The organism is Halomonas sp. LMYGS-3, from assembly GCF_059509875.1.
In genome coordinates this window covers 111733-168340 of record NZ_JCAKFQ010000005.1, presented here as the reverse complement: position 1 = coordinate 168340, position 56608 = coordinate 111733, and the positions used below count along the sequence as shown (strand labels likewise).

Genomic DNA, 56608 nt, shown 5'->3' with positions numbered 1-56608 from the left:
TGGCGACATTGTCGAGGGCCGCATCCAGTCCCTGGCGGAGCAGTGCCAGTGTCATGTCGCGGGACTTCGCTACGGCGGCCGTCATGGGATGATCACCGTTTCGAGGCTGGGCGGCGTGGTGGCCAGGTTGATCACCGGGCTGTCGATGCCATCGACGCGCAGGCGTACCGGCACCTCGGCGCCGCTGGTAAGGCCCGCGAAGGTCGCGGCGACGACGGAGGTCGCCGTGACGGGGCTGGTCACCATCGCCATCTGCTGGCCGGCGAGGATGGCGAGGGTCTGGCCCGGTCGAATCGGCGGACTACAGGTCATGGTGATCTCGACGTCCGGCGGCGCGGCGATGGCACTCGGGGTGCTGGCAGGCGCCAGGGCCAGCGGCAGGGCGTTCGACACGAATTCGCGTCCGTCGGCGTGGCGGACCAGGACGTCGATGACGTAGGGGCCGACGCGCCAACTGGCCGGATCGTTCACAGTGCCCTCCGAGGGGCTGCCCGGGGTGACGGCGGTGGTGGCCGGGAGCTGGACCGCCAGCCGGGTCGGGGCGGCGGGGGACAGTGGTGCCATCGTCAGCACCACACCGGTGCCGGGTTCGGCGAAGCGCACCGTCACCTCGGTGCCGGGCGCACCTCCGTCGAGGGAGAAGCCCGCGATCTCAACGGTGCCTCCGAGGCGCATTACCGGGTGGCCGTCTGTGGGCAGGGCAGCGGTGATGGTGGGCACGCTGGTGGAGAGGTTCGGGCGTACGCGCACCCCCGGGTCGCGGCCGGTGGCCGGGTCGGTCAGGCCACCGCGGGACAGGACCGGCAGTGGTGTGCGGGTGGGCAGTTCGCGTTCGATCAGAACCAGCGAGACGTTGTACGCCACCGTGGTACGGTAGCTGGCCTGGAACGCGGTCCAGAGCTTGGACATGTCGTCCATGGACAGGGTCTGGGGGGTGATCTTCAGCAGTTCGATCTGGTCGGCGAGCTGCGAGACGCGGATGGGGTCGAATTCTTCGGGCAGGATATCGTCGATCGCGGCCAGCTCAAGGGCCGCGCGGATGGTCTCGCGGCCCAGGATCGCCTGTTCGTGGAAGAGCTGCATGGCGTAGCCGAGCAGGATTTCGGCGTGTAGTTCCTCTCCCGAGACCGCCGTCAGGATGTAATGCAGGTCGAGAGCCATCCGGGGACGCTGCGTAAGCCGGCCCTCCCGGTTGCGCGTCGGCAGATCCTCGTTGCGCAACGCCGCATTGGGCGATACGCGGTACAGGAAGAGATTGAGCTGGGTCGACTGATCCGCGCCATTATCGGCGACCACGCGATCCGGTGGCAGTGCGGTCACCGTGAAATCGGCGCCCAGCGCCTGCGATACGTTGCCGTTGATCAAGGTGTCGTTGATCAGATCTTTCAGGAGTTGGGTGACGGCGGCGATGGCAAGCACGTTACTCATGACCGTCTCCCCCTGAGGTAATCCGAGAGCGACGGCAGGTCGCGGGTGGGCGTTGTCGACCGTTTCTGTGGGGCGGGTTTCGGCGCCTCGCTGCGGATGTCGAGCCGGCCGATATGAATACTGATGTCTGGGGGCGGCGCCTCGTCCGGCGCAATGGGCCCGTTGAGCGCATCGAGCGGCGCTACCGTGTCGGCGACTGCCAGGTTCCCGGTGAGGCTAGTGGCCGGCGTGGTCGGCAGGAGCGGTTCCGGGGCGGGGGGCGGTGGATCGCGGTGCTCCGGCTGAGGGTGCCCGAGATCGACTCCGTGGCCGGGGACTCGGGACCTGTGTCCCGAGGGCTCTCGCCGGGGCGCCAGCGGTGGCCATTCCGACGGGGCTTCCGGCAGGAGTGGCGTGGGAGCCGGCGGGGCCGTCGATATCCCGGGTGCTGCATCGCCGGTGGCGGGGCGCTCGCGGGTGATGGGTTGAGGGCCATCGAGGCGCGCGTCGGACACCGATGTTGGCAACGGCGCAGGCGCCGGTGGGGGGGCGCGCCGGGTGTGCACGAGAGAGGCCGTCTCGGATTCAGTAGATGATGGCGAGGTAGGGCGTGGGGCTTCCGCTTCGGGGCCAGTCGAAGGCGCGGGGGCAGGTCGCCAGCTTCTCTCTGCGGATTCAGTCGAAGGCGCAGGGGTACGGTGTGCGCTTTGCTCGGCGTGACGTTCCTGAAAGCCGGTCTCACGGATGCCGGATTCGAAGCGGGAGGGGAGACGCGGGCGGAGGCCCGCGGACGAATCCCCCGTCGCGAGGCCGACTAGCCTTTGCAGTACCTCGCTCATACCCGCCTCGCATGGGTCAGATAGACCATGCGGCGGGCCGGGCTCAGCGACAGGATGTCACGCTGGGACCAGCCGAAGGCGGCGGCTAGTTCGGACACTTCACTCAGTAGTCCGAGTGCCGCCGTCTCTATCTCGGCCCAAACATGGGTTGCAACATCGAGAGTTTCCGACCAGTGGGCGCCGCATTCGGAACAGGTGATCCGGGTGGTAAGTTCCGCAGCGCTGGCTTCCTCCTCGATTCGCCGGTCGAGCGCCTCCGCCTCTGCTCCTACCACCTTGCGTACCAGCAGCCGGGCACGGAGCGCCGACGCCAATTGATCGGGCGAGACACTGCAGACGGCGGCCAAATCGCGGCTGGTCAGCGGCCGCAGCGTCCCATCTCCTTCCCCTTCGTTGGCCGAGGGGAGGGTCTCGCGCAGACGGTTTACGTCGAGTTCCATCTCCAACTCGGTTCCGCAGTCGGGACAGGCAGTGCGTGCCGGGAGTGTCGGGCCAAAGGAGTTGGCGCGAATCGAGAGCAGCAGTCGGTCCCGTTCGGCAATCGGCAGATCCGCAGGATCACCCTCTTCCGGAGCGCCCGCGGCCCACAGGATTGCCATGGCCCGGTCGAGCGGGCGTCGCATGGCACCGGTCTCCCATGCCGCGAGAATGCCCGACGCAGCCAGTCTGTGTCCCATCTGTCCCCCTCCTTTCAGGACGCACCCCTCCAGAATCCAGAGGGCGCGCAAGCCCCACCGTCGATCAGTCGATGGTCGGCTCTGCGGGTTCCTGCACCTCGACGTCGCGGGCCCAGCCCTCGTTCTCGAGCTTGATGGACTGGATGGCAACGGCATTGGCGTTGCTGTCGAGCTCCGGCAGGGCCTGGAATTCGGAGACCCAGCAGCGAAATACCTGGTAGGCGATCGCGAGCTGGCCGGCCTCGTTGTACATCTCGATGATGATGTCCTTGCGGAAGTCGGCAAGCGAACTCTCTGCACCAAGACCGGCGCCAAAGTTCCACACTTTATTCGCCCAGTTCTCAAATTCCGGATCGTGGGTGACGCCGCGTTCCAGCATGATCGGTTCGAACTTGGAGCGGCCGGGAGATTTCCGGCCCGTCGAGGGATCGCCGCCCACTCTATGTTCGACCACTTCGGTCGTGCGTTTCAGGGCGCCGACCTTGGAAATGCCCGCGACGAAGCGACCGTCCCAGCGGATACGGAATTTGAAGTTTTTATAGGGATCGAAACGCCGTGGATTCACACTGAATTCAGCCATGGGAGTCTCTCCTTATCCCTCGACCTGACCGGCCATTTGCTGGAGTTTGATGACCACGAATTCGGCCGGCTTGAGCGGCGCGAAGCCTACGTGGATATTGACGATTCCCAAGTCGATGTCTGCCTGGGGGGTCGTGGTGGAATCGCACTTCACGAAATAGGCCTCGCGCGGAGAGGTGCCCTGGAAGGCTCCCTGCCGGAAGAGGCCGTTCATAAAGGAGCCCACCGCCAGCCGGATCTCCGCCCATAGCGGCTCGTCGTTGGGCTCGAACACCGCGAACTGGGTGCCCCGGTACAGGCTCTCCTCGATGTAAAGCGCGGTGCGGCGGACGGGGATGTATTTCCATTCACTCGTGCGAGCGTCCGCGCCGACCAGGGTGCGTGCGCCCCAACTCACCGTGCCGTAGACGGGGAAGGTCCGCAGACAGTTGAGGCCGAGCGGGTTGAGCACGCCGTTCTCCGGGTCGGAGAGTCGATAATCGAGCGCCTGAACGCCCCGCAGCCCGGCCTCGATGCCGGCGGGCGCCTTCCAGATGCCGCGATTGTTGTCCGTGCGCGCCCAGAGGCCGGCCAGCAGTCCGGAATTGGGGAAAGCGCGGAGCCGCCCGTTTTGCAGCGGATCGGCCAGGTGAATACGCGGGAAGTAGGCGGCGGCGTTGTTGCTTTTCAGCGAGGTATTGGCGCCATCGTTGATCCAGTCCCGCGCCTCCTCGAGGGTGTCCACGTTCGGATCCATGTCGATGATCACCATGGACCGGCGCTCCTCCGCATAGGTGATCGCCTCACCGAGTGCGGCGACATCGTGGACGCCGGGAATACAGAGGATGTTGAAGATATCGGCATCCTCCAGTGCGTAAATCCCCGACTTGTCCCCCCGATTGCCAGTGATTTGGGCAGTGCCCACGGGTGGGGTACCGTCTGTGCCGAGGGTGCCGGATTGCTGTGCGGACTTGCTCTCGCCGACACCCGGCTGGTAGGCGGCGATATTGACGAAGGCATCCGTGCCGGAGAGCAGCAGGGCATCCGCGCCGTTGCCCTCGAAGGTGAAACCGAGCCCCGGGACCGAGGCGCCGGGAACAATGACCAAGGCATTGTCCACGACTTCCACGCGCGCGCCGGAAAAGGCAGGGATGGCGCTCGCCGTGAGCCCGGCCTGTAATTGAGTGCGCGCTGCACTGAGCGTGGAGGGAACGGGGGTCAGGTTGATGGTGCGTGTTTCGATCACCCCGCCGACGACGGCACCAGCTGAATCTAGATTGACGAGGTTGACCGTTACGGGGTCGTTATCGGCCAGCCCCGCTGAGCTGAAGTCCTCGATGCGTCCTCCTGTGGTACCCGAGGCGGCGGGACGGGTTGCGGCGGCGCCGGCTACCTCGCGCCCGCCGTTGACTACCCCGAGGCCGAGCACCGCCGCCGCGTTCTGAGAGGCGGCGTTGCGGAAGATGATGGATGAATGTCGGTTGCTGGTGCCTGACTGGCATTCCAGCACACCCGCGTTGTTGGTACAGGTGAAGCCGGTGACACCATCGATGGCGTTCACCCGCAGGGCGATCCGCTCTGCCAGCGCGTCGACGCTGGCCAGGTCATTGGCGCCGTCGAAGAGCCGGATTTCGGTCATCATGCCGCCGTCGACCGAGACGTTGAGTCGGCGGGTGTCCTCGGTCAGCGCAGTCACATCGCCATCTGTCAGTGTGACGCCGCTGACGGAGGTACCCGCAGTAGTGCCCGGCAGGTCTGCGTCGATAAGTTCCACCAGGTTCGAGGCGGCATTGACAGTATCGGGGGCATAGGTCGCAGAGCGGTCATTCATGGACAGGTTGCGGTGGGTCTCGGTCCGCATCGGCACCAGGCGGCCGTTGCGCTCGCCCATCTCGGTAATGGTGAGGTTGAACGTGTTGACCGGGTCCGCCGTGGCATAATCCACCACGAGCATCAGGCTGTTGCCCCAACCCCCTTCACTCGACGCCGTGACGGTCAGGGTGAGAGTGCCGCCGGTAGTTTCCAGGCCGACGCTCGCGACCTCAGCATTCTCGGCGATACGCACGATCCAGCAGGTTCCGCCGCCGTTGAGGAAGAAATGGTTGACCGCGTAGGAGAGATCGCTGTCGACGTTCAGTCCACCGAAACTGCGTTCGAAATCTGCAAAGCTGAATATTTGCTGGGCCTTGTCCACCGGCCCCCGGCCCGTGTAGCCGACAAATGCCGCGATGGAGGTGGGGATGCCGGCGATGGCACGCGACCCGCTGGGAACTTCTTCGATATAGACGCCGGGATAGGTCAAGGAAGCAGGCATGACGCGGTTCCTCTGTCGGGAAAGTCACGGCGCTTGTTTATGGCAACAGTTCACCGCGCCGTAGTTCAAGAACACGGTGTTGCGCTTGCAGATGTGATGCATGATTCAAGCTAGTAAGGGGAGGAGGAGAATTCCAGTAATTATTTCTCTATGAAAGATGATTGTTATGGTGTGTCGGGGTTGAGTGACATGTCGTAAAGTTTCATCGAGATGAAACTTTTATGGGAGAAAATAAGGTGATTTATCAAGAAAAGGTAGGAGAGAAATAAGAGAAAAGTATGAGGTACCTGGGAAAGAGGCAGGAAACCCGGACCCATGTTCGCTTGCCTGCCCACCGATCCTGGCTCGACGGCCGGGGCTCCCTCGCTGTCGGCAGGGTGTCACGCCCCTGGAGTCCCCCCTGGTGACCGCTCCCGGTCGTCGAGGAGCGCGGCCGCGCCGACTCCGGCGCCAGGCCTAGTAGTGTGGTGGTATCTCGTCCCCCGGCCGCGGTGACGCCATGTCGGCGTCCTGCAGCGCCCGCTGCTGGTCGCGCAGTTTCTGCTGCACCAGTGCGCTGAGTCGCTCCAGTTGCGACAGGCGCCGCTCCTGGGCGCCCACCGCCTCGTCGAGGGTGTCGAGCCAGTGTTCCTGGTAGGCGATGCGGTTCTCCAGGGCCTCCAGGCGCCTCGCCAGTGCAGCGGACGCCGCTTCGTCGCTCATGCTAGAATCTGTTCGCTGTGTGTCGCCGTTCATCGTGGCACCTTCATGATGGTTCATTCCTTCCTTTCACCACTACCAGAGAGTCTGTCAGTTCCATGAATCGAAAGGTCGTGCTTCGTTGTAGTCTCATCAGTCTTCTGCTGGCCGCGCCGGCCCCCCTGCTGATCGCCCTGTTCGTGCACCTCACCGGTGGCGTGCTGTCGCAGGAGCTGTTCGCCAGTCTCGCGGTGGGCGGTGTGGCCGTGGTCTATCTTGCCGCCGCCGCCGCGGTCTTCCTGCTGCTGCTGGTGGCCACCCTGGCGGTCAACGCCCTCACGCCGCAACTCGTCAACCTGGCCGAGGTCGAGGACGACGACCGCGAGATCGGCGAGGTCAAGTGGTTCAACGTCAACAAGGGTTACGGCTTCATCACCCGCGACGGCGGCGAGGATGTCTTCGTGCACTTCCGCGCCATCCGTGGCCGCGGTCACCGTACCCTGGCCGAGGGGCAGAAGGTGCGTTATCACGTGATCGAGAACGAGCGGGGGCTGCAGGCCGACGATGTGACAGTTATCACCTGATCCGTTCCTCCCGCCGAGTACGCAGCGCCCCGCCCAGAGCGGGGCGCTGTTCATTAGTGCCCCGAGTCGGGCCAGTCGATCTCTCGCTCGGTGCCGTCGGGCAGCACCTGCAGGAAGCGGTCCGGGTCGTCACCGGGCTGCCAGCCGCCCAGCGAGCAGCGCACCTCGCAGCCGAGCCGGGTCGCCGCGGCGCGGGCGCAGGCCTGGTCGCTCTCCCAGGGGGTGTCGGGGCTGTCGAGCCACAGGCTGGCGAAGCCGTCGGCGGCCTTCTCCACCAGCAGTACCGGGATCTCCCGACCGTCGAGCCGGCCCCGGGTACGCCACTTGTGCTTGCCGGCGGGGGCGAGGGAGGCGGCATCCAGCGCCTCGCCCAGCCAGGCGTTCAGGGCATCCAGCGGGGCCGTCGACAGGTAGATCTCGATATCCGGATAGCGTTGCATGGGCGGCCTCAGGGCTGGGCGGTACCGTTGACGAAGAGTCTGGCGAGGATGGCCTCGTAGACCCGGCTGAGATCATCGAGATCCGCGGCGCGAACGCGCTCGTTGACCTTGTGGATGGTGGCATTGAGCGGGCCCAGTTCCACCACCTGGCTGCCCAGGGTGGCGATGAAGCGGCCGTCCGAGGTGCCACCACTGGTCGAGAGCTCGGGCCGATGGCCCAGCACGTCCTCGACGCCCCGGATCGCGGCGTCGACCAGCTCGCCCTCGGCGGTGAGGAAGGGCTCGCCGTTGAGCGTCCAGTCGAGCTGGTACTCCAGGCCGTGGGCATCGAGCAGCGCTTCGGTGCGGGCCCGCAGCTGCTCGTGGGTCACCTCGGTGGAGAAGCGGAAGTTGAATATCACCTCCACGTCGCCGGGGATCACGTTGGTGGCCCCCGTGCCGGCACGGATGTTGGAGATCTGGAAGCTGGTGGCGGGGAAGAAGTCGTTGCCGCCATCCCAGTGTTCCCGGCTCAGGGCGTCCAGTGCCGGCAGCGCCTGGTGGATGGGATTGCGCGCCAGGTGCGGGTAGGCCACATGGCCCTGCACGCCCTTGATGTGCAGCACGCCGCCAAGCGAGCCGCGTCGGCCGTTCTTGATCACGTCGGCGAGCCGTGCGGTCGAGGAGGGCTCGCCGACGATGCAGTAGTCGAGCCGTTCGTGGGCCTCGCGCAGGTGCTCGACCACCGCCCGGGTGCCGTCCACGGCCGGGCCCTCCTCGTCGGAGGTGATCAGGAAGCCGATCTTGCCGTGGTGGTCCGGGTGGGCGGCGACGAAGCGCTCTACCGCGGTGAGCATGGCGGCCAGGCTGCCCTTCATGTCGGCGGCGCCGCGGCCACAGAGCATGCCCGCATCGTCGATGCAGGGCTCGAAGGGCGGGTGGTCCCAGTGCAGATGGGGACCGCTGGGCACCACGTCGGTATGCCCGGCGAAGGCCAGCATCGGGCCGTGATGGCCGCGGGTGGCCCAGAAGTTCTCCACGTCACCGAAGGGCAGGCGCTCGACATGGAAGCCGAGCCGCTCGAGCCGATCGATCATCAGCGCCTGGCAGCCCAGGTCATCGGGGGTCACCGAGGGGCGCCGGATCAGTTCGAAGGCGAGCTCGAGCGTCGGGGAAAGGGCCTCAGTCGTTGGCATGCAGTGCCTCGTTGAGGGCGATGGCGCTCTTGTTGGTCAGGCACTCGATGCGGCCGTTCTGGGAGTTGCGGCGCAGCAGCAGGTCGTCCTGGCCGGCGAGCTCGCGGGCGGCCACGATCTTGACCTCCTGGCCCTGGTCATCGAGCAGGGTGACCTTGGCGCCGGCGGTGATGTAGAGCCCGGCCTCCACGGTGCAGCGGTCGCCGAGCGGGATGCCGATGCCGGCGTTGGCGCCGATCAGGCAGCCTTCGCCGACCTTGATGACGATGTTGCCGCCGCCGGAGAGGGTGCCCATGGTGGAGCAGCCGCCGCCGAGGTCGGAGCCCTTGCCCACCATCACCCCGGCGGAGATGCGGCCCTCGATCATGCCCGGCCCCTCGGTGCCGGCGTTGAAGTTGACGAAGCCCTCGTGCATCACGGTGGTGCCCTCACCGAGGTGGGCGCCCAGGCGCACACGGGCGGTGTCGGCGATGCGCACGCCGCTCGGTACCACGTAGTCGGTCATCTTGGGGAACTTGTCGACGCAGTCCACCGAGATCGAGCGGCCCTCCAGGCGGGCCCGCAGGCGCCGTGCCGGCAGCTCCTCGATGTCGATGGGGCCCTCGCTGGACCAGGCGACGTTGCGCAGCAGGCCGAACATGCCGGTGAGGTCGACGCCATGGGGCTTGACCAGGCGATGGGAGAGCAGGTGCAGCTTGAGGTAGACCTCCGGCGCACTCTGGGGCGGAGTGTCCTCGGCCAGGAACATGGCCACCAGCGGGCGCTGGCTCGCCGCCAGGGCCTCGGCGAGCTCGGCCTGCTCCGGCTGGCCGGCGGTCCTGAGCGCCGCGGCCAGGTCGCCGCACTGCTCGGGCAGGAAGCTCACGGCGGCATTGCCGGCGGGGGCATCCAGGGCCTTGCCGGCGGCTTCGACCAGGGCGGGGGCGGGGTTGAGCAGGGGCGCCGGATAGTAGATATCGAGCCAGTCACCCTGGGTGTTCTGGGTGCCGATTCCGAGTGCAAAGCTCAGCATGGGGGGATCCTCGTCTCAGTGGAAATGCCCGTCAAATGGGGGAAAGGTCGTCGTAGTCGCCGTCACGGTAGCCGACGCGGATCTCGTCGCCGGTGTCGAGCAGCGGACGCTTGAGCAGTGTCGGGTGTGCCATCATCAGGCGACGCGCCTTGTTGGCGTCGATGCCGGCCCTGTCGGCCTCATCCAGGTTGCGCCAGGTCGTGCTGCGTCGGTTGAGCAGCGTCATCACCGGCACCTTCCCCAGAATGTGCTCGAGCAGGGCCGCGGAGAGGCCGTCCTCGCGCAGGTCATGGACCTGGTAGGGAATGCCCTTGCCGTCCAGTGCCTTGCGTGCCCGGCGGCAGGTGTCGCAGCTCTTGATCACGTACAGCGTCAGCATCATGCGCTCCTCTCGATGAAACGACGGAGGCGCCGGGCCGCCTCGACGGTGGCGTCTCGATCGGCCACCAGCGCCAGGCGCAGCCGGCCGTGGCCGGGGTTGATGCCATCGGCGCCGTCGCGACCCATGTACGAACCGGGCAGCACGCTGACATGCTCCTCGGCATAGAGCGCCCGGGTGAAGGCCTCGTCATCGCCGTCCGGCACCGCCGGCCACAGGTAGAAGCCTGCCTCGGGGGCGGGGAAGTCTATCACCGGGGCGAGGATCTCGGTCACGGCGGCGAACTTCTCGCGGTAGGCATCCCGGTTGGTCCGCACATGGGCCTCGTCGTTCCAGGCGGCGATCGAGGCGTGCTGCAGCGGCAGCGACATGGCGCAGCCGTGGTAGGTGCGATAGCGCTTGAAGGGGGCGATCAGTGCCGCATCGCCGGCCACGAAGCCGGAGCGCAACCCGGGCAGGTTGGAGCGCTTGGAGAGCGAGTGGAACACCAGGCAGCGCCGGTAGTCGTGGCGGCCCAGCGCCGTGCAGGCCTCCAGCAGCCCGGGCGGCGGGGTCGCCTCGTCCAGGTAGAGCTCGGAGTAGCACTCGTCGGAGGCGATGAGGAAGTCGTGTTCGTCGGCCAGTTCGATCAGCGTGCGGAACTCGGCCAGCGGCGTCACCGCCCCGGTGGGGTTGCCCGGCGAGCAGAGGAACACGACCTGCACCTCGCGCCAGGTCTCGGCGGGCACGGCGTCGAAGTCGGGGCGAAAGCCGTTTCCGGCGGTGCAGTCCAGATAGAGCGGCTCGCCGCCGGCCAGCAGCGTGGCCCCCTCGTAGATCTGGTAGAAGGGGTTGGGCACCGCCACCCGGGCCGGGCGGCTGCGGTCGAGTGCGGCCTGGACGAAGGCGAAGATCGCCTCGCGGGTGCCGTTCACCGGCAGCACCTGGCGCTCGGGGTCGAGGCCCGCGAGCCCGAAGCGCCGGGTCGCCCAGCCGGCGATGGCGGCGCGCAGCTCGGGAAGCCCGGCGGTGGCCGGATAGCGGGCGAAGTCGGCCTGGTGCTCGACGAGGGTCGCCAGCGCGGCCGGGTAGGGGGCGTGCTGGGGCTCGCCGATGGTCAGCGGGATATGGGTCAGCCCCTCGGGTGGGGTCACGCCGGCCTTGAGGGCGGCGAGCTTCTCGAAGGGGTAGGGCTTGAGGGCGTCGAGATCGGGGTTCATGGGCGTCCAGGCGCGCCTCGCCGGCCGTGGCCTCGGGCGTCGTTGTCGTGGTCGAAAGGGGCTTGATTATAGGGAAGGCGCCGGATGGCCTCAAACGGCTCAACCGGAAACATCCAGCACTTCCACCAGTCGCTCGCGCAGGCGGGCCTGGCGCTCGGGGTCGGTGAGCGGGTCGCCGGCCTTGTCGGTGATGAAGAAGACGTCCTCGACCCGCTCGCCCAGGGTGGCGATCTTGGCCGCCGAGAGCGCGATGTCCTGCTCCATGAAGATGCGCCCGACCCGGGCCAGCAAGCCGGGGCGGTCGGGGGCGGTGAGTTCGAGCATGGTGCGCTCGTTGGCCGGGTCCTGCTCGATGATCACCTCGGTGGGGACCCGGAAGTGCTTGAGCTGGCGCGGGGTGTGGCGGGTGACGATCTGCGGGTAGTCCTCGGGGTCGTCGAGTTCCTCGACCAAGTGGGCGCGAATCGCCTCGATGCGGGCGGGGTCGCGGATCGCCAGGCCATGGTCGTCGAGCACGATGAAGGTGTTGAGCGTCCAGTCGTTGCTCGAGGTGGCGATGCGGGCGTCGTGGATGGAGAGGCCCAGCTGGTCCAGGGCGGCGGCGGTGGCGGCGAAGAGATCGTTCACCGAACGCGTATGGATGAACAGCTTGGTACCGCCCTCGGCCATGTCCTCGGTGGGGGCGTTGATCAGGATCAGCGGCAGGTCCGAGCCACCGTGGGCCAGAATCCCCTGCGTCTGCCAGACGATCTCGCTGGGCGCGTACTGCAGGAAGTAGTCCTCGCCCAGCGACTCCCACAGCCGGTCGACCCGGTCCATGTCGGCACCCACCACGGCGAGCAGCGAGCGTGCCTCGCTGCGCGTCTCCTGCACCCAGTCGTCGCGCTCCAGGGGGTTCTCCAGGCCGCGACGCAGGGCGCGCTTGGTCTCGGCATGCAGCTGGCGCAGCAGGGTGGCGCGCCAGCCGTTCCACAGGGTGGGGTTGGTGGCGTTGATATCGGCCACGGTGAGCACGTAGAGATAGTCGAGCCGGGTCTCGTCGCCGACGATGCGGGCGAAGTCGGCGATCACGTCCGGGTCGGTGATGTCGCGCTTCTGGGCGACCATCGACATGGTCAGGTGGTGCTCCACCAACCAGCTGACCAGGCGGGTGTCACGCGGCGAGAGGCCGTGGCGCTCGGCGAAGGCCTCGACGTCCCGGGCGCCGATCTGCGAATGGTCGCCGCCGCGGCCCTTGCCGATATCGTGGTAGAGCCCGGCGATCCACAGCAGCTCCAGCTTGGGCAGCTGGTGGATCAACGCCGCCGCCACCGGGAACTCGTCGCGGGCCTCGGGCTTGCGGAAGCCGTGGATGAACTTGAGCAGGCGCAGGGTGTGGGCGTCGACGGTATAGACATGGAAGAGGTCGTGCTGCATCAGCCCCACGGCACGACCGAACTCCGGCAGATACTTGCCGAGCACGCCGTAGCGATTCATGCGCCGCAGCTGGCGGGCGACGTTGCCGCCGGAGCGCAGCAGTGTCATGAACAGGCTCTGGTGGCGCACGTCGTCGCGGTAGAGATCGTCGATCAGGTGGCGATGGTCGCGGATCAGCCGGATGGTATCCGCCCGCACCCCCTCGATCTCCGGATGCTCGGCCATCAGCAGGAAGAGCTCGAGCAGCGCCGACGGGCGATGGCGGAAGACGCTGCGCGTGCGCGCCTGGATGTAGCCGCCCTTGATCTCGAAGCGGTCGTTGAGCGGCACCGTGGCGAGCTCCTCGCCGGCGCGCAGGATCGCCTCGTCGAAGTGCTGCAGCAGCATGTCGTTGAGCCCCGCGAGCGCCGTGACGTGACGGTAATAGCGCTTCATGAACTGCTCGACGGCGAGGCGCTCCGGGGTGTCGCGGAAGCCGAACAGCTCGGCGATGGTGCGCTGGTGGTCGAACAGCAGGCGGTCCTCGGCACGCCCGGTGAGCATGTGCAGGGCGTAGCGGACCTGCCACAGGAAGGCCTGGCCCTGGCTGAGGATGCGCAGTTCGGCATCGTTCATGAAGCCGTTGGCGACGAGGTCCTCGTAGCGCTCGCTGCCGAAGTGGCGCTTGGCCACCCAGCCGATCATCTGGATGTCGCGCAGTCCGCCGGGCGAGCTCTTGATGTTGGGCTCGAGGTGATACTCGGAGTTGTTGTAGCGGTAGTGACGGGTGATCTGCTCCTGCCACTTGGCCTCGAAGAAGCGGTCGGCGGGCCACAGCCGGTCGGTGGTCAGGCGTGCCTGCATCGCCTCGCGCAGCCGCTCGGGGCCGGCCAGGGTGCGCGACTCCAGCAAGTTGGTGATCACCGTGACGTCGGCTTCGGCCTCGCGCTCGCAGTCGGCCAGCGAGCGCACGCTGTGGCCGATCTCCAGGCCGATGTCCCACAGGAAGGTGATGAAGGCCGTCAATGGCTCGCGGTATGGCCTGTCATCGTCCCCCTCGAGCAGCAGCAGCAGGTCGACGTCGGAACAGGGGTGCAGCTCGCCGCGGCCATAGCCGCCCACGGCGAGCAGCGCGATGCCCTCGTCGGGCCACTCATGCTGCTCCCAGGCCACCGCCAGCAGCCGGTCGAGGCACCAGGCCCGGCCGTGGATCAGGTCGCGGATGTCGGCGCCGGCGCGGAAGCGTCCATCGAGCCGCGCCTGGATCTCGCGCAGCGCCGCCTTGAAGGGGGCGATGGGCGAGCGGCTCCCGGCGAGCTCCTCGCGGAAGCGGGTGACGTCGAACAGCGTCTCGTCGGGTTCGAAGCGGTAGTGGTGCAGCAGCATGTCGCTCAGCGCTCGAGGAAGGCGAAGTCTTCCTCGCCACGGGCGGTGAGCACCTCGACCCCGGTCTCGGTGACCAGCAGGGTATGTTCCCACTGGGCGGAGAGGCTCTTGTCGCGGGTCACCGCGGTCCAGCCGTCGCGCAGCACCTTGGTCTTGTAGGAACCGACGTTGATCATCGGCTCGATGGTGAAGCACATGCCGGCGGCGAGCTCGATATCGGCCTCGGGGGCATAGCCGTCGTAGTGCAGCACCTGGGGTTCCTCGTGGAAGGTGGCGCCGATGCCGTGGCCGCAGAAGTCGCGCACCACCGAGTAACCGTTGGCCTCGGCGTGGTGCTGGATGGCCCTTGCGAGTTCGGAGAGGCGCACCCCGGGGCGCACCAGGGCGATGCTGTGGTAGAGGCACTCCTGGGTGACGCGGCACAGTCGCTCGCCCTGGATGCTCTCGCCGATGATGAACATCTTGCTGCAGTCGCCATGATAGCCGTCGGCCGTCTTCACGGTGATGTCGATGTTCATGATGTCGCCCTTCCTGAGCTTCTTGGCGTCATCGGGGATGCCGTGGCAGACCACGTGGTTGATGGAGGTGCAGATCGACTTGGGGAAGCCGTGATAGTCGAGCGGGGCCGGGGTGGAGCCGAGCTCGTGGACGATGTAGTCGTGGCAGAGGCGGTCGAGCTCGCCGGTACTGACGCCGGCCGTCACATGGGGGCCGATCATCTCCAGCACACTGGCGGCCTGGCGACCGGCCTCGCGCATCTTCTCGATCTCGTCGGGCGTCTTGATGGGAACGTTCATGGATTCTCGGGTCAGGGTGGGGCGCCCGGCGTCGGCGGGCACGAACGGCGTCGGGCGACTTCATCTCGGAGTCGATCCATGGTATAAAGCTGCGCGCTTTCCTGCAATCGCTGTGCCCTGCCGTGCCATCTTCTGTCCAGTCCGCTGGCCAGGCGTGCCGGGGGGGCAGCGGCAGCGACGGCGCAATGCAAAGCAACGCCTTGAAAACACACATGCACCGGCACATGGTCCCGGGTGCTGCCGTGGCCATCACAGTGGCCCGGCGGTCGGATCCATGGGGTGCGTGGAGGCCTAACCCGATTTTCCAGGAGTCATCCATGGCACACGTCAACATGCGTGACCTGCTGAAGGCAGGCGCTCATTTCGGTCACCAGACCAAGTACTGGAACCCGAAGATGAGCAAGTTCATCTTCGGCGCCCGCAACAAGATCCACATCATCAACCTCGAGCACACCCTGCCGGCCCTCAACGAGGCGATCGACGTGGTCGAGAAGATGGCCGCGGCCAACAACAAGATCATGTTCGTCGGCACCAAGCGCAGCGCGAGCAAGATCATCAAGGAAGAGGCCAACCGCGTCGGCCAGCCGTTCGTCAACCACCGCTGGCTCGGCGGCATGTTGACCAACTACAAGACCATCCGTCAGTCGATCAAGCGCCTGCGTGACCTCGAGGCGATGCGCGAGGACGGTACCTTCGAGAAGCTGACCAAGAAGGAAGTCCTGATGGCGACCCGCGAGCAGGACAAGCTCGAGCGTTCCATCGGCGGCATCAAGGAGATGGGTGGCCTTCCCGACGCCCTGTTCGTGATCGACGTCGACCACGAGCGCATCTCCATCAACGAGGCGAACAAGCTGGGCATTCCGGTCATCGGGGTGGTGGATACCAACTCGGATCCGGACGGTGTCGACTACGTGATCCCCGGCAACGATGACTCCATCCGCGCCATCCAGATCTACGTCAAGGCCATCGCCGACGCTTGCGGTCGTGCGAAGGAAGGTCGCCCCGACGAGTTCGTCGAGGTGACCGACGAGGTGGCCCAGGAAAGCGACAGCGCCGCCGAGTGATCGCGGCCCGTCCGGCCGGCGTCGCGGTGCCCGCTGCCCCGGCTGCGCCGGAATCGCCGGTTGGACGAAAGGGGGCCCTGGCCCCCTTTTTTTCCCCAGGGCAGACTTTTGCCGGACTCTCGACGACAGACGGGTCCGGCCAGGCAACAACACTCAGAGGTGAAACCCATGGCAGCTATCAGCGCCTCCCAGGTCAAGGAACTGCGCGAGCGTACCGGGCTCGGCATGATGGAATGCAAGAAGGCCCTCACCGAGGCCGACGGTGACATCGAGGTCGCCATCGAGAACCTGCGCAAGAGCTCCGGTCTCAAGGCCGCCAAGAAGGCCGGCCGTACCGCCGCCGAAGGCACCGTCGTGACCCGCGTGGCTGGCGACGGCAGCTACGGCGTGATGGTCGAGATCAACTCCGAGACCGACTTCGTCGCCCGCGACGACAACTTCAAGGCCTTCGCCGACCGGATCGCCGATGCCTTCTTCGCCGCCAAGAGCGAGGACGTGGCCGCGGTCATGGCCGGTGAGCTCGAGACCGCCCGCGAGCAGCTGGTGCAGAAGATCGGCGAGAACATCGGCGTGCGTCGCTGCGTCGTGGTCGAAGCCGGTGACGGTGGCCTGGTGGGCGAGTACGTCCACGGCGGTCGCATCGGCGTGCTGACCGTGCTCAAGGGCGGCAACGCCGAGGTGGCCAAGGACGTCGCCATGCACGTCGCCGCCATCAACCCGGCCGTGGCGCGTCCCGAGGACATGCCCCAGGAGCAGCTCGATCAGGAGAAGGCGATCATCCTCGCCCAGCCCGACATGGCCGGCAAGCCCGAGCAGATCGCCGAGAAGATGGTCCAGGGCCGCCTGAAGAAGTACCTGGCCGAGAACAGCCTGACCGAGCAGCCCTTCGTCAAGGACCCGAACCAGAGCGTCGCCGAGTTCGTCAAGGCGGCCGGTGGCGAGGTGATCGGCTTCACCCGCTTCGAGGTGGGCGAGGGCATCGAGAAGGAAGAGGTCGACTTCGCCAAGGAAGTGATGGAACAGGCCAAGCGCAGCTGAGGTCACAGGTTCCAGTTCGTCGATGGCGTGCGCGCAAGCGCACGCCATCGCGTATCCGGCCGGTGGATCCGGCCATCGTTGAAGCCCATTGCTGACGACCCAGGGAGAGACGCCATGCCCACATCCGATCATGCCGACATATCGGTCGATCGCCCGCCCAAGGCCGAGTCCTCGCGTGCGGACAAGTCCCGCTCGGAGAAGTCGAAGTACAAGCGCATCCTGCTCAAGCTTTCCGGAGAGGCGCTGATGGGCGAACACGACTTCGGCATCGATCCCAAGGTGCTCGACCGCATGGCGCTGGAGATCGGACAGTTGGTCGGCATCGGGGTCCAGGTCGGTATCGTGATCGGCGGCGGCAACCTGTTCCGCGGCGCCGCCCTCAACGAGGCCGGCATGGACCGGGTCACCGGCGACCACATGGGCATGCTGGCCACGGTGATGAACGCCCTGGCCATGCGCGACGCCCTGGAACGCTCCAACATTCGCTCACGGGTGATGTCGGCGATTCCCATGAGTGGCGTGGTGGAGCACTATGACCGGCGTACCGCCATCCGCTATCTCACCTCGGGGGACGTGGTATTGTTCTCCGCCGGCACCGGCAATCCCTTCTTCACCACCGACTCGGCGGCCTGCCTGCGCGGCATCGAGATCGATGCCGACGTGGTGGTCAAGGCCACCAAGGTCGACGGGGTCTACGACAAGGACCCGGTCAAGTTCGCCGACGCGGTGAAGTATGACCAGTTGAGCTATGACGACGCCCTCGATCAGAAGCTCGGAGTGATGGATTTGACCGCCATCTGCCTGGTGCGGGACCATGATATGCCGGTTCGGGTCTTCAACATGAACAAGCCGGGCGCCCTGCTCAATCTGGTGGTGGGCGGCGAGGAAGGCACGCTGATAGACAGAGGCTGACAACGTGATCAATGACATCAAGAAGGATGCGGAATCCCGCATGAAGAAGAGCCTCGAGGCCCTTCATGGCAACCTGAACAAGATCCGCACCGGGCGTGCGCACTCCAGCATCCTGGACTCGGTGACCGTGGAGTACTACGGCACCCAGGTGCCGCTCAACCAGGTGGCGAACATCAACACCGAGGATGCGCGCACCCTCTCGGTGGTGCCCTGGGAGCAGAACATGGTGCCCAAGATCGAGAAGGCGATCATGACCTCCGATCTCGGCCTGAACCCCTCGACTGCCGGCAACAACATCCGCGTGCCGATGCCGATGCTGACCGAGGAGACCCGCAAGGGCTACATCAAGCAGGCCCGCCAGGAGGCCGAGCACGCCCGGGTGGCGGTGCGCAACGTGCGCCGCGATGCCAACGGTGACATCAAGGCGCTGCTCAAGGAGAAGGAGATCACCGAGGACGAGCAGCATCAGGCCGAGGAGGCGATCCAGAAGCTGACCGACAAGTACATCGCCGAGATCGACAAGACGCTGGAATCCAAGGAACAGGACCTGATGCAGGTCTGAGGGTGGTCGGGCGGCCCTCTCCTCACGGCCCTGGTGCGCCGAGAAGAAGAGGGCACGCCCGGCCCGGCACATCCCTACGCGAGACATCATGACGTCACCGCAGCCTCCCAAGCCCCGCCCCGGGGACAGCGACCGTGCAGCCCCCGAGGGTGGGGTGCCACGTCATGTGGCCATCATCATGGACGGCAACAACCGCTGGGCGAAGGCCCGGGGGCTCTCCGGTGTGCGCGGCCATCGCGCCGGCGTCGAGGCGGTACGCGCGGTGATCCGCCGTGCCGTCGAGCGCGACATCGAGACCCTGACCCTGTTCGCCTTCTCCAGCGAGAACTGGAAGCGCCCCAAGGCCGAGGTGAGCGCCCTGATGGAGCTATTCCTGATGGCGCTCAAGCGCGAGGTCAGGAAGCTTCACGACAACGGCATCCGCCTCTCGGTGATCGGCGACCGCACGGCCTTCTCCGACTCGATCCAGAAGTACATCGCGAAGGCCGAGGACAAGACCCGCGACAACACCCGCATGCACCTGGTGATCGCCGCCAACTATGGCGGGCGCTGGGACATCGCCGGTGCGGCACGGCGCCTCGCCGAGCGGGTCGCCGCCGGCGAGCTCGAGCCGTCGGCGATCGACGAGCATGCCCTCGATCGCGAGGTCTGCCTGGCCGGCGACGCCCCGGTGGATCTCTGCATCCGCACCAGCGGCGAACAGCGCATCTCCAACTTTCTGCTGTGGCAGATGGCCTATGCCGAACTTCACTTCACGCCGCTGCTGTGGCCCGACTTCGATGCCGCAGCCTTCGACCTGGCGCTGGCCGACTTCCAGCGTCGTCAGCGCCGCTTCGGGATGACCGACGAGCAGATCGAGGCGCAGGGTGCTTAGACAACGGATCATCACCGCCGCCTGGCTGGCGCCGCTGATGCTGGCCGGTCTGTTCGGCCTGCAGGGAGGTGCCTTCGCCCTCTTCACCGCCATCATCGTGCTGCTCGCCGGCTGGGAGTGGACCAACCTGGCCGGGGTCGCGGCGCGTGAGCGGCGTCTCGCCCTGGTCGCCGGCCTGGCGGTGCTGATGGCGCTGCTGTGGCTGATGGGTGCCGCCCTGGCCGCCTGGCCGCTATGGCTGGGCGCGGTGGGCTGGTTGGTCAATCTCTACTGGATCACCCGCTACCCCGAGGGGCTCGAGCAGTGGGGGGGCACGATGCGGCGGCTGGCGATGGGGCTCTGGGTGTTGCTGCCGGCGTGGGTCGGCCTCAACGTGCTCCGCGACTCCGGTGCCGTCTGGCTGCTGTTCGTGCTGCTGCTGGTATGGTGTGCCGATATCGGCGCCTACTTCGCCGGCCGTGCCTTCGGCCGACGCAAGCTGGCGCCGAGGGTCAGCCCCGGCAAGAGCTGGGAAGGGGTGGGCGGTGGCCTCGCCGCCGCCGCGGCCCTGGCGATGATCTTCGCCCTCTGGCAGGGGCTGGGAGCCGACCGAGGCCTGCTGTTGGTGGTGGTGACCCTGGTGGTGGCCCTGGCCTCGGTGCTGGGCGACCTGCTCGAGAGCATGCTGAAGCGCCACCGTGGCATCAAGGATTCCAGTCACCTGCTGCCCGGCCACGGCGGCGTGCTCGATCGTATCGACAGCCTGACCGCCGCCTTGCCGCTGTTCGCGCTGTTCTACCTGGGAGCCCTGTAGATGGTCACCAGCGCCAGCACGCCCCGGACGGTGACCGTGCTGGGGGCCACCGGTTCCATCGGAGCGAGCACCCTGGACGTGATCGCCCGTCATCCCGAACGCTACCGGGTCCATGCCCTGACGGCCCACCGCTCCCGCGAGGCGCTGCTGGTCGCGTGTCGTCGACATCGCCCCGCGCAGGCCGTGCTGGCGTCCGAGGTGGATGCTGTCTGGCTGCGCGAGCGGCTCCGGGAGTCGGGGCTGACCACCGAGGTCCGCGCCGGCAGCGAGGCCCTGGTCGAGGTGGCCGAGGCCGGTGAGGTGGACGTGGTGATGTCGGCCATCGTCGGTGCCGCCGGCCTGCTGCCGACCCTGGCCGCGGTACGCGCCGGCAAGCGCGTGCTTCTGGCCAACAAGGAGGCGCTGGTGATGTCCGGGGCGCTGTTCATGGACGCCGTGGCCGGCTCCGGGGCGGCCCTGTTGCCCATCGATTCCGAACATAATGCCATCTATCAGTGTCTACCAGCCGAGCATCGCGGTGGTCTGGGGCGCCACGGGGTCACCCGGCTGCTGTTGACCGCCTCGGGCGGCCCCTTTCGTGGCTGGTCCCGCGCCGAGCTGGCGACGGTGACCCCCGAACAGGCGTGCGCCCACCCCAACTGGTCGATGGGGCGCAAGATCTCGGTGGACAGCGCCACCCTGATGAACAAGGGCCTGGAGTTGATCGAGGCGTGCTGGCTGTTCGATGCTCGCCCCGAGCAGGTGCAGGTGGTGGTGCATCCGCAGAGCGTGGTTCACTCCATGGCCGCCTACGCCGACGGCTCGGTGCTGGCCCAGCTGGGCAACCCGGACATGCGCACGCCGATCGCCTTCGGGCTGGCCTGGCCGGAGCGCATCGACGCCGGCGTCGGGGCGCTGGACCTGTTCGCGGTGGCGCGGCTCGACTTCGAGGCGCCGGACGAGGCGGCCTTTCCCTGCCTGCGGCTGGCGCGCGAGGCGATGGCCGCCGGCGGCACGGCCCCGGCGGTGCTCAACGCCGCCAACGAGGTGGCCGTGGAGGCCTTCCTCGAGGGCCGGCTCGGCTTCACCGGGATCGGCGAGCTGGTGGCCCGGGTGCGGGATGCCCGGCCGGTGGAAGCGGCCGCCGACCTGGCGACGGTTCTCGAGGCCGACGCGCGCGCTCGCCAGGCGGCGCATCACTGGCTGGACCGTCGCTGATGCGACTCTAACATGGCAACCTGACAGGAGACCGCCTTGGGTCTGATCCAGAACGTGCTGGCCGTCATCGTGGTGCTGGGCCTGCTGATCACCTTCCATGAGTACGGCCACTTCTGGGTGGCGCGGCGCTGTGGCGTCAAGGTGTTGCGCTTCTCGGTGGGCTTCGGCAAGCCGATCTGGTCCCGCGTCGACCGCCACGGGACCGAGTTCGCCGTGGCCGCGATCCCGCTCGGCGGCTACGTCAAGATGCTCGACGAGCGCGAGGCCCCGGTGCCCGCCGATCAGCTCGACCGGGCCTTCAACCGCAAGACGGTGTGGCAGCGCATCGCCATCGTCGCCGCCGGTCCGCTAGCCAACTTCCTGCTCGCCATCGTCGCCTACTGGGCGCTGTTCGTGGCCGGTACCACCACGGTGGCCCCCGTGATCGGGGCGGTCACGCCCGACTCCCCCGCGGATCGCGGCGGCCTGCGCCCCGGCCAGGAGATCACCGCGGTACAGGGGCAGGCGGTGCGCTCCTGGGACGAGATCAACCTCAAGCTGATCGCGGCCATCGGTGCCAGCGGCGAGCTCAGCGTCGATGCCCGCGACGACGCCACCCGCGAGGCCCGCGAGCACCGCCTGCCGGTGGAAAACTGGCTGGTGCGCCAGGACCCGCCCCAGCCCCTGCCGAGCCTGGGCGTGACGCCCTGGCGCCCGTCCTTCCCGGCGGTGCTCGGCCAGGTCGTCGACGGCGAGGCTGCCGCCGCGGCCGGGCTCGAGCCGGGCGACGAGGTCGTCGCGGTGGACGGTACCCCGGTGGACGACTGGATGCACTTCGTCGACATCGTCCGGGCCAGTCCCGGCGCGACCCTGTCGCTGGAGGTGCTGCGCGACGGGGAGCGGCTCGAGCTGTCCATTACCCCGGGGCGCAACGAGCTGGATGGGGGGGCCTCCATCGGCTACATCGGGGCCGGTGTCGAGCCGGTGGAGTGGCCCGAGGAGTACCGCCGCGAGATCCGCTACGGGCCGGTGGCGGCGGTCGGCCAGGCCGTGTCGCGCACCGGCGAGATGACGGTGCTGACCCTGGGGGCGATCCGCAAGATGCTGGTCGGGTTGATCTCGCCGACCAATCTCTCGGGGCCGATCACCATCGCCCGGGTGGCCGGCGACACGGCGCGCACCGGACTCGAGAGCTTCGTCAGCTTCCTGGCCTACCTGTCGATCAGCCTGGCGGTGCTCAACCTGCTGCCCATCCCGGTACTGGATGGTGGCCATCTGCTCTACTATTTCGTCGAAGTCGTGCGCGGCCGGCCGGTGTCGGAGAAGACTCAGGCCATCGGGTTGCGCATCGGCCTGGCGCTGGTCGGCACCCTCATGCTGATGGCGGTCTACTTCGACCTGATGCGACTCTGGTAGCGTGCGAACGCGTGGGCGGCACAAGGAGGTGGGGCCCGGTCTCCAACCTTGTCAGTTACCCGCACAAATGTATAAGGTGCCTGTCTGGACAGGATTGGCAGATCAACGCGAGCGAATCGACTGCATGAAAATCAAGACCATCGGATTGGCGGTATTACTGCTCGCCGGGGCTTCCCTGGCCCAGGCAGAACCTTTCGAAGTTTCCGATATTCGGGTGGAAGGACTGCAGCGGGTTTCCGCGGCCTCCGTGTTCAATGCCTTTCCTGTCAGCGCCCGCGATCGCGTGGATGACCGTGAGCTGGCGGAGGCGACGCGCAGTCTCTTCGCCACCGGTCTATTCGATGATATCCAGCTCGCCCGTGACGGCAATGTCCTGATCATCCAGGTGGTCGAGCGCCCCACCATCACTCGCCTCAACATCACCGGCAACCGTCAGATCGGCGACGACGAACTGCGCCGTGGCCTCGAGGAGGCCGGCCTGGCCGAAGGCCAGGTCCTGCAGCTCTCCACCCTGGAGGAGATCCAGCGTGAGCTCGAGGGCGTCTACCAGGGGCAGGGCCGCTACAGCGCGCGCATCGATGCCAGCGTCGAGGAGATCGACGAGGGCCGGGTGCGGGTCGACATCGACATCAACGAGGGCGCGGTGGCCCGGATCCGCCAGATCAACATCGTCGGCAACCGGGACTTCGACGACGACACCCTGCGTGATGTCTTCGAGCTCAACGACCGCCCGGGACGCATCTTCGGCTGGTTCTCCCGGGACGAGTACTCCCGCGAAGCGCTGGCGGGTGACCTGGAGCGACTGCGTTCCTTCTACCTGGACCGGGGCTACGTCAACTTCGCCATCACCTCCACCCAGGTCTCGATCAGTCCCGACAAGTCGCGGATATTCATCACCGTCAACGTCGACGAGGGTCGCCAGTACCGCCTGGGTGACATCCGCTTCGTCGGTGACCTGCAGATCGCCGAACGTGAGGCCCGCGAGCTGCTCCAGGTGGAGCGCGGCGAGATCTTCTCGCGCAGCGACGTCACCGCCTCCGCCGAGGCGCTGCGCTCGCGCCTGGGGGCCGAGGGCTTCGCCTTCGCCAACGTCGACGGCGTGCCGGAGATCGCCGCCGACGGCGACACCGTGAATCTCACCTTCCGGGTGGATGCCGGCCAGCGTGCCTATGTGCGCCGCATCAACTTCATCGGCAACACCACCACCCAGGACGAGGTGCTGCGCCGCGAGATGATCCAACTGGAGGGGGCGCCGGCCTCCACCCAGTCGATCAGCCAGTCGCGCCAGCGCCTCGAGCGCCTCGGCTTCTTCCGCCAGGTCGATGTCGAGACCCAGCCGGTGGCCGGCGAGCCGGACAAGCTCGACGTGACCTATACCGTCGAGGAGCAGCCCTCGGGGTCGATCTCGGCGAGCATCGGTTTCTCCCAGAGTGCCGGCGTGATCTACGGTGCGTCACTGGCCCAGAACAACTTCCTCGGGACCGGCAACCGGGTGAACATCGGCGCCCAGCGCAGCGACACCTTCACCAGCCTCAACTTCGGCTTCACCGATCCCTACTGGACCCTGGACGGCATCTCGCGCGGCTACAACCTCTTCTACCGCGAGACCGACTACGAGGACTCCGACATCTCCACCTTCTCCACCGACGCCTACGGCGGTGGCATCAACTTCGGCTACCCGATCAACGAGCTGACGCGGCTCAACTTCGGCGCCGCGGTGGAGGACCTGACGGTCAAGACCTTCAACGACACCGCCCAGGAGATCCAGCGGTACGTCGAGGACCAGGGCGCCGATGCCCAGAGCCTCAAGCTGACCGCCAGCTGGACCCGCAACAACCTCAACCGCGGCATCATGCCCACCGCCGGCAACTACCAGCGCCTGTCGCTGGAGACCGCGGTGCCGGGCAGCGACGCCGAGTACTACAAGCTGCGCGCCCAGGCCCGCCACCTCTTCCCGCTCACCGAGACCCATGACTGGGCACTGAAGTTCAGCGGCGAGGTGGGCTATGCCGACAGCGTCGGCAGCGATCCCTACCCCTTCTACGAGAACTTCTTCGCCGGCGGCCTCGGCTCGGTGCGCGGCTTCACCGCCAATACCCTGGGGCCGCGCACCACCCCGCCCGCCGAAGGGGGGCGCGACCGTACCCTGGGCGGCAACGTGATGCTGCTGGGCAGCGCCGAGCTGCTCTTCCCGCTGCCCTTCATCGAGGACCGCCGCTCGATCCAGACCTCGTTGTTCCTGGACGGCGGCAATACCTTCCTCACGGATTGCTACGCCACCACAAGCGGCGACTCCAACTGCAGCTCCGGCGTCGACCTGGGCGAGTTGCGTTACAGCGTGGGCATCGGGCTCTCCTGGCTGACCCCGGTGGGGCCGTTGACCTTCAGCATCGCCGAGCCGCTCAACGACGAGAGCGGCGACGATACCCAGTTCTTCCAGTTCTCGCTCGGCCAGACCTTCTGATCGAGCCCTGCAAGGAGCAAGACCATGCGCCACTTGACCGCCGCCCTCAGCCTGTTACTGCTCGCTGCTCTCGCCTTGCCGGCCCAGGCCGCCGAGGTGGCCATGCTGGACTGGCGCCGTGCGCTGATGGAGACCGAGGCGGCCCAGCGCTCGATGAGCGACCTGGAGAGCCGCATCGGCGGCCAGCAGCAGCAGGCCCAGTCGCTGGGGCAGGAGCTGCAGCAGATGCAGCAACGCCTGCAGCAGGAAGGCGAGCTGATGTCCGAGGCCGACCGTCAGTCGACTGTCCAGGAGTTCCAGGAGAAGGGGGCCGAGTTCGACCAGTTGCGCCAGCAGATCATGCAGGCCCAGCAGCAGGCCGAGCAGCAGTTCCTGCAGGAGGCCGAGCCCAAGCTCGAGCAGGCCGTGGATCAGGTCATCGAGCGTCATGGTGTCGAGGTGCTGGTGGACCCCCAGGGGGTGCTGCATGCCGACCGTGACCTGCCGGATCTGACCGGCGAGGTGACCCAGATCCTCAACTCGCTCTTCTGAGCGGGCGGCCCAACCGGATCAGGTCCCCCATGACGCATCCAGACGCCCCGACGTTCACCCTTGGCGAACTCGCCGAGCGACTCGACGCCCGACTGGTCGGCGATGCCGACCGGCGGGTAAACGGCCTGGCCACCCTCAGGGACGCCGGTCCCGACCAGGTCGCCTTCCTGGCCAATCGTGCCTATCTCAAGGACCTGTCGGACACCCGTGCCGCGGCGGTGCTGCTCGCGCCGGAGCTGGGCGAGGAGTGTCCGGTGCCCCGGCTCGAACTGGCCAACCCCTATCTGGGCTATGCGGCCCTGTCGCGCCTCTTCGACCCCTTGGCCAGCCGCACGCCGGGCGGGGTGCATCCGTCGGCGGTGGTGGAGCCGAGCGCCACCCTCGGGGAGCGCGTCGAGATCGGCGCCAATGCCGTCATCGAGGCCGGGGCGATACTCGGTGACGACGTGGTGGTCGGCCCGGGGTGCGTAATCGGCGCCGACTCGTGCATCGGCGCGGGGTCGCGGTTGCACGCCAACGTCACCGTCTGCCACGGCGTGGTGATCGGGGCACGGGCCATCCTGCACAGTGGCTGCGTGATCGGCGGCGACGGCTTCGGCTTCGCCCACGACGGGGCGCGCTGGCACAAGATCGCCCAGCTCGGCGGAGTGGTGCTGGGCGACGACGTCGAGGTGGGCAGCTGCTCGAGCATCGACCGCGGGGCGCTGGGCGACACCGTCATCGGCAGCGATGTCAAGATCGACAGCCAGGTGCAGATCGCCCACAACGTGCAGATCGGTGATCATAGCGCCCTGGCCGGCTGCGTGGGGATCGCCGGTTCCACCCGGGTGGGGAAGCACTGCATGCTCGGCGGTGGCGTGGGGCTCTCGGGCCATCTCACCATCGTCGACGGGGTGCAGGTCACCGGCATGAGCCTGGTGACCAACTCGATCCTCGAACCCGGCGTCTATTCGTCGGGCACGGGGGCGATGAAGAATGCCCAGTGGCGCAAGAATGCGGTGCGCTTCAAGCAGCTCGACGACCTCGCCAAGCGCCTGGCCAGGCTGGAGAAGTCCCGTCGCGGCGAGTGAGGCCGCTGCGATCGAGGGCCCGGTGGTTGAGAGCACGCAGTTGTGAGCATTGCAGGGGGCGTTATAATCCACCGCCTGCCCGACGGCCGAGGCCGCCGGCTCGTGCCCGCATCCGACGCGGGCATTTCGTCATTTCAGAGGTCGTAACGATGGTAATGGACATCAACGAGATTCGGGAGTATCTGCCCCACCGCTATCCTTTCCTGCTGGTGGACCGGGTGACGGAGCTTGCCCTTGGCGAATCCATCGTCGCCTACAAGAATGTGAGCATCAACGAGCCGTTCTTCAATGGTCACTTCCCCCACCACCCGATCATGCCCGGGGTGCTGGTGATCGAGGCCCTGGCCCAGGCCTGCGGCATCCTCGGCTTCAAGACCGTCAACAAGCTGCCCGCCGACGGTTACGTCTACTACCTGGTCGGCAGCGACAACGTGCGCTTCAAGCGCCCGGTGATGCCCGGCGACCAGCTGGTGCTGCGGGCCGACGTGATTCGCGAGAAGCGCGGCATCTGGAAGTTTGCCTGCCGGGCCACCGTGGCCGGCGAGCTGGCCTGCGAGGCCGAAATCATCTGTGCCGAGAGGAAGGTCGCTTGATTCATCCCACTGCCATCATCGATCCCGCGGCGCGACTGGCCGACGACGTCGAGGTGGGGCCCTTCACGGTGATCGGGCCCGACGTCGAGGTCGGGTCCGGCAGCCGGATCGGCCCGCACGTGGTGATCAAGGGGCCGACCGTGCTCGGTGCGCGCACCCGCATCTTCCAGTTCGCCTCGGTCGGCGAGGATTGCCAGGACAAGAAGTATGCCGGCGAGCCGACCCGGCTGGTGATCGGCGACGACAACGTCATTCGCGAGGGGGTGACCCTGCATCGCGGCACCGCCCAGGACCGTGGCGAGACCACCATCGGTTCACGCAACCTGTTCATGGCCTATGTGCACGTGGGGCACGATTGCGTGATCGGCAACGACTGCATCCTGGCCAACCAGGTGACCCTGGCCGGTCACGTGACCCTGGGGGATCATGCCATCCTCGGCGGGCTCTCCGCCATCCACCAGTTCTGCTACTTCGGTACCCATGCGATGGCCGGCGGAGGCTCCATCATCACCAAGGACACCCCGGCCTACGTGATGATCAACGGCAACCCGGCCGAGGTCCATGGCCTGAACCTGGTGGGGCTCAAGCGTCGCGGCTTCTCGCAGGAGGCGATCAAGGCGCTGGGCGAGGCCTACAAGCTGGTCTACCGCCAGGGGCTGACCGTGCAGCAGGCGCTGGAGAGGATTCGTGCACGCTTTTCCCTGCCCGAGACCGAGACCTTCGTCACCTCTATCGAGGTCTCGACCCGCGGCATCGTGCGCTGACCATGGGGAGGGCGAGATGACGGTCCGGCGTGTCTACCTCGTCGCGGGCGAGCTCTCCGGCGATCTCCTCGGCGCTGGCCTGATGCGTGCCCTCAAGGTGCGCCATCCCGGCGTCGAGTTCCGCGGCATCGGTGGCCCGCGGATGATCGCCGAGGGCATCGACAGCCGCTTTCCCCTGGAGACGCTCTCGGTGATGGGCCTGGTGGAGGTGGTGAAGCACCTCCCGGATCTGATCCGGGTCAGGCGCACCCTCCGGCGGGATGCGCTCGACTGGCGGCCGGATATCATGGTCGGCATCGATGCCCCCGACTTCAACCTGGGTCTCGAGCGTCAGCTGCGCCAGGCCGGCATCACCACCGCCCACTACGTCAGCCCGACCGTCTGGGCCTGGCGCCAGGGGCGGATCAAGGGCATCGCGAAATCCGTGGATGCGATGCTCACCTTCCTGCCCTTCGAGGCGGCCTTCTATGCGCGACATCGGGTGCCGGTGGCTTTCGTCGGCCACCCGCTGGCCGACGAGCTGCCGCTGACCAGCGACCGCGTTGCCACGCGACGTGAGCTGGGCCTGGCGCCCGAGGCGCCGGTGCTCGCCGTGCTGCCGGGGTCGCGGGCCAACGAGATCCGCTTTCTCGGGGCGACCTTCCTCGACGCTGTCGAGCGGCTGCGCCGGGACCGCCCCACGCTCACGGTGGTGATTCCCGCGGCGACGCCGCAGCGTCGCGAGGAGCTGGACGTGCTGCTGGCGCAGCGCCCCGCCCTGGCGGACGGCGTGATCCTGCTCGATGGCCAGGCCCGGGAGGCCATGGTGGCCTCCGATGCCGTCCTGCTCACCTCGGGGACGGCAGCGCTGGAAGCGATGCTCTGCCATCGTGCCATGCTGGTGGCCTACCGGATGGCCCCGACGACGCACTGGCTGGCCAGGCGACTGGTCAAGACCCCGTGGATCTCGCTGCCCAACCTGATCGCCCGCGAGGCGCTGGTGCCGGAACTGATCCAGGACGCCGTGACCCCGGTGGCGATCGCCGGGCGACTCGGCGCCATGCTCGACGACCCCGAGGGGCGCGCCACGCTGGAGACACGCTTTGCGGCGATGCATGCGGGGCTGCAGCGCGACGCCAGCCGCCGCGCGGCGGAGGCCATCGAGGCGCTGGTGGAGCGCCGTCGGCTGCCCGAGAGCGTGTCGCCCGCGACGGCTCTCGAGGCCGTCGAGGCGACGCCGGAGAGGACGGGACGATGAGCCCGCGCGGCCTGCCGCCGCTGGTGATCGACTATCGCGGTGTCCGCCTGGCCGGGGTCGACGAGGTGGGGCGCGGTCCGCTGGTGGGTAGTGTGGTGGCGGCGGCGGTGATCCTCGACCCGGCACGCCCCGTCGTCGGGCTCGACGACTCCAAGAAGCTCACGGCTGGGCGGCGCGAGGCGCTGGACGCCGAGATTCGGGACAAGGCCCTGGCCTTCGCCGTGGCCGAGGCCAGCGCCGCCGAGATCGATGAGCTCAATATCTATCATGCCACCCACCTGGCGATGCGCCGGGCCATCGACGCCCTGGTGCCGGCCGCGGAGTATCTGCTGGTGGACGGCAATCGCCTGCCCGGGCATCATGTCCCCGGCCAGGCGGTGGTCAAGGGCGATGCCCGCCATGCGGCCATCGCCGCCGCCTCGATACTCGCCAAGGTGGCCCGGGATGCCGACATGGCGGCACTGGATGCCCGGCATCCCGACTATGGCTTCGCCCGCCACAAGGGCTACCCGACCCGCGAGCACCTGGCGGCCCTGGAGCGGCTGGGGCCCTTGCCGGAGCATCGTCGCTCCTTCGGCCCGGTCAGGCGCCAGCTGGCGCTGTTCGGGCCAATTGTGGCGGGACGCGACGAGGGGCGTCGGGGACAGGCCGAAGAGGAGGTCTTTTGCCATGGAAGGCAAAAGTAGCGCCCACGGAAGGGTTCACAGCGCCTCCTCGTAGGCCTGTCGACGGATCAGCCCCGAGTCAATATCTTGACCGGATTGCCTTGTTTCCGTGCTGCCCATTCACTGCCAAGCACCGAGTCCACCATGCCCATGCCCTTCGTACATCTCCGCGTCCATACCGAATACTCCCTGGTCGATGGCCTGGTACGCCTCAAGCCGCTGATCAAGGCGGCGGTGGAGCAGGGCTCGCCGGCGCTGGCGGTCACCGACGAGGCCAACCTCTTCGGCCTGGTCAAGTTCTACAAGGGCGCCGAGGGCGCCGGGCTCAAGCCGATCATCGGTGCCGACCTGTGGCTGGCCAACCCCCACGACGAGGAGCACCCCTACCGGCTGACCCTGCTGGCCATGAACGGCGAGGGCTATCGCAACCTCACCGAGCTGATCTCGCGCGGCTGGCTGGAGGGCCAGCATCAGGGGCGGGCGCTGCTCGACCGTGCCTGGGTGCTCGAGGCCAGCGAGGGGCTGATCGCGCTCTCCGGCGGCCGCGAGGGGGAGGTCGGCCGTCACCTGCTCACCGAGCACCACGACGAGGCCCGGGCTCTGCTCGAGGAGTGGAATGCCGCCTTCCCCGGGCGCTTCTACCTGGAGCTGACCCGTACCGGCCGACCGCTGGAGGAGGAGTGCGTGCACCTCTCGGTGGACCTGGCGGTGGCGACCGGTACCCCGGTGGTGGCCACCAACGACGTGCGTTTCCTCGAGCGCGAGGACTTCTGGGCCCACGAGACCCGGGTCGCCATCGGTGAGGGCAAGGCGCTGGACGACAAGCGGCGCGAGCGGCGCTATACCGAGGAGCAGTACCTCAAGAGTCCCGAGGAGATGGCCGAGCTGTTCGCCGACATCCCCGAAGCGCTCGAGAACAGCATGATGATCGCCGCGCGCTGCAGCGTCGACGTGCGCCTGGGGGAGATCTTCCTGCCGGAGTTCGAGATCCCCGAGGGCATGACCCAGGACGAATTCTTCCGCAAGATCTCCCACGACGGCCTGACCGAGCGTCTCGACTTTCTCTACCCGGTCGAGCGCTATCCTCGTGACGGCGCCGAGTACGCCGAGATCGACGCCCGCTACCGGCAGCGGCTCGACTTCGAGCTCGACATCATCATCCAGATGGGCTTCCCCGGTTACTTCCTGATCGTGATGGACTTCATCCAGTGGGCCAAGGACAACGACGTCCCGGTGGGCCCGGGGCGCGGCTCCGGGGCCGGCTCGCTGGTGGCCTACGCGCAGAAGATCACCGACCTCGACCCGCTGGAATATGACCTGCTCTTCGAACGCTTCCTCAACCCCGAGCGGGTCTCGATGCCCGACTTCGACGTCGACTTCTGCATGGAGAAGCGCGACCGGGTGATCGACTACGTGGCCGAGCGTTATGGCCGCAACGCGGTGTCGCAGATCGTCACCTTCGGCACCATGGCGGCCAAGGCGGTGGTGCGCGACGTGGCCCGCGCCCAGGGCAAGCCCTACTCGCTCGGCGACAAGCTCTCCAAGCTGATCCCCTTCGAGGTCGGCATGACGCTGGCCAAGGCGATCGAACAGGAGCCGGCGCTCAAGGAGTATCTCGAGGCCGATGAGGAAGCCGCCGAGATCTGGGAGATGGCGGAGAAGCTCGAAGGCATCACCCGCGGCACCGGCAAGCACGCCGGTGGCGTGGTGATCGCGCCGACCAAGCTCACCGACTTCTCGCCGCTGCTATGCGACGAGGAGGGCAACGGCCTGGTGGTGCAGTTCGACAAGAACGACATCGAGGAAGCGGGCCTGGTCAAGTTCGACTTCCTCGGCCTGCGTACCCTGACCATCATCGACTGGGCGCTGGAGATGGTCGACAAGGTCCGCGAGGCCGCCGGTCAGGGGGCGCTCGACATCGACAGCATTCCGCTCGATGACGGCCCGACCTTCGAGATGCTCAAGCGTGCCGAGACCACGGCGGTGTTCCAGCTCGAATCCCGCGGCATGAAGGAGCTGATCAAGCGCCTGCTGCCGGACTCGCTGGAGGACATGATCGCCCTGGTCGCCCTGTTCCGCCCGGGGCCGCTGCAGTCGGGCATGGTCGACGACTTCATCAACCGCAAGCACGGCCGCGCCGAGATCTCGTACCCGCACCCGGACTACCAGCACGAATGGCTCAAGCCGGTGCTCGAGCCCACCTACGGCATCATCCTCTACCAGGAGCAGGTGATGCAGATCGCCCAGGTGCTGGCGGGCTACAGCCTGGGGCAGGCCGACATGCTGCGTCGCGCCATGGGCAAGAAGAAGCCCGAGGAGATGGCCAAGCAGCGCGCCGGCTTCATGGAGGGCTGCGCGGCCAACGGCATCGACAAGGAGCTCGCCGGCAACATCTTCGACCTGGTGGAGAAATTCGCCGGCTACGGCTTCAACAAGTCGCATTCGGCGGCCTACGGCCTGGTCTCCTACCAGACCGCCTGGCTCAAGACCCACTACCCCGGCCCCTTCATGGCCGCGGTGATGTCCACCGAGATGGACAACCTCGACAAGGTGGTGCCGCTGATCGAGGAGTGTCGCCACCTCAAACTCACGGTGACGCCCCCGGACGTCAACGTGGGGGCCTACAAGTTCACCGTCGATACCGAGGGGCGCGTGGTCTACGGCCTGGGGGCCATTCGTGGCGTGGGCGAGGGCCCCATCGGTGCCATCGTCGAGGCCCGCGGGGCCGACGGGCCCTTCACCGACCTGTTCGACTTCTGCCGCCGCCTCGACCCCAGGCGCATGAACAAGCGCACCCTGGAGGCACTGATCCGCTCCGGGGCGCTCGATACCCTGGGGCCGAGTCGGGCAGTGCTCGCCGCCGCCCTGGACGACGCCCTGAAGGCCGCCGCCCAGACCCAGACCAACCAGAACCTGGGCATGATCGACATGTTCGGCGAGGCGTTCGTCGACGACGAAGCCGAGAGCGATCCCTACGACGGCTACCGTGGCGCCCGCGACTGGACCGACAAGGAGCGTCTGGCCGGCGAGAAGGAGACCCTGGGGCTCTACCTCACCGGCCACCCCATCGACGAGTACGAGAAGGAGCTCGAACGCTTCGTCTCGACCCGGATCAGCGACCTCAGGCCCTCGCGCGAGCCGCAGCGGGTCGCCGGGCTGGTGATCGGCGTGCGCACCATGAAGTCCAAGCGCGGCGACACCATGGCTTTCGTCACCCTCGACGACCGCACCGGGCGCATCGAGGCGTCGCTGTTCGGCGAGCTCTACGACGCCCTGCGTGGCCAGATCGAGGCCGACCAGGTGCTGATCGTCGAGGGCGAGGTGTCGAGCGACGACTACTCCGGTGGCCTGCGGCTGCGTGGCAAGGAGGTCACGCCGATGGTGGCGGCGCGTGCCCGCTACGGCCAGGCGGTGGAGCTGTCGCTGGACGCTGCCCGGGCCAACGGCCGGCTGGTCGACAGCCTGCGCGACAGCCTCGCTCCCTGGCGTGACGATGCCGGCCTGCCGGTGCGGTTGCGCTATCGCAATGGCGAGGCCGTCGGCTGGCTGGAGCTGGCCGAGGAGTGGAAGGTCGCCCCCAGCGACGAGCTGCTGCTCGCCCTGCGCGAGGTGCAGGGGCAGGATGGGGTGCGGCTGAAATACCGCTGAGCTTGTGAATCTCATGGCCCGGCTTCCCTGACATCGAGGCATCGGGGCTGATCCGGCGACAGCCCTTCGGGGAGGCGCTGTGAACCCGTCCCTGGGCGCTACATTTGCCATCCATGGCAAATGACCTCCCCTTCGAGCTGTCCCCGGCGCCCCGCGGCATGCGATGCAAGCCCGTGAAGGAGTCGCCTTGCGCCGTGCGTTGAGGGTGCGATAATGCCTGCCACTTCCATTCTTCGCGCCGGCCGCGCTCACGCGTGCGGGCGGTGAAACACGACAAGGCATCTGGCCAATGAATCCTAATTATCTCGATTTCGAACAGCCCATCGCCGAACTCCAGGCCAAGATCGAGGAGCTGCGCCTGGTCGGCAACGACAGTCAGGTCAACCTCAACGACGAGATCGGCCGGCTCGAGGAGAAGAGCCGCAAGCTCACCGAGTCGATCTTCAAGGACCTGACCCCCTGGCAGGTCTCCCAGCTGTCGCGTCACCCCCAGCGCCCCTACACCCTCGACTACCTCGAGCATGTCTTCACCGACTTCGACGAACTCCACGGCGACCGCCACTTCGCCGACGATGCGGCCATCGTCGGCGGCGTCGCCCGCCTCGACGACCGCCCGGTGATGGTGATCGGCCACCAGAAGGGGCGCGACGTCCACGAGAAGGTGCGTCGCAACTTCGGCATGCCGCGCCCGGAGGGCTACCGCAAGGCGTGCCGCCTGATGGAGATGGCCGAGCGTTTCAGGATGCCGGTGTTGACCTTCATCGACACGCCGGGGGCGTATCCGGGCATCGATGCCGAAGAGCGCGGCCAGAGCGAGGCCATCGCCTACAACCTGGCGGTGATGTCGCGGCTCAAGACGCCGATCATCGCCACCGTGGTGGGCGAGGGCGGTTCCGGCGGGGCGCTCGCCATCGGCGTCTGCGACGAGCTCGCCATGCTGCAGTACTCCACCTACTCGGTGATCTCGCCCGAGGGCTGTGCCTCGATCCTGTGGAAGAGTGCCGAGAAGGCCTCCGACGCCGCCCAGGCCATGGGCATCACCGCCGAGCGGCTCAAGGAGCTGGGCTTCGTCGATACCCTGATTCCCGAGCCGCTGGGTGGCGCCCACCGCCACCCGGCGACGACCGCCGAGCGCATCAAGGAGGCCCTGCTGGGAAGCCTCGACCGCCTCGGGGCGATGGATACCGAGGCCCTGCTGGAGCGCCGCTATGAGCGGCTGATGAGTTACGGTAGTCCGGCCTGAGTCGGGGTGATCCTTCGGGATTCTCGGTGGGTTGGCCGGTGATTGTCGGCAGGTCTCCAGCGCTGGCGCTCCAATGGGGTCAGACCCCGGCGGGTGCCGGTTCGGCAGGCATGGAGTACTACGACAGGCAAGGCAACTTGGCCGGGGTCTGACCCCATTGGGGCCTCCTCGGTGCTTCGTTCAAGAGCTCGCCATGTCCCTTCAGCTTCTTATCGATGACGCCCTGGCCCAGACCCCGCCGGGGCGTGGCGTCTGGGTGGCCCTATCCGGTGGGCTCGACTCCTCGCTGCTGTTGACGCTCGCCGCCGCGGCCTGCCGTCGCCACCCCCGTCCACTCCATGCGTTGCATGTGCACCACGGCCTGCAGGTGGCCGCCGACGACTTCGAGGTCCACAGCCGCCGGCTCGCCTCGCGGCTCGGCGTGCCGCTGTTCGTCGAGCGGCTCGTCGTCGACCCGGCGGAGGGGCCGGGGCTCGAGGGGGCGGCCCGGGAGGCCCGCTATGCCGCCTTCGAGCGGCGCGTCCCGCCCGGCGAGACGCTGTGGCTGGCCCAGCACCGCGACGACCAGGCCGAGACCTTCCTGCTCGCCGCCTTGCGCGGCAGCGGGGTTCGCGGGCTCGCCGCGATGCCGTACCGACGCGACCTGCAGGGGCGGCGGCTCGAACGCCCGCTGCTGGACCGACCGCGGGCCGAGCTCGCGGCCGAGGCGGCTCGGCTCGACCTCGCCTGGGTCGACGACCCCTCCAACAGCGACGAGTCCCTCGACCGCAACTTCCTGCGCCGGGCCGTGATACCGCTGCTCGAGCGCCGCTGGCCCCACGCCGGCAAGGCCCTGGCGCGCAGCGCGGCGCGGGCCGGGGAAGCCGATGCGCTGCTGGAAGCGCTGGCCGCGCTCGACCTCGAGCGCCTGGGCGGCGAGGCCGGACGGTTGCCCGTGGGGGGGCTGAACGACCTGTCGGCGCCGCGCCGGCGGCTGCTGATCCGCTACGCCTGCGGACGGCTGGGGTTACCCACGCCGCCGGCGAGACGCCTGGAAACCCTGCTGGTACAGCTGGGCGCACGATCCGATGCCGAAGTGCGGGTGGCGTGGCCGGGCGGCGAGGCACGCTGCTGGCGCGGGCATCTCCATCTGCTGGCGCCCGTGGCGGCGCTGCCGCTCGACTGGCAGGCCGAATGGAGCGGCGCGGCGCCGCTCGGCACGCCCCTGGGCGAGGCGCGGGTGGCCCTATCGCGCGGCGACGGTGAGCCGGCCGGGCTGCGGGTGGCGATGCGCCGCGGTGGCGAGCGGCTGCGCCTGCCCGGCCGCGGCACCCGTGATCTCAAGCGGCTGCTGCAGGAGCTCGGTGTGCCGCCCTGGGCCCGCGAGCGACTGTTGGTGGTCCATCACGGCAGCGAGCCCGTGGCGGTACTGGATGCCGGGGCGGGGCACTGGGTCGCGGTCGCCGAGGGGTGGCTCAGCGAAGGTCCCGGGTCAGCGTGAAGCCGGCCGCCTGCTGGTAGGCGGCCTCCTGTTCGAGGTCGGTGAGCAGTAGCCCCGGGTCGTCGCTCCCGTCGAGCCCCAGCCGCAACGCGTCGCCGCGGGCCTCGAGGCGCGGCGTGGCGGGAGGCCGTTCGGGGCGGGAGTGGTTGAGCAGCACCGCCAGGCGCAGCAGCCGGGCCAGCCGGGCATGGGAGCGCCGTTCCGAGGCGGGTAGGGCCTGCCACTCCTTCAGCGGGAACTTGCGTCGATGGGCGCGGACGAGAAAGGCCAGCAGCCGCTGTTCGGGGCGCGAGAAGCCGGCGAGGTCGGCGTGCTCCAGCAGGTAGGCGCCGTGGCGGTGGAACTGGCTGTGGGAGATCGCCAGGCCGATCTCGTGGAGCCGGCTGGCCCAGTCGAGGAAGCGGGCCTGGTCGTCATCGAGCCCCCAGGCTCCGCGCACCTGCTCGAAGAGGGCGGCGGCGGTGGCGGCCACGTTGGCGGCCTGGCGCTCGTCGACTCCGTAGCAGCGCTCGAGGCTCGCCAGGGTCTTGAGGCGAGAGTCCTCGGGGCCGTTGCGCCCGACCATGTCGTAGAGCACCCCTTCGCGCAGGGCGCCATCGGCGTAGCGCATCGTGGTGAGCTCGAAGGCCTCGAAGATCGCGACCAGTATCGCGACTCCGGCGGGGAAGACCTTCGCCCGGTCGGCCTTGAGGCCCTCCATGGCGACCCGGTCGAGGCGCCTGCACTCGATCAGTCGCGCGCGCAGTTCGCGCAGTCCCTGTCGGGTGATCATCCCCTCGGGGGCGGTGCCCGCGGCGGCCAGCACCGCGGCGGCGGCCTTGATGGTGCCGCTGGAGCCGACCGGGTCGGCCCAGCCCAGCTCCCGGTAGGGGCGGCGAATGTTGGCCAGCTCGGAGAGGGCGGCGAGTTCGGCCCGGCGCATGCGCTGCTCGCTGATCTCGCCGTCACCGAAGAAGTGTCGGGTGAAGCTCACGCAGCCCAGGCGCAGGCTCTCCAGGGCCCGGGGCTCGAAGCGCTCGCCGATGATGAACTCGGTGGAGCCGCCACCGATGTCGACGATCAGCCGGCGGCCGTCCTCGGCCAGGGCATGGGCGGCGCCCAGATAGATCAGGCGTGCCTCCTCGCGGCCGGCCACGATCTCGATACGGCTGCCCAGCAGCGCCTCGGCCCGTTCGATGAAGACCTGGCTGTTGGTGGCGTCGCGCAGGGCGTTGGTGCCCACCACCCGCAGGTGGCCCGGGGCGATATCGGCGAGGAAGGGGGCGAAGCGGGCCAGGCACTCCAGGGCGCGCTGCATGGCCGACTCGCTCAGCCGGCCCTCGTCGTCCAGGCCGGCGGCCAACTGCACCTTCTCGCCGAGCCGGGCGACCACCTGCAGCCGGTCGTCCTGATAGTTGGCCACCAGCAGGTGGAAGCTGTTGGAGCCGAGATCGATGGCGGCGAGGCGCTGCGGGGCCGTCGCCGGCCGGCTCGCGAGCGCCCGGGAGCGGCGAGAGTGCCTGTCCGTGGGCTGGTTCATGCGGGTGTCCTTCGGTCGAGATGCCAAGGGTGCGGGCACCCCGGGGGCTTGTCAATTATGCCGGCTCGTCCGGCAGGGGTTGCGTTTGTCCGCGCCCTTGACTAGTATCGAGGCGTTCGCCTGTTCCGAATGCTTCCCGACCGCTACACGGCGTCCCCGTACCGGTCAGTTTCCAAGTCGTCAGAAAGCCCACTGCGTCAGCGTGCAATCATGGTCATATTGCCGTGAGCCGTTGATCAGGCGAAAATGATGCTGCTCCCTCGAATCTGTCATCGCCGCGGTGACCCCTTTTCCGGTCGCCCGTCCCCGGTCCGTACTTCCTGACGAGCCCCGCGATACGACGAGTGGATGCCTGCGAGGGCTCTGAACGCACTCACGCGGCGTAATCGTCTCGCCCCCTGTCTTTCCGCACGGCGCACTGCCGCCCGGCTTCCACGAGCAACTTCTGAACACACCGATGAATCTTACCGAACTCAAGCAAAAGCCAGTGCCGGAGCTGTTGGAGATCGCCCGCGAGATGGGCATCGACAACCTGGCGCGGTCCCGCAAGCAGGACATCATCTTCGCCATCCTCAAGAAGCATGCCAAGAGCGGCGAGGCCATCTACGGCGACGGGGTGCTGGAGATCCTCCAGGACGGCTTCGGTTTCCTGCGCAGCGCCGACAGCTCCTATCTCGCGGGGCCCGACGACATCTATGTGTCGCCCTCGCAGATCCGGCGCTTCAACCTGCGCAAGGGCGACTCCATTTCCGGCAAGATTCGTCCGCCGAAGGAAGGGGAGCGTTACTTCGCGCTGCTCAAGGTCAGCGAGATCAACTTCGACAAGCCGGAGAACGCCAAGCACAAGATCCTGTTCGAGAACCTTACGCCGCTGTTCCCCCAGGAGCGGCTGCGCATGGAGATCGGCAATGGCTCCACCGAGGATCTCACCGCGCGGATCATCGACCTGACCGCGCCCATCGGCAAGGGCCAGCGCGGCCTGATCGTCTCGCCGCCCAAGGCGGGCAAGACGCTGATGCTGCAGAACATCGCCACCTCGATCACCCGCAACAACCCCGAGTGCCACCTGATCGTGCTGTTGATCGACGAGCGTCCGGAAGAGGTGACCGAGATGTCGCGCACGGTGCGCGGCGAGGTGGTCGCCTCGACCTTCGACGAGCCGCCGGCGCGCCATGTCCAGGTCGCCGAGATGGTGATCGAGAAGGCCAAGCGCCTGGTCGAGCACAAGAAGGACGTGGTGATCCTGCTCGACTCCATCACCCGCCTGGCGCGGGCCTACAACACCGTGGTGCCGAGCTCGGGCAAGGTGCTTACCGGCGGCGTCGATGCCCACGCCCTGGAGAAGCCCAAGCGCTTCTTCGGCGCGGCGCGTAACATCGAGGAGGGCGGCAGCCTGACCATCATCGCCACCGCCCTGGTCGATACCGGCTCCAAGATGGACGAGGTGATCTTCGAGGAGTTCAAGGGCACCGGCAACATGGAGGCCCACCTGGACCGCAAGCTGGCCGAGAGGCGGGTCTACCCGGCGCTCAACATCCGCCGCAGCGGCACCCGCCGCGAGGACCTGATCGCCTCCGAGGACGAGATGCAGCGCATGTGGATCCTGCGCAAGCTGCTCAACCCCATGGACGACACCGCGGCCACCGAATTCCTGATCGACCGCCTCAAGGATACCAAGACCAATATCGAGTTCTTCGAGGCCATGAAGCGCCGGTAGATCCGACGCCGCAGCACCGCAAAGGGGCAGATGTTATTCTGCCCCTTTCGTCGTTCGGGAAACGGGAACTTCATCCATGAAGTACAAGGATCTGCGCGACTTCATCGCGGCCCTGGAGGCCCGGGGGGAGCTGACGCGCGTCACCGCCGAGGTCGATCCCTACCTGGAGATCACCGAGATCTGCGACCGCACCCTGCGTGCCGGCGGGCCGGCGTTGCTGTTCGAGAACGTCAAGGGACACGCCATGCCGCTGCTCGGCAACCTGTTCGGCACGCCGCAGCGGGTGGCCATGGGCATGGGCCAGGAGTCGGTGGCGGCGCTGCGCGAGGTGGGCGAGTTGCTCGCCTTCCTCAAGGAGCCCGAGCCCCCCAAGGGCTTCCGCGACGCCTGGGAGAAGCTGCCGATCTTCCGGCAGGTGATGAGCATGGGGCCGAAGACGGTGCGCTCGGCCCCGGTGCAGGCGCTGGCCTACGAGGGCGACGAGGTCGACCTCGACCGCCTGCCGATCCAGCACTGCTGGCCGGGCGACGTGGCGCCCCTGGTCACCTGGGCCCTGGTGGTGACCCGCGGTCCGCACAAGAAGCGCCAGAACCTCGGCATCTACCGCCAGCAGAAGCTCTCACGCAACCGCTTGATCATGCGCTGGCTGTCGCACCGCGGCGGGGCGCTCGACTTCCAGGAGTTTCAGCGCGCCCATCCCGGCGAGCCCTTCCCGGTGGCGGTGGCGCTGGGGGCCGACCCGGCCACCATCCTCGGCGCGGTGACCCCGGTGCCCGACAGCCTCTCCGAGTACGCCTTTGCCGGGCTGTTGCGCGGTGCGCGCACCGAGCTGGTCCAGTGCGGCCATGCCGACCTGGACGTTCCGGCGTCCGCCGAGATCATCCTGGAAGGCTTCATCTACCCCGATGACATGGCGCCGGAAGGCCCCTACGGCGACCATACCGGCTACTATAACGAAGTCGAGCAGTTCCCGGTGTTCACCGTGACCCGCATGACCATGCGCGAGCATGCCATCTACCATTCCACCTACACCGGCCGGCCACCCGATGAACCGGCGATCCTGGGGCTGGCGCTCAACGAGGTCTTCGTGCCCATCCTGAGGCGGCAGTTTCCCGAGATCGTCGACTTCTACCTGCCGCCGGAGGGCTGTTCCTACCGCATGGCGGTGGTGACCATGAAGAAGCAGTACCCGGGCCACGCCAAGCGGGTGATGATGGGGGTATGGAGCTTCCTGCGTCAGTTCATGTACACCAAGTTCGTGGTGGTGCTCGACGCCGACGTCGACGCCCGCGACTGGAAGGACGTGATCTGGGCGATCACCACGCGCATGGACCCGGCGCGGGACACCGTGCTGGTCGAGAACACGCCCATCGATTATCTCGACTTCGCCTCGCCGGTGGCCGGCCTGGGTTCCAAGATGGGCCTGGACGCCACCGGCAAGTGGCCCGGCGAGACCGACCGCGAGTGGGGCACGCCCATCGTCATGGACGAGGGCGTCAAGGCCCGCGTCAGCGAACGCTGGCACGAACTGGGCATCGCGCTCCCCCCTGACAACGACACGAGGCATTCATGACGGCAAGGACCCTGACCTGCCAGGTGACCGAGGTAGAGGATCTCACCCCCGACGTCTTCCGCGTCACTCTGGAAGGCCGTGCCGAGGCCGTGGCCCACGCGCCCGGCCAGTATCTGGAACTGAAACTCGACGACGCGACCTGGGTGCCGTTCTCGATCGCCAACGCCCATGGCGGCGATGGCGTGATCGAGCTGCATATCCAGCACTGGCCGGAGCGTGAGAACTCGGCCCGGCTGCGCGAGATGGTCGCGGTGGCGGAACGGCTCACCCTGCGCCTGCCCGGCGGCGACTGCGTGCTCGACCCGTACAGCGCCCGGCCCCTGCTGCTGGTCGCCGCCGGCACCGGCTTCGCCCAGATGAAGGCGATCGTCGAGGCGGCACTGGCCGCCGACCCCGCGCGATGCATCGATCTCTGGTGGGCGGCCCGAGAGCATCGCGACCTTTATCTGGAGCGGCTGCCGCGGGAGTGGGCCGAGACCCACACCGACTTCCGCTTCCACGTGGTCACCGAAGTTGTGCCCGAGGAGCCGGTGGCGGGCGAGCGGATCCTCGCCCATCGCGGTCGCATCGACCAGGCCCTGGCCGAGGGGCTCGACGACGTCGCCGGCCATGACGTCTACCTCTCGGGATCGCCGGGCATGGTCTACGCCTGCGTCGACGTGCTGGCCTCCCTGGGGCTCGAGCGCTCGCGGGTCTTCTCGGACGTCTTCGCCTATGCACCGCGCGAGCCGCTGGTGCCCACGGTGGGCAGCCTGGTGCGGGAGAGGCTCGGATGAGCGCCGCCCCGATCCTGATCACCGGCGGTGCCCAGCGCCTGGGGCGTCACTGTGCCGAACGCCTGCGCGACGACGGCCATCCGGTGATCGTCAGCTACCGCCGCGAACGTCCCGAATTGGAGGAACTGCGCGTGCGGGGCATCGTGACGCTCGGGGCCGACTTCTCGACCGAGGCGGGGATACTCGACTTTATCGCGCGGCTCAAGGAGCACACCGATGCGTTGCGGGCGATCGTCCACAACGCCAGCGACTGGGCGCCGGATGCCGACGGCGAGGCGGCCGGGGCCGAGTTCGAGCGGCTGTTCCGCATCCACATGCTGGCGCCCTATCTGATCAACCTGCACTGTCGTGAGTTGCTCGAGGCGTGCAGCGAGCCCCAGCGCGACATCGTGCACCTGACCGACTACGTGGTGCAGAAGGGCTCGAAGAAGCACGCCGCCTATGCCGCCACCAAGGCGGGGCTGGCCAACCTGACGCTCTCCTTCGCGGCCCAGTACGCCCCGTCGATCCAGGTCAACGCCATCGCCCCGGCACTGATCATGCTGGGCGAGGGCGACAGCGAGCGCTATGTCGAGAAGGCGAAGGCCAAGTCGGCGATGGAGATGATCCCGGGGCCCGGGGTGATCTACCAGAGCCTGCGCTACCTGCTCGACAATCGTTACGTCACTGGGATCACCCTGCCGGTCGATGGCGGGCGGCATCTCCGCTAGAATCCCCACCACCCTGACAATGCAACCCTCGAAGAAGGAGTACCGGATGGCCGAACACGACGATGACTTCAAGGACGAGAGCGGCCTGCTGGCCGTGGTACTGGGCCTGGTGGTGCTGGTGAGCATGAGCGCTCTGCCGGCCACCATCGGCTGGGTGCAGGTCGCCGGCAGCTGATCGCCGCCGGCCGGGCTTGCCAAGCCCGGTTCGTTGCGGCACGATGGCGAGTATCGCTCAGGAGATGACCATGACACCGACCCGCCCCTCAGCCACTCGTTGCCCGAACGCCGCCCGCGGCGTGATGGCCGCCGGCGTTGGCGAGGCGCTCGTTGCGGGGCGTCGCTATTGGTCTGGATATTGGTTTAGCACCGGCGTGCCGGTGGCCATGTCCTGACGACCGACTGAGCAGAGACAGCGCCGCGAGGCACGCCCCCCAAGGGTTGCCTCCGCCACAGAACCCCCGGACGGCAATCCCGCCCGGGGGTTCTGCTTTTCGGGACGACACGAGACCTTCATCGAGGAGACGCATCATGACCGCAGCCATCGCTTTCCCGCTCCGTTACCCGACCCTCGGTCGCGGCTATTACGGCGCCTGGCGATTTAGCGACGCGCGGTCGGGCCAGTGCGCCACCTCCGACCGTGATGCCATCGGTGGCACGACCTCGACACGATGTTTGCCCGCTTCACGGAGTTGATGCCATGACCGCTTCTCTCGCCACCGCGACCCTGAACGACACCGCCCGTCCCACCACCCCTCCCGTCCGTGCCCTGCCTACCGCCGGTGAGCTGCGCCGCGTGCTGCCGCTCGGCCCCGGCCTCGCCGAGCGGGTCGACGCCCACCGCCGGGCCATCCGCGACATCCTTGACGGCCGCGACGACCGCCTGCTGGTGGTGGTCGGCCCCTGTTCCATCCATGACCCCGACGCCGCCCTGGCCTACGCCCGTCGCCTGGCCGAGCTGGCGCCGCGGGTCGACGACCGCCTGCTGATCGTGATGCGGGTCTATGTCGAGAAGCCGCGCACCACCGTGGGCTGGAAGGGGCTCGCCTACGACCCGGCCCTGGACGGCAGCGGCGACATGGCGACCGGGCTGGAACTCTCGCGCCGGCTGATGCGCGACATCGCCGCGCTCGGCCTGCCGGTGGCCACCGAGCTGCTGCAGCCGATGCTGGCCCCCTACCTCGACGACCTGCTGGCCTGGGTCGCGATCGGCGCCCGCACCACCGAGTCCCAGCTGCACCGGGAGCTGGCCAGCGGCCTGCCGGCCGTGGTGGGCTTCAAGAACGCCACCAGCGGCGATATCGGCGTGGCGCTCGACGCCATGCGCGCCGCGGCCCATCCCCACCGCCACTTCGGCCTCGATGGGGAAGGGCGGCCGGTGGTGCAGGAAACCGCCGGCAACGCCCATACCCATCTGGTGCTGCGCGGCGGCCATGGCGAGCCCAACTACCAGGCACGGCACGTGCAGGCGGCACGCCGCGCCCTGGAGCAGGCCGGCCTGGTACCGCGGCTGATGGTCGACTGCAGCCACGCCAACGCGCGCAAGGACCATCGCCGCCAGAGCGAAGTGCTGCTCGACGTGCTCGACCAACGTCAGGCCGGCGAGTCTGCCCTGTGTGGCCTGATGATCGAGAGCCATCTCCATGAGGGCAAGCAGCCGCTGGCCCCGGGCCGACTGCGCTACGGGGTCTCGGTCACCGACGCCTGCCTCGGCTGGGAGACCACCGAGCAGCTGCTGCTCAGCGCCGCGGAGCGCCTGCGCTGAGGTGGTCCGTAGCGAGGGGCGCCGGGGGTAGGCCGAAGAGGAGGTCATTCTTCAGGGGTGAGGCGAAAGCCGAACGGGCACGCCATGGATGGCGTGCACCGGCCTTGCAAGCGGAGCAGGACGCGAGAGCGCAGCAAGAAGAATGTAGCGCCCAGGGAAGGGTTCACAGCGCCTCCTCGAAGGCCTGCCGCCGGATCAGCCCCGAGTGGTGCAGCCTATCTGCAATGCGCTGGGGACGATGGAGAAGGCCTGTACCCCGGGTGGCGATGTCGGGATAATGCCGTCGATTCACGACTCGTCGCCCGGAGGCCCCATGCCGTTCCAGTTCGAAGACCACGACCCCGAAACCTATCGCCGCAAGGCGCGGATGATCAGCCTGGCGATGGCCGGCCAGCTGATCGTCTTCGGGCTGGTGTTCTCGCAGCTGTTGAGCGCCGCCTTCGACGGAGGCTTCTGGCTCAATGCCCTGGGGGTGCTGCTGGGCCTGTTGGCCACCAGCCTGGTGTTCGCGGTGTTGCGCGAGCGCCCCTGGATGAACGAGATGCGCTATGTGTGGCAGCTCAAGCACCACCTGTCGCGGGTCAGCGGCTACCTGCCGGCGCTGCGGCGGGCCGTGGCGGAGGACAACGACACGGCGCTCGCCGTGCTCTCCTTCTACCACCAGGGCATGGCCCAGCTCGCCGAGCTCAACGGGCGCACCCTCGACGACGACGCCGAGCTGCTCGCCGAGCGCGAGACCGTCAGGATCGCCCGCCGGGAGAGAGGATTGCCCGAGCGGGTCGACGGCTTCGACCCCGAGGACCTGCGCGCCTTCCGTCGCGGCTGAGCGGCGTCAGGCTCGCGCCGCGTAGGCGTAGAGCAGCGTCTCCTGGGCGCTGATCGGGGCCTCGTCGCCGGGCACCCGCTTCAGGTAGCTGCCGTCGGGCTGCAGCAGCCAGCTCTGGCAGTTGTCCACCAGGTAGGTCTCCAGGTCCTTGCGTACCCGGGCGGCGAGCTTCTTCTCCAGCAGCGGGAAGCCGATCTCCACCCGGTGGAACATGTTGCGGGCCATGAAGTCGGCGCTGGAGCACCAGGTCTCCGGCTTGCCGTCGTTGTGGAAGTGGAAGACCCGGGTGTGCTCGAGGAAGCGGCCGATGATCGAGCGCACCCGGATGGTCTCCGAGACGCCGGGAATGCCCGGCCGCAGGCAGCACATGCCGCGGATGATCAGGTCGCATGCTACGCCGGCCTGTGAGGCGCGGTAGAGCGCCTGGATCAGCTTCGGCTCGGTCAGCGAGTTGCACTTGACGATCAGGTGGGCGCGCTTGCCCTGACGGGCATGCTCGGCCTCCCGGTCGATCCTGGCCACCAGCCCCTCGTGGAGGGTGAAGGGGGCGTGCAGCAGGGTCTCGATCCGACGGGTCTGGCCCATCCCCGAGAGTTGCTGGAAGACCCGGTGAACGTCCTCGCACAGCCCCCGGTGGGCGGTGAGCAGGCTGTAGTCGGTATAGAGCCGGGCCGTCCTCGAGTGATAGTTGCCGGTGCCCAGGTGGGCGTAGTGGCGCAGCTTGCCGCGCTCGCGGCGCACGATATGCAGCATCTTGGCGTGGGTCTTGTAGGCCATGACGCCATAGATGACGATGGCGCCGGCCTCCTGCAACCGCGAGGCCAGGGCCAGGTTGTCGGCCTCGTCGAAGCGCGCGCGCAGCTCGATCACCACCGTGACCTCCTTGCCGTTGCCGGCGGCCTCTACCAGGGCATCGACGATGGGTGAGTCGGCCCCGGTGCGGTAGAGGGTCTGCTTGATCGCCAGCACCTCGGCATCGCGGGCCGCCTCGCGCAGCAGTTCCTCCACCGGCGAGAAGGCCTGGAAGGGGTGGTGCAGCAGGATGTCGCCGGCGGCGATGGCGGCGAACAGGCTCTCCTTGCGGCCCAGCGGCCTGGGCAGCCCCGGGGTGAACGGCCGGTAGAGCAGCTCGGGACGGTCCACCTCGTGCAGCACCGACATCATGCGGGTCAGGTTCACCGGCCCGTCGACGCGATAGAGGTCGCTCTCCTCCAGGGAGAACTGGGCGAGCAGGAAGCGCGCCAGCTCGTCGGGGCAGTTGGTGGCCACTTCGAGTCGTACCCCGCTGCCGTAGCGGCGTGCCAGCAGTTCGCCGCGCAGCGCCGAGGCAAGGTCCGAGACCTCCTCCGGGTCCACCGAGAAGTCGGCGTTGCGGGTCAGGCGGAACTGGTAGCAGCCGCGCACCGCCATGCCGGGAAAGACCTCCTCGGCATGGGCATGGATCATCGACGACAGGAAGACGTACTCGCTGAAGCCCTCCTCGCAGAACTCGGCGGGCAGGGCGATCACCCGCGGCAGCGAGCGCGGCGCCGGCAGGATGGCCAGGCCGCCCTCGCGGCCGAAGGCGTCCGTGCCCTCCAGCTCGACGATGAAGTTGAGGCTCTTGTTGACCAGCCGCGGGAAGGGATGGGACGGGTCCAGGCCGATAGGGCTCAGCACCGGCATGATCTCGGCATCGAAAGTGTCGCGGACCCAGGCCCGCTGGGCCTCGCTCCAGTCGTCGCGGCGGCGGAAGCGCAGCTTGTGGGCCTCCAGGGCGGGCATCAGCACCTCGTTGAGGATCCGGTACTGACGCGCCACCTGCTCGTGGACGATGCGCGAGATCTCGGCGAGCACCGAGCGTGGCGCGCGCCCGTCGGCGCCACTGGCGTCGTCCTCCAGCGCCACCTGGTTCTTCAGCCCGGCCACGCGGATCTCGAAGAACTCGTCCAGGTTGGAGGAGAAGATCAGCAGGAACATCAGCCGGTTGAGCAGCGGGTGGGCCTCATCCAGGGCCTGCTCCATTACCCGGATATTGAACTGCAGGTGCGACAGCTCGCGATTGAAGTAGAGGCTCGGGTCGTCGAGATCGGCGTGGACCACCTTGGGCTTGATCCCGGCGCGGGTCTGGTTCAGCCGGGGCGCGGGCTGTTCGGCCGTCGTCTCGCTGGGCAGGGGCTCGCCGGCCAGGGGCTCGGCCGGCGAGACATCGGTGTGGCCATGGCTGTCGGGACTGCGCGGGTCTTCCATCCGGTCTCCTGGCATCGATGGACGGGCCCCGCGCCACCGGGCCCCTTCCTCAGGGGGCGAGCAGCCTCGCCGCCCGCTTGGCGAAATAGGTCAGCACGCCGTCGGCACCGGCGCGCTTGAAGCAGAGCAGCGACTCGAGGATGACCTCGTCGGCGTCGAGCCAGCCATGGTCGAAGGCGGCCATGTGCATGGCGTACTCGCCGCTGACCTGGTAGGCGAAGGTCGGGACCTTCAGCTCCTCCTTGACCCGGCGTACCACATCGAGATAGGGCATGCCGGGCTTGATCATCACCATGTCGGCCCCCTCGGCGAGGTCGAGGGCCACCTCGTGGAGCGCCTCGTCGCCGTTGGCCGGGTCCATCTGGTAGGTGGTCTTGTCGGCACGGCCCAGGTTGGCGGCGGAGCCCACGGCGTCACGGAAGGGGCCGTAGTAACGCGAGGCGTACTTGGCGCTGTAGGCCATGATGCGGGTATTGACCAGGTGCTCCTGCTCGAGCACCTGGCGGATGGCACCGATGCGCCCGTCCATCATGTCCGAGGGGGCCACCACGTCGGCGCCGGCCTCGGCGTGGGAGAGCGCCTGCTTGAGCAGGGTCTCGACGGTGCGGTCGTTGTGCACGTAACCGTGCTCGTCGAGGATGCCGTCCTGGCCATGGCTGGTGTAGGGGTCCAGGGCCACGTCGGTCATGATACCGAGCTCGGGGATGGCGTCCTTGAGGGCGCGCACGCTGCGCTGGACCAGGCCGGCGGAGCTGTAGGCCTCCTCGGCCATCTCGCTCTTCAGCGGGGCATCGACCACCGGGAACAGCGCCAGGGCGGGAATGCCCAGCGCCCGGGCTTCACGAGCCTCTTCGATGAGCAGGTCCAGCGACAGGCGCTCGACACCGGGCATGGAGGGCACGGCTTCCCGCTGGCCCTCGCCCTCCAGCACGAATACCGGCCAGATCAGGTCGGCGGGAGTCAGCAGCGATTCACGCATCAGGCGGCGCGAGAAGTCGTCGCGACGCATGCGACGCAGGCGGGTGGCGGGGAACTGGCGTGTGGTCATGAAACTCAAGGCGTCTCTCCAGCGGTGGGGTCGGGACCGCCACGGAGTCAGTGTGGGGGTCGTCGATGGCGGTTCGATGACAGGCAACGTATTGCCTTGGAGTATATCAGTGCGGCACTGCGTCGAAAGTCGCGCCTTGTCGCACCCCGGGCGACTCTCTAAAGTGTTGGGTTCGGATTATCGCGCCTGCCCGTCGGCAGGCGAAGACCTTCAAGGAGATAGGCATGAGCAAACAGGTGGCGGTCATCCTCTCGGGCTGCGGCGTGTTCGATGGCTCGGAGATCTACGAGACCACCCTGACCCTGCTGCGCCTCGATCAGCTGGGCATCGGCTATCGCTGTTTCGCTCCCGACATTGCGCAGCATCACGTCATCGACCACCGCAGCGGCGACGTGGTCGAGGGCGAGTCGCGCAACGTGCTGGTGGAGTCGGCACGCCTGGCCCGAGGCGAGATCACCCCACTGGGCGAGCTCGACGCCGCTGGGTTCGACGCGGTGATCCTGCCGGGTGGCTTCGGCGCCGCCAAGACCCTCTCGACCTTCGCCGAGGCTGGCGACGAGATGGAGGTGCTCGGCGAGCTGGCCGAGGTCCTCGCCGGCTTTCGCGAGGCGCGCAAGCCGATCGGCCTGATGTGCATCAGTCCGGTGATGGTGCCGCGCCTGCTGGGGCCCGGCATCGCCGTGACCATCGGGCACGACCCGAGTGTGGCCGGGGCGATCAGCGCCATGGGCGGGCTGCACCGCAGCTGCGGCGTCGAGGACATCGTGGTCGACTTCGAGAACCGGGTGGTCACCACCCCGGCCTACATGCTGGCGACCCGCATCAGCGAGGCGGCTACCGGCATCTTCAAGCTGGTCGACCGCGTGGACGAGCTGATGGATTTGCAAGCCTGAAGCTGGAAGAGCGCCGCTTCGCGGCTGGAAGCTAGAAGAAAGATCTTGACACAGGGATTGGTGGCGACTGGCTGCCTTCCAGCTTACGGCTCGTCGCCTTCCGCCTCGCGCTTCTTGCGCCGTGCCAGGCGGCCGAACAGCAGACCCACCTCGTAGAGCAGGTACATGGGGACCGCCAGCAGGCTCTGGGAGATCACGTCCGGGGGGGTCAGCAGCATACCCACCACGAAGCAGCCGAGGATGATGTAGGGGCGTTTCTTCGCCAGGCTCTCCACCGTGGTGGCACCGGAGGCGATCAGCAGGAAGGTGGCGATGGGGATCTCGAAGGCCACGCCGAAGGCGAAGAACAGTTTCAGCACGAAGTTGAGGTACTGGTTGATGTCGGTCATCACCGCCACGTTCTCCGGCCCGGTCTGGGTGAAGAACTGGAACAGCAGCGGGAAGACCACGTAGTAGGCGAAGGCGGCACCGGCGTAGAAGAGCATCACGCTGGAGGCCAGGATGGGCAGCGCCAGGGCCTTCTCGTTGTCGTAGAGGCCGGGAGCGACGAAGGCCCAGGCCTGATGCAGCACGTAGGGGATGGCAACGAACACCGCCAGCACCAGCGTCAGCTTGAAGGGCGCCAGGAAGGGCGAGGCCACCTCGGTGGCGATCATCTGCGAGCCTTCCGGCAGCAGCGCCATCAGCGGCTGGGCCACGAAGGTGTAGATCTCGTTGGCGAAGGGATAGAACCCGAGGAAGATCACCAGGATCGCGACCACCGAGCGCAGCAGCCGCGAACGCAGCTCGATCAAGTGCTCGATCAGTGGGGCCTGGTTCTGCTCCTGGGAGTCACCGGTCTTGCTCATCGGGAGGTGGGGTCCTTGTCGACGGCGTCGGCAGGTTCATCGGAAGGCGTGTCGAGGCGCGCGCGGGCCAGGGCGTCGTCCAGGCGTTTCTCCGGCGGCTCGCTCGGCGTCGCCGGTTCTTCGGCGGCCTCGCGGCCGGAGGCCGGGCCCTGCTGCTTGTCGTCCGCCTGGCCGGATTCCGGCTCGGCGAGACTCTCCACGTCGCGCTTGACCTGTTTGACGCTCTCGTCGAGCTTCTTCTGCTGCTCGTTGAGCTTCTGACGCAGCTCTTCGGCCTCGAGCTGGGCGCTGATCTCGCGCTGCATGCCGGAGACGGTCCGCTTGATCTTGCCGATCCACAGGCCCAGGGTACGCGCGGCCTTGGGCAGACGCTCCGGCCCCAGCACCAGCAGGCCTACCACGCCGATGATCAGCAGTTCGAGAAAGCCCATATCGAACATGGCGGTTTACTTGCGCTCTTCCTGGTCCTCGACCTTCCGCTCGGCCTTGACGTCATAGGTCTCCCCGCCGTCGTCCTGGCTGACCTTGGCCTGGGGCTTCTCTTCACCCTCGTCCTTCTCCTGCTCCTTGTCGTCCTCGTGCATGGCCTTCTTGAAGCCCTTCACGGCGCCACCCAGGTCGCCGCCGACATTGCGCAGCTTCTTGGTGCCGAAGATCAGGATGATGATGCCGAGTACGATCAGCAGCTGCCAGATACTGATACCACCTAACATATGGGTTTCCTCTGGTTGGGGGCTACGGGAAGACCCCGGAATGGCCAGTTCGTTCTATTGTTGCCTTGCGGCTTTCTCGTCGTGTCCGGAGACACCGAAGCGGCGAGCCAGTTCGTCGAGCACGGACCGGTGATCGAGATCCAGGTGCGCCAGCATCACCAGGCTATGAAACCACAGATCGGCCGTTTCGGCGATCAGCGCTTGCCGCTCGGCGTCGCCGCCATGCTCGGCATCCTTGGCCGCCAGCAGGGTCTCGGTGGCTTCCTCGCCCACCTTCTCGAGTATCTTGTTCAGGCCCTTGTGATGCAAGGCGGCGACGTAGGAGTCCTGCGGGTCGGCCTGGCGTCGTTGATCCAGGACAACCTGCAGGCGGTCGAGAATATCGCTCATCGATGACGGTTCCCTTGACGTGTGTCTAATGGGTGTGACCCCGCATTTCGGCCAAGGGTCAGTGCCAGGCCAGCAGCAGCACGCCGATGACGGCGGCGGCCACCACCGGCCAGGGTTGCCCCGTGGCCCACTGGGTCAGTGGCTGCCAGGCCAGCGCCAGGGCCAGCAGCAGCAGCCCCAGTCGCAGGCGGCGACGGCTGTTGCCCTGGCGCTGCAGCAGGCTGCGGATGCCGCTCATCGCCTCGGTCTGTCGATGACGCTGCCGATGTTCGTGCTCGACGCGGCTCAGCGCCTGGTGGGCCAGCACCGGCAGTTCCGGCAGCTGGCGCGTCAGCTCCGGCGCCTGGCGCTTGAGCGAGTCCCAGAAGCCGCTGACGCCGGCTCGCTCCTTCATCCACTCCTCGAGATAGGGCTTGGCGGTGCGCCACAGGTCCAGGTCGGGATAGAGCTGCCGACCCAGCCCCTCGATGTTGAGCAGTGTCTTCTGCAGCAGCACCAACTGTGGCTGGACCTCCATGTTGAAGCGCCGCGCGGTCTGGAACAGCCCCAGCAGCACCTGGCCGAAGGAGATATCCTTGAGCGGCTTCTCGAGGATCGGCTCGCAGACGGTGCGGATCGCCGCCGCGAACTCGTTGGCCCGGGTGTTCTCGCCGACCCAGCCCGACTCGATGTGCAGCGCGGCCACCTCGTAGTAGTCCTGGTGGAAGAAGGCCAGCAGATTGCGCGCCAGGTAGTCCTGGTCCTCGCGGGTGAGGCTGCCGACGATGCCGCAGTCGATGGCGATGTACTGCGGGTCGTGGGGGCGCTCGAAGGAGACGAAGATATTGCCCGGGTGCATGTCGGCGTGGAAGAAGTTGTCGCGGAACACCTGGGTGAAGAAGATCTCCACGCCGCGTTCGGCGAGCTTCTTGAGGTCGGTACCCTGGGCGACCAGGGCCGCGGTGTCGGCCACCGGCACCCCATGGATGCGCTCCTGCACCATGACCCGGCGACGGGTCAGCTCCCAGTGGGTCGCCGGCACGAACAGCAGCGGCGAGTCCTTGAAGTTGCGCTTGAGCTGGGAGGTGTTGGCGGCCTCCTTGGTCAGGTCGAGCTCGTCGAACAGGGTCGCCTCGTAGTCGCGCACCACCTCGACCGGGCGCAGCCGGCGCGCCTCCGGGATATGCTTGAGGATGCTCGCGACGCGGTACATCAACGCCATGTCCTGGCGCATCACCCGCTCGATGTCGGGGCGGATGATCTTGACCACCACCTCTTCGCCACCGTGCAGCCGCGCGGCATGGACCTGGGCGATGGAGGCCGAGGCGAGCGCCTCGGGCTCGAAGTGCGCGAAGGCCTCGTCGGTGGACATCCCGAGCTCCTCTTCGACCCGGGCCCGCGCCTGGGCGCCGGGGAAGGGGGGGACCTGGTCCTGCAGGCGGCGCAGCTCGTCGGCGATGTCCTCGGGCAGCAGGTCGCGTCGGGTCGAGAGCACCTGGCCGAACTTGACGAAGATCGGGCCCAGCGCCTCCAGCGCCAGGCGCAGGCGCGCGCCGCGCGAGCGCGGACCGATCGGCACCAGGCGCAGCGGCGAGAGCGTGAACAGGGTGCGCAGCGACCAGGGCAGTCGGTCCAGCGGCAGCAGGGTGTCCAACCGGAAGCGGGTGATCACCCAGAAGATACGCAGCAGCCGCAGGGCCATCATGGGCGGGCCTCCTCGGCGACCAGGCGGCGATGCAGCCGGGCGAGGCGTGCCTCGAGGCGGTCGGTGGCGACCTCCAGCTCGGTGAGGTGATCGCGCAGCACGGCGAGCTGGTGACGCCCGGGCAGCAGGCGCGCCTCCTCGAAGACATACTCGGAGACGTCGGCACAGAGCTCGTCACGGGTGCGCAGTCCCCAGCGGGCGACGCCGCGCAGCCCTTCGGCGAGGCTGTGGGCGGGGACGTCGCCGAGCCAGCGGGCGAGCTCGCCCTCCCAGTCCAGGTCGAGGTCGAGCAGCAGGTCGCGGGTCGCCTCGAGCAGGTGGATGCGCCCGCGCACGGCGAGCTTGCCCTGGAACATCAACCGCTCGATGGACGCGCCGCCGAGCAGCTCGCCGGCGGTCTCGGCGTCGAGCTCGACGATGGCGTCGAAGGTCTCCTCCGTGGTGTCGTCCGGACGCAGCAGGTCGAGGCCGTGGGGGTGGAAATGCACGGCCAGCGCCAGGGCGGGGCGCTCGAGCCGCAGCAGGAGGCGATGGCCGGCGAGGTGCGCCAGCCGCGCCGGCGCTGCCGGATCACGGGCCAGCAGGGCATTGATCGTGCGTTCCAGGCCGGCCAGCAGGAGGGTCGGGGTCAGCGACATCACGGCCTCACAGCTTGATGCCGCGGTGCAGGGCGACGATGCCGCCGGTGAGGTTGGTGTACTCGACGCGCTCCAGTCCCGCGGCTTCCATCATCCCCTTGAGGGTCTCCTGGTCGGGGTGCATGCGGATCGACTCGGCCAGGTAGCGGTAGCTGTCGCCGTCGCCGGCCACCAGCTCGCCCATCCTCGGCAGCAGGCGGAAGGAGTACTCGTCGTAGGCCCTGGAAAGCACCGGGCTGACCGGCTTGGAGAACTCCAGCACCAGCAGTCGCCCCCCGGGCTTGAGCACCCGGGTCATGGAGCGCAGGGCGGCATCCTTGTCGGTGACGTTGCGCAGGCCGAAGGCGATGGTGATGCAGTCGCAGCTGTTGTCGGGGAAGGGCAGGCACTCGGCGTTGGCCTGGACGTACTCGACGTTGCCGCCGACCCCGTTGTCGAGCAGCTTGTCGCGGCCCACCCGCAGCATCGATTCGTTGATGTCGGCCAGCACCACACGGCCGCGCGGACCCACCAGGTGCGAGAATTTCAGCGTCAGGTCGCCGGTGCCGCCGGCGATGTCGAGCACGCTGTGCCCCGGCCTGACGCCCGCGCGTTCGATGGTCAGGCGTTTCCACAGGCGGTGGATGCCCAGCGACATGAGGTCGTTCATCACGTCGTAGCGGGCCGCCACCGAGTGGAAGACGTCGGCCACGCGGGACGCCTTCTCCTCGACCCGTACCTCCTGGTAGCCGAAGTGGGTGGTGCGCTTGTCCCCGGGGCTGGAGAGAGGGCTCATGCAGTAGGGCTCCCGAATCGCTGCGGTGAGGGGAGGCGGTGGCCTCGACAATGGATGCCATTGTAGCCTCCCCCGGTTGCCCTTGTCTTGACGCCGACCGCCTACAACTGCTTGATCTCGATGCCCAAGGGCTCGCGCGAGGCGCCGGCCTCCTCCAGGCGGCGGAGATAGTCGGCCCAGTTGGCCTCCCGGTCGCGGATCAGCGCGTGCAGGTAGTCCCAGCTGTAGAGGCCGCTGTCGTGGCCGTCGTCGAAGTGCAGCTTGAGCGCATAGCGGCCGGCCTGGGTGATGTTCTTCAGGCCGACGTGCTTCTTGCCGACCTGGAGGGTGGCGGTATCGCCGCCGTGGCCGCGCACCTCGGCCGAGGGCGAGAAGACCCGCAGGTACTCCACCGACAGCCGGTAGCTCTCGCCTCCTTCGTAGGTGAGCTCGAGCTCGCGGTCCTTCTTGTGGTAATGCACCTTGGTGGGAATCGGGGCGGTCATGGTATGCCTCCGCTTATGGCGTGGTGGAGGCGCGGCTATCCCGGCGACAGACCTTCGCGGAGGCGCTGTGAACCCTCCCTGGGCGCTACCGATGCCATCCAGGGCATCGGACCTCCGCTTCGACCTGTCCCCGGCGCCGCGCAGTCCGCGCCCTAGGGCTTACAGCTTATAGCTTAAGGCTTATAGCTGGGATTAGAGAATATACCGCGACAGATCCTCGTCCATCGCCAGCTCGGCGAGCTGGGAGTCGACGTAGGCGGCGTCGATCGCGAGCGGGCTGCCGATGTCGGCGCCCTTGAACGAGGCCTCCTCGAGCAGGCGCTCCATCACCGTGTGCAGGCGGCGGGCGCCGATGTTCTCGGTGCCCTCGTTGACCTTCCAGGCGATCTCGGCGATGCGCTCGATACCGTCCGCGGTGAACGAGATGTCGAGCCCCTCGGTGGCCAGCAGGGCCTGGTACTGCTTGGTCAGCGAGGCCGAGGGTTCGGTGAGGATGCGCTTGAAGTCGTCGGGGGTCAGCGCATCGAGCTCGACGCGGATCGGCAACCGGCCCTGCAGCTCGGGAATCAGGTCCGAGGGCCGCGACAGGTGGAAGGCGCCGGAGGCAATGAACAGGATATGGTCGGTCTTGACCATGCCGTACTTGGTCGAGACCGTGGAGCCCTCGATCAGCGGCAGCAGGTCGCGCTGCACGCCCTCGCGGGAGACCTCGCCGCCGCTGGACTGGCCGCTGCCCTTGGCCACCTTGTCGATCTCGTCGAGGAAGACGATGCCGTTCTGCTCCACCGCGTCGATGGCGCGGTGCTTGATCTCCTCCTCGTTGACCAGCTTGGCGGCCTCCTCGTCGCGCAGCAGCGCGAAGGCGTCCTTCACCGCCACGCGGCGGGTCTCGGTCTTCTGCTTGCCCATGCCGGCGAACAGGCTCTGCAGCTGACTGGTCATCTCCTCCATGCCCGGCGGGGTCATGATGTCGATACCCGGGCCCTGGGGGGTGATCTCGATATCGATCTCCTTGTCGTCGAGCTGCCCTTCGCGCAGCTTCTTGCGGAAGAGCTGGCGGGTCGAGCTGTCCTGGCGAGGCGCGTCCTCCTGGCCACGGGGCGGGGGCAGCAGGGCGTCGAGGATACGATCCTCGGCGGCGTCCTCGGCACGGTGGCCGACCTCCTCCTTGGCCTGTTCGCGCACCAGCTTGATGGCGGCCTCGGTCAGGTCGCGGATGATCGATTCCACGTCGCGGCCCACGTAGCCCACCTCGGTGAACTTGGTGGCCTCGATCTTGATGAAGGGAGCCCGGGCGAGCTTGGCCAGGCGTCGGGCGATCTCGGTCTTGCCCACCCCGGTGGGGCCGATCATCAGGATGTTCTTGGGCGTCACTTCCTGGCGCAGGTCGCCCTCGAGCTGCATGCGGCGCCAGCGGTTGCGCAGGGCGATGGCCACGGCGCGCTTGGCGTCCTGCTGGCCGATGATGTACTGGTCCAGGGCGTGGACGATCTCGCGGGGGGTCATCTGGGTCATGGGGGCGGCCTTAGCGTTCCGTGGAAGAAAGCTCTTCGAGGGTGACGTGGTGGTTGGTGAACACACAGATGTCGCCGGCGATCTCCAGTGACTTCTCGGTGATCTCGCGGGCCGTGAGGTCGGTGTTCTCGAGCAGG

At 67.8% G+C, this 56608-nt stretch carries 53 protein-coding genes (2 of these 53 running past the window's edge); 27 read left to right on the top strand and 26 right to left on the bottom strand.

The genetic code is table 11. The annotated features are described in order from the left end of the window. From AC5W54_RS06810 to AC5W54_RS06785, 6 genes are all read right to left on the bottom strand, one after another. Positions 1-85, bottom strand: the 5' end (the start) of a protein-coding gene (locus AC5W54_RS06810; protein WP_495961313.1) for an ATP-binding protein. It extends 1823 nt beyond the left edge of the window; 85 of the gene's 1908 nt are visible here — the first part of the coding sequence; its start codon is at positions 83-85; the stop codon falls past the left edge of the window. After that, positions 82-1428, bottom strand: a complete 1347-nt coding sequence (locus AC5W54_RS06805; RefSeq protein ID WP_495961312.1) for a Pvc16 family protein — start codon at positions 1426-1428, stop codon at positions 82-84. The genes AC5W54_RS06810 and AC5W54_RS06805 overlap by 4 nt, the downstream gene beginning before the upstream one ends. An 814-nt stretch (positions 1429-2242) precedes the next feature. Next, positions 2243-2923: a T4 family baseplate hub assembly chaperone gene (locus tag AC5W54_RS06800; RefSeq protein ID WP_495961311.1), complete on the bottom strand. Its 681-nt coding sequence runs from the start codon at positions 2921-2923 to the stop codon at positions 2243-2245. Between the two features lie 64 nt (positions 2924-2987). Next, positions 2988-3503, bottom strand: coding sequence for a phage tail protein (locus AC5W54_RS06795; RefSeq protein WP_495961310.1), 516 nt, complete (start codon positions 3501-3503; stop codon positions 2988-2990). A gap of 12 nt (positions 3504-3515) precedes the next feature. After that, on the bottom strand, positions 3516-5795 hold the full coding sequence (locus tag AC5W54_RS06790; protein ID WP_495961309.1) for a phage tail sheath family protein: 2280 nt from the start codon (positions 5793-5795) through the stop codon (positions 3516-3518). A gap of 456 nt (positions 5796-6251) precedes the next feature. Then, positions 6252-6497, bottom strand: a complete 246-nt coding sequence (locus tag AC5W54_RS06785; protein ID WP_495961308.1) for a SlyX family protein — start codon at positions 6495-6497, stop codon at positions 6252-6254. Positions 6498-6592: 95 nt separating this feature from the next. Between AC5W54_RS06785 and AC5W54_RS06780 the strand changes: the two genes are divergently transcribed. Next, entirely contained in the window at positions 6593-7057 is a 465-nt protein-coding gene (locus AC5W54_RS06780; RefSeq protein ID WP_495961307.1) for a cold-shock protein, read from the top strand. 53 nt (positions 7058-7110) lie between these two features. On the opposite strand, the gene AC5W54_RS06775 is transcribed toward AC5W54_RS06780, so the two are convergent. The 7 genes from AC5W54_RS06775 to map all read right to left on the bottom strand — a co-directional run bounded on the left by AC5W54_RS06775 (position 7111) and on the right by map (position 14840). Beyond that, on the bottom strand, positions 7111-7497 hold the full coding sequence (locus tag AC5W54_RS06775; RefSeq protein ID WP_495961306.1) for a hypothetical protein: 387 nt from the start codon (positions 7495-7497) through the stop codon (positions 7111-7113). Positions 7498-7505: 8 nt separating this feature from the next. Further along, a complete protein-coding gene (gene dapE, locus AC5W54_RS06770) occupies positions 7506-8672 on the bottom strand; it encodes a succinyl-diaminopimelate desuccinylase (RefSeq protein ID WP_495961305.1) in 1167 nt (388 codons plus the stop codon). After that, entirely contained in the window at positions 8659-9684 is a 1026-nt protein-coding gene (gene dapD / locus AC5W54_RS06765; RefSeq protein WP_495961304.1) for a 2,3,4,5-tetrahydropyridine-2,6-dicarboxylate N-succinyltransferase, read from the bottom strand. The genes dapE and dapD overlap by 14 nt, the downstream gene beginning before the upstream one ends. A gap of 31 nt (positions 9685-9715) precedes the next feature. Then, on the bottom strand, positions 9716-10063 hold the full coding sequence (locus AC5W54_RS06760; RefSeq protein WP_495961400.1) for a Spx/MgsR family RNA polymerase-binding regulatory protein: 348 nt from the start codon (positions 10061-10063) through the stop codon (positions 9716-9718). Then, positions 10063-11262, bottom strand: a complete 1200-nt coding sequence (gene dapC / locus AC5W54_RS06755; RefSeq protein WP_495961303.1) for a succinyldiaminopimelate transaminase — start codon at positions 11260-11262, stop codon at positions 10063-10065. Before dapC ends, AC5W54_RS06760 begins: the two co-directional genes overlap by 1 nt. Positions 11263-11361: 99 nt before the next feature. Continuing rightward, entirely contained in the window at positions 11362-14043 is a 2682-nt protein-coding gene (locus tag AC5W54_RS06750) for a [protein-PII] uridylyltransferase (protein ID WP_495961302.1), read from the bottom strand. Positions 14044-14048: 5 nt separating this feature from the next. Further along, complete coding sequence (gene map / locus AC5W54_RS06745) at positions 14049-14840, bottom strand: type I methionyl aminopeptidase (RefSeq protein WP_495961301.1); 792 nt, start codon at positions 14838-14840, stop codon at positions 14049-14051. 317 nt (positions 14841-15157) lie between these two features. Here map and rpsB point away from each other — a divergent pair, with 317 nt between their 5' ends. From rpsB to tilS, 18 genes are all read left to right on the top strand, one after another. Continuing rightward, positions 15158-15904, top strand: a complete 747-nt coding sequence (gene rpsB, locus AC5W54_RS06740) for a 30S ribosomal protein S2 (protein ID WP_495961300.1) — start codon at positions 15158-15160, stop codon at positions 15902-15904. A 168-nt stretch (positions 15905-16072) separates the two neighbouring features. After that, the gene (gene tsf / locus AC5W54_RS06735) at positions 16073-16942 is read left to right on the top strand and encodes a translation elongation factor Ts (protein ID WP_495961299.1); all 870 of its coding nucleotides are present in this window, start codon (positions 16073-16075) and stop codon (positions 16940-16942) included. 114 nt (positions 16943-17056) lie between these two features. Then, on the top strand, positions 17057-17854 hold the full coding sequence (pyrH, locus tag AC5W54_RS06730) for a UMP kinase (protein WP_495961298.1): 798 nt from the start codon (positions 17057-17059) through the stop codon (positions 17852-17854). A gap of 4 nt (positions 17855-17858) precedes the next feature. After that, positions 17859-18416 (top strand): ribosome recycling factor, encoded by a 558-nt coding sequence (gene frr, locus AC5W54_RS06725; protein ID WP_495961297.1) that lies wholly within the window; start codon positions 17859-17861, stop codon positions 18414-18416. 88 nt (positions 18417-18504) lie between these two features. Continuing rightward, complete coding sequence (uppS, locus tag AC5W54_RS06720; RefSeq protein ID WP_495961296.1) at positions 18505-19290, top strand: polyprenyl diphosphate synthase; 786 nt, start codon at positions 18505-18507, stop codon at positions 19288-19290. After that, the gene (locus tag AC5W54_RS06715; RefSeq protein ID WP_495961295.1) at positions 19283-20083 is read left to right on the top strand and encodes a phosphatidate cytidylyltransferase; all 801 of its coding nucleotides are present in this window, start codon (positions 19283-19285) and stop codon (positions 20081-20083) included. The genes uppS and AC5W54_RS06715 overlap by 8 nt, the downstream gene beginning before the upstream one ends. Continuing rightward, complete coding sequence (ispC, locus tag AC5W54_RS06710) at positions 20084-21280, top strand: 1-deoxy-D-xylulose-5-phosphate reductoisomerase (RefSeq protein WP_495961294.1); 1197 nt, start codon at positions 20084-20086, stop codon at positions 21278-21280. A gap of 36 nt (positions 21281-21316) precedes the next feature. Then, positions 21317-22675, top strand: a complete 1359-nt coding sequence (gene rseP / locus AC5W54_RS06705; protein ID WP_495961293.1) for an RIP metalloprotease RseP — start codon at positions 21317-21319, stop codon at positions 22673-22675. A gap of 124 nt (positions 22676-22799) precedes the next feature. Beyond that, positions 22800-25139: an outer membrane protein assembly factor BamA gene (gene bamA, locus AC5W54_RS06700; RefSeq protein ID WP_495961292.1), complete on the top strand. Its 2340-nt coding sequence runs from the start codon at positions 22800-22802 to the stop codon at positions 25137-25139. A 24-nt stretch (positions 25140-25163) separates the two neighbouring features. Continuing rightward, complete coding sequence (locus AC5W54_RS06695) at positions 25164-25670, top strand: OmpH family outer membrane protein (RefSeq protein WP_495961291.1); 507 nt, start codon at positions 25164-25166, stop codon at positions 25668-25670. Between the two features lie 29 nt (positions 25671-25699). Beyond that, positions 25700-26740, top strand: a complete 1041-nt coding sequence (gene lpxD, locus AC5W54_RS06690) for a UDP-3-O-(3-hydroxymyristoyl)glucosamine N-acyltransferase (RefSeq protein ID WP_495961290.1) — start codon at positions 25700-25702, stop codon at positions 26738-26740. 149 nt (positions 26741-26889) lie between these two features. After that, positions 26890-27333: a 3-hydroxyacyl-ACP dehydratase FabZ gene (fabZ, locus tag AC5W54_RS06685; protein WP_102630076.1), complete on the top strand. Its 444-nt coding sequence runs from the start codon at positions 26890-26892 to the stop codon at positions 27331-27333. Further along, positions 27330-28097 carry an acyl-ACP--UDP-N-acetylglucosamine O-acyltransferase gene (gene lpxA / locus AC5W54_RS06680; protein WP_495961289.1) on the top strand — a complete coding sequence of 256 codons (768 nt, stop codon included), beginning with the start codon at positions 27330-27332 and terminating at the stop codon, positions 28095-28097. Before fabZ ends, lpxA begins: the two co-directional genes overlap by 4 nt. Positions 28098-28113: 16 nt before the next feature. Next, the gene (gene lpxB / locus AC5W54_RS06675) at positions 28114-29334 is read left to right on the top strand and encodes a lipid-A-disaccharide synthase (protein ID WP_495961288.1); all 1221 of its coding nucleotides are present in this window, start codon (positions 28114-28116) and stop codon (positions 29332-29334) included. Then, positions 29331-30020 (top strand): ribonuclease HII, encoded by a 690-nt coding sequence (gene rnhB, locus AC5W54_RS06670; RefSeq protein ID WP_495961287.1) that lies wholly within the window; start codon positions 29331-29333, stop codon positions 30018-30020. The genes lpxB and rnhB overlap by 4 nt, the downstream gene beginning before the upstream one ends. Before the next feature lie 123 nt (positions 30021-30143). Next, positions 30144-33647, top strand: coding sequence for a DNA polymerase III subunit alpha (gene dnaE / locus AC5W54_RS06665; RefSeq protein WP_495961286.1), 3504 nt, complete (start codon positions 30144-30146; stop codon positions 33645-33647). Positions 33648-33936: 289 nt separating this feature from the next. Then, positions 33937-34890, top strand: coding sequence for an acetyl-CoA carboxylase carboxyl transferase subunit alpha (gene accA / locus AC5W54_RS06660; protein WP_495961285.1), 954 nt, complete (start codon positions 33937-33939; stop codon positions 34888-34890). 193 nt (positions 34891-35083) lie between these two features. After that, on the top strand, positions 35084-36370 hold the full coding sequence (tilS, locus tag AC5W54_RS06655) for a tRNA lysidine(34) synthetase TilS (protein WP_495961284.1): 1287 nt from the start codon (positions 35084-35086) through the stop codon (positions 36368-36370). Here the strand turns inward: tilS and ppx are convergent. Next, positions 36345-37889, bottom strand: a complete 1545-nt coding sequence (gene ppx / locus AC5W54_RS06650; protein WP_495961283.1) for an exopolyphosphatase — start codon at positions 37887-37889, stop codon at positions 36345-36347. The genes tilS and ppx overlap by 26 nt on opposite strands. Before the next feature lie 457 nt (positions 37890-38346). Between ppx and rho the strand changes: the two genes are divergently transcribed. From rho to AC5W54_RS06615, 7 genes are all read left to right on the top strand, one after another. Then, complete coding sequence (rho, locus tag AC5W54_RS06645; protein ID WP_495961282.1) at positions 38347-39606, top strand: transcription termination factor Rho; 1260 nt, start codon at positions 38347-38349, stop codon at positions 39604-39606. Positions 39607-39682: 76 nt separating this feature from the next. Further along, positions 39683-41179, top strand: a complete 1497-nt coding sequence (ubiD, locus tag AC5W54_RS06640; protein ID WP_495961281.1) for a 4-hydroxy-3-polyprenylbenzoate decarboxylase — start codon at positions 39683-39685, stop codon at positions 41177-41179. Further along, positions 41176-41955, top strand: a complete 780-nt coding sequence (locus AC5W54_RS06635) for an NAD(P)H-flavin reductase (protein WP_495961280.1) — start codon at positions 41176-41178, stop codon at positions 41953-41955. Before ubiD ends, AC5W54_RS06635 begins: the two co-directional genes overlap by 4 nt. Further along, entirely contained in the window at positions 41952-42665 is a 714-nt protein-coding gene (folM, locus tag AC5W54_RS06630) for a dihydromonapterin reductase (protein ID WP_495961279.1), read from the top strand. Before AC5W54_RS06635 ends, folM begins: the two co-directional genes overlap by 4 nt. A gap of 46 nt (positions 42666-42711) precedes the next feature. Further along, positions 42712-42840: a hypothetical protein gene (locus AC5W54_RS06625; protein WP_495961278.1), complete on the top strand. Its 129-nt coding sequence runs from the start codon at positions 42712-42714 to the stop codon at positions 42838-42840. A 522-nt stretch (positions 42841-43362) separates the two neighbouring features. Further along, positions 43363-44427, top strand: coding sequence for a 3-deoxy-7-phosphoheptulonate synthase (locus AC5W54_RS06620; protein WP_495961277.1), 1065 nt, complete (start codon positions 43363-43365; stop codon positions 44425-44427). Between the two features lie 313 nt (positions 44428-44740). After that, complete coding sequence (locus AC5W54_RS06615; RefSeq protein WP_495961276.1) at positions 44741-45253, top strand: DUF3087 family protein; 513 nt, start codon at positions 44741-44743, stop codon at positions 45251-45253. A 6-nt stretch (positions 45254-45259) separates the two neighbouring features. Here the strand turns inward: AC5W54_RS06615 and ppk1 are convergent, their stop codons facing one another. Together ppk1 and hemB are read right to left on the bottom strand one after the other, a co-directional pair. Further along, complete coding sequence (gene ppk1, locus AC5W54_RS06610) at positions 45260-47482, bottom strand: polyphosphate kinase 1 (protein ID WP_495961275.1); 2223 nt, start codon at positions 47480-47482, stop codon at positions 45260-45262. Between the two features lie 49 nt (positions 47483-47531). After that, positions 47532-48530, bottom strand: coding sequence for a porphobilinogen synthase (gene hemB / locus AC5W54_RS06605; protein ID WP_495961399.1), 999 nt, complete (start codon positions 48528-48530; stop codon positions 47532-47534). Positions 48531-48754: 224 nt separating this feature from the next. On the opposite strand from hemB, the gene elbB reads away from it, so the two are divergent. After that, positions 48755-49423 (top strand): isoprenoid biosynthesis glyoxalase ElbB, encoded by a 669-nt coding sequence (gene elbB, locus AC5W54_RS06600; RefSeq protein WP_495961274.1) that lies wholly within the window; start codon positions 48755-48757, stop codon positions 49421-49423. Positions 49424-49506: 83 nt separating this feature from the next. Here elbB and tatC read toward each other — a convergent pair whose 3' ends face one another. The 10 genes from tatC to hslV all read right to left on the bottom strand — a co-directional run. Then, the gene (tatC, locus tag AC5W54_RS06595; protein ID WP_495961273.1) at positions 49507-50271 is read right to left on the bottom strand and encodes a twin-arginine translocase subunit TatC; all 765 of its coding nucleotides are present in this window, start codon (positions 50269-50271) and stop codon (positions 49507-49509) included. Beyond that, positions 50268-50711, bottom strand: coding sequence for a Sec-independent protein translocase protein TatB (gene tatB, locus AC5W54_RS06590; protein WP_495961272.1), 444 nt, complete (start codon positions 50709-50711; stop codon positions 50268-50270). The genes tatC and tatB overlap by 4 nt, the downstream gene beginning before the upstream one ends. Before the next feature lie 6 nt (positions 50712-50717). Beyond that, the gene (gene tatA / locus AC5W54_RS06585) at positions 50718-50984 is read right to left on the bottom strand and encodes a Sec-independent protein translocase subunit TatA (RefSeq protein ID WP_495961271.1); all 267 of its coding nucleotides are present in this window, start codon (positions 50982-50984) and stop codon (positions 50718-50720) included. Between the two features lie 54 nt (positions 50985-51038). Then, the gene (locus tag AC5W54_RS06580; RefSeq protein WP_495961270.1) at positions 51039-51374 is read right to left on the bottom strand and encodes a phosphoribosyl-ATP diphosphatase; all 336 of its coding nucleotides are present in this window, start codon (positions 51372-51374) and stop codon (positions 51039-51041) included. 58 nt (positions 51375-51432) lie between these two features. Then, positions 51433-53055: a ubiquinone biosynthesis regulatory protein kinase UbiB gene (ubiB, locus tag AC5W54_RS06575; protein WP_495961398.1), complete on the bottom strand. Its 1623-nt coding sequence runs from the start codon at positions 53053-53055 to the stop codon at positions 51433-51435. Further along, positions 53055-53696 (bottom strand): ubiquinone biosynthesis accessory factor UbiJ, encoded by a 642-nt coding sequence (locus AC5W54_RS06570; RefSeq protein ID WP_495961269.1) that lies wholly within the window; start codon positions 53694-53696, stop codon positions 53055-53057. Before AC5W54_RS06570 ends, ubiB begins: the two co-directional genes overlap by 1 nt. 7 nt (positions 53697-53703) lie before the next feature. Beyond that, positions 53704-54471 (bottom strand): bifunctional demethylmenaquinone methyltransferase/2-methoxy-6-polyprenyl-1,4-benzoquinol methylase UbiE, encoded by a 768-nt coding sequence (gene ubiE / locus AC5W54_RS06565; RefSeq protein WP_495961268.1) that lies wholly within the window; start codon positions 54469-54471, stop codon positions 53704-53706. A 101-nt stretch (positions 54472-54572) separates the two neighbouring features. Further along, a complete protein-coding gene (locus AC5W54_RS06560) occupies positions 54573-54956 on the bottom strand; it encodes a gamma-butyrobetaine hydroxylase family protein (RefSeq protein ID WP_495961267.1) in 384 nt (127 codons plus the stop codon). 192 nt (positions 54957-55148) lie between these two features. After that, positions 55149-56471: an ATP-dependent protease ATPase subunit HslU gene (gene hslU, locus AC5W54_RS06555; RefSeq protein ID WP_495961266.1), complete on the bottom strand. Its 1323-nt coding sequence runs from the start codon at positions 56469-56471 to the stop codon at positions 55149-55151. 10 nt (positions 56472-56481) lie between these two features. Beyond that, positions 56482-56608: the 3' portion of an ATP-dependent protease subunit HslV gene (hslV, locus tag AC5W54_RS06550; RefSeq protein ID WP_495961265.1), read on the bottom strand. Its footprint extends 407 nt past the window's final position; the window shows 127 of its 534 coding nt (coding positions 408-534); the start codon falls outside the window, past its right edge; it ends in the stop codon at positions 56482-56484.

What these genes read in the sequence shown, in the direction of transcription:
- rpsB (WP_495961300.1), top strand. Translation starts at nt 15,158, where the DNA reads ATGGCACACGTCAACATGCGTGACCTGCTGAAGGCAGGCGCTCATTTC.
- lpxD (WP_495961290.1), top strand. Translation starts at nt 25,700, where the DNA reads ATGACGCATCCAGACGCCCCGACGTTCACCCTTGGCGAACTCGCCGAG.
- AC5W54_RS06615 (WP_495961276.1), top strand. Translation starts at nt 44,741, where the DNA reads ATGCCGTTCCAGTTCGAAGACCACGACCCCGAAACCTATCGCCGCAAG.
- tatA (WP_495961271.1), bottom strand. Translation starts at nt 50,984, where the DNA reads ATGTTAGGTGGTATCAGTATCTGGCAGCTGCTGATCGTACTCGGCATC.
- ubiD (WP_495961281.1), top strand. Translation starts at nt 39,683, where the DNA reads ATGAAGTACAAGGATCTGCGCGACTTCATCGCGGCCCTGGAGGCCCGG.
- AC5W54_RS06560 (WP_495961267.1), bottom strand. Translation starts at nt 54,956, where the DNA reads ATGACCGCCCCGATTCCCACCAAGGTGCATTACCACAAGAAGGACCGC.
- folM (WP_495961279.1), top strand. Translation starts at nt 41,952, where the DNA reads ATGAGCGCCGCCCCGATCCTGATCACCGGCGGTGCCCAGCGCCTGGGG.
- AC5W54_RS06750 (WP_495961302.1), bottom strand. Translation starts at nt 14,043, where the DNA reads ATGCTGCTGCACCACTACCGCTTCGAACCCGACGAGACGCTGTTCGAC.
- ubiE (WP_495961268.1), bottom strand. Translation starts at nt 54,471, where the DNA reads ATGAGCCCTCTCTCCAGCCCCGGGGACAAGCGCACCACCCACTTCGGC.
- lpxB (WP_495961288.1), top strand. Translation starts at nt 28,114, where the DNA reads ATGACGGTCCGGCGTGTCTACCTCGTCGCGGGCGAGCTCTCCGGCGAT.
- AC5W54_RS06790 (WP_495961309.1), bottom strand. Translation starts at nt 5,795, where the DNA reads ATGCCTGCTTCCTTGACCTATCCCGGCGTCTATATCGAAGAAGTTCCC.
- AC5W54_RS06625 (WP_495961278.1), top strand. Translation starts at nt 42,712, where the DNA reads ATGGCCGAACACGACGATGACTTCAAGGACGAGAGCGGCCTGCTGGCC.
- AC5W54_RS06775 (WP_495961306.1), bottom strand. Translation starts at nt 7,497, where the DNA reads ATGCAACGCTATCCGGATATCGAGATCTACCTGTCGACGGCCCCGCTG.
- rnhB (WP_495961287.1), top strand. Translation starts at nt 29,331, where the DNA reads ATGAGCCCGCGCGGCCTGCCGCCGCTGGTGATCGACTATCGCGGTGTC.
- AC5W54_RS06620 (WP_495961277.1), top strand. Translation starts at nt 43,363, where the DNA reads ATGACCGCTTCTCTCGCCACCGCGACCCTGAACGACACCGCCCGTCCC.
- AC5W54_RS06695 (WP_495961291.1), top strand. Translation starts at nt 25,164, where the DNA reads ATGCGCCACTTGACCGCCGCCCTCAGCCTGTTACTGCTCGCTGCTCTC.
- ppx (WP_495961283.1), bottom strand. Translation starts at nt 37,889, where the DNA reads ATGAACCAGCCCACGGACAGGCACTCTCGCCGCTCCCGGGCGCTCGCG.
- rho (WP_495961282.1), top strand. Translation starts at nt 38,347, where the DNA reads ATGAATCTTACCGAACTCAAGCAAAAGCCAGTGCCGGAGCTGTTGGAG.
- dapD (WP_495961304.1), bottom strand. Translation starts at nt 9,684, where the DNA reads ATGCTGAGCTTTGCACTCGGAATCGGCACCCAGAACACCCAGGGTGAC.
- hemB (WP_495961399.1), bottom strand. Translation starts at nt 48,530, where the DNA reads ATGACCACACGCCAGTTCCCCGCCACCCGCCTGCGTCGCATGCGTCGC.
- AC5W54_RS06805 (WP_495961312.1), bottom strand. Translation starts at nt 1,428, where the DNA reads ATGAGTAACGTGCTTGCCATCGCCGCCGTCACCCAACTCCTGAAAGAT.
- elbB (WP_495961274.1), top strand. Translation starts at nt 48,755, where the DNA reads ATGAGCAAACAGGTGGCGGTCATCCTCTCGGGCTGCGGCGTGTTCGAT.
- AC5W54_RS06795 (WP_495961310.1), bottom strand. Translation starts at nt 3,503, where the DNA reads ATGGCTGAATTCAGTGTGAATCCACGGCGTTTCGATCCCTATAAAAAC.
- ppk1 (WP_495961275.1), bottom strand. Translation starts at nt 47,482, where the DNA reads ATGGAAGACCCGCGCAGTCCCGACAGCCATGGCCACACCGATGTCTCG.
- AC5W54_RS06580 (WP_495961270.1), bottom strand. Translation starts at nt 51,374, where the DNA reads ATGAGCGATATTCTCGACCGCCTGCAGGTTGTCCTGGATCAACGACGC.
- bamA (WP_495961292.1), top strand. Translation starts at nt 22,800, where the DNA reads ATGAAAATCAAGACCATCGGATTGGCGGTATTACTGCTCGCCGGGGCT.
- tsf (WP_495961299.1), top strand. Translation starts at nt 16,073, where the DNA reads ATGGCAGCTATCAGCGCCTCCCAGGTCAAGGAACTGCGCGAGCGTACC.
- dapC (WP_495961303.1), bottom strand. Translation starts at nt 11,262, where the DNA reads ATGAACCCCGATCTCGACGCCCTCAAGCCCTACCCCTTCGAGAAGCTC.
- fabZ (WP_102630076.1), top strand. Translation starts at nt 26,890, where the DNA reads ATGGTAATGGACATCAACGAGATTCGGGAGTATCTGCCCCACCGCTAT.
- uppS (WP_495961296.1), top strand. Translation starts at nt 18,505, where the DNA reads ATGACGTCACCGCAGCCTCCCAAGCCCCGCCCCGGGGACAGCGACCGT.
- ispC (WP_495961294.1), top strand. Translation starts at nt 20,084, where the DNA reads ATGGTCACCAGCGCCAGCACGCCCCGGACGGTGACCGTGCTGGGGGCC.
- pyrH (WP_495961298.1), top strand. Translation starts at nt 17,057, where the DNA reads ATGCCCACATCCGATCATGCCGACATATCGGTCGATCGCCCGCCCAAG.
- AC5W54_RS06785 (WP_495961308.1), bottom strand. Translation starts at nt 6,497, where the DNA reads ATGAGCGACGAAGCGGCGTCCGCTGCACTGGCGAGGCGCCTGGAGGCC.
- AC5W54_RS06570 (WP_495961269.1), bottom strand. Translation starts at nt 53,696, where the DNA reads ATGTCGCTGACCCCGACCCTCCTGCTGGCCGGCCTGGAACGCACGATC.
- dapE (WP_495961305.1), bottom strand. Translation starts at nt 8,672, where the DNA reads ATGCCAACGACTGAGGCCCTTTCCCCGACGCTCGAGCTCGCCTTCGAA.
- tilS (WP_495961284.1), top strand. Translation starts at nt 35,084, where the DNA reads ATGTCCCTTCAGCTTCTTATCGATGACGCCCTGGCCCAGACCCCGCCG.
- accA (WP_495961285.1), top strand. Translation starts at nt 33,937, where the DNA reads ATGAATCCTAATTATCTCGATTTCGAACAGCCCATCGCCGAACTCCAG.
- tatB (WP_495961272.1), bottom strand. Translation starts at nt 50,711, where the DNA reads ATGTTCGATATGGGCTTTCTCGAACTGCTGATCATCGGCGTGGTAGGC.
- AC5W54_RS06800 (WP_495961311.1), bottom strand. Translation starts at nt 2,923, where the DNA reads ATGGGACACAGACTGGCTGCGTCGGGCATTCTCGCGGCATGGGAGACC.
- map (WP_495961301.1), bottom strand. Translation starts at nt 14,840, where the DNA reads ATGAACGTTCCCATCAAGACGCCCGACGAGATCGAGAAGATGCGCGAG.
- AC5W54_RS06780 (WP_495961307.1), top strand. Translation starts at nt 6,593, where the DNA reads ATGAATCGAAAGGTCGTGCTTCGTTGTAGTCTCATCAGTCTTCTGCTG.
- ubiB (WP_495961398.1), bottom strand. Translation starts at nt 53,055, where the DNA reads ATGGCCCTGCGGCTGCTGCGTATCTTCTGGGTGATCACCCGCTTCCGG.
- AC5W54_RS06760 (WP_495961400.1), bottom strand. Translation starts at nt 10,063, where the DNA reads ATGCTGACGCTGTACGTGATCAAGAGCTGCGACACCTGCCGCCGGGCA.
- dnaE (WP_495961286.1), top strand. Translation starts at nt 30,144, where the DNA reads ATGCCCATGCCCTTCGTACATCTCCGCGTCCATACCGAATACTCCCTG.
- AC5W54_RS06635 (WP_495961280.1), top strand. Translation starts at nt 41,176, where the DNA reads ATGACGGCAAGGACCCTGACCTGCCAGGTGACCGAGGTAGAGGATCTC.
- tatC (WP_495961273.1), bottom strand. Translation starts at nt 50,271, where the DNA reads ATGAGCAAGACCGGTGACTCCCAGGAGCAGAACCAGGCCCCACTGATC.
- hslU (WP_495961266.1), bottom strand. Translation starts at nt 56,471, where the DNA reads ATGACCCAGATGACCCCCCGCGAGATCGTCCACGCCCTGGACCAGTAC.